Consider the following 57,319-nt stretch of genomic DNA (forward strand, 5'->3'; position numbering starts at 1 on the left):
CGGCCCGCGCCGCGGCGGCGAGCTCGTCGGTGAAGGCGCCCATGCCGCCGACCGGCACGTCCCAGTCGCCGGTGCCGCCGCCGATGACGTGGTACAGGAAGGTGCGGTTCTGCCGCAGGTCCTCGGCCCACGCGGAGGTGAACGTGCCGATGAGGGCGTCGGTGAGGACGACCCCGCGCACGAGGTCGTCCTGGAAGCTCGACTCGATCGCTTCGCCAAGGGGCGCTTCGAAGAACATGCGCCAGGCCCGCTCGTCGCCGACGCGGCGCCGCAGGTCCTCCTTGGCGGGCAGGGGCTCGGTGAGGGTGGGGAAGACGCGCTCGGCGACGCGGGCGGCGGCGCCGTAGAACGCCTGCCACGCTTCGAATTCGGCGTCGGAGCCGGTGAGGCGGGCGAAGGTCTCGCGGTTGCGCGCCTGGTCGCGGGTGACGAGGAGCCCGGTGGCGCTTCCGCCGCGCTCGGTCGGGGTGTAGGAGGAGACGTGGCGTTTGCGTACCCGGAACCGCAGGCCGAGGTCGTCGACGATGGCGCGCGGCAGCAGGCTCACGAGGTAGGAGTAGCGCGAGAGCCGCGCGTCGACGCCGGGGAACGCGGGGGCGGAGATCGCGGCGCCTCCGGTGCGGCCCAGGCGTTCCAGCACCAGGACGCGCCTGCCGGCGCGGGCGAGGTAGGCGGCGGCGACGAGCCCGTTGTGGCCGCCGCCGACGATGACGGCGTCGTAGTTCCGGTGCTGAGGCATGCCCATTCCTAACACGCGGCCGAGTGTTTGCTGTGCAGTCGTTCAGGAAACTTTGCCGGTGCAGTGCATCCCCCTATAGTGGGACGTACCGAGCGAAGAGGGGGTAATCCGATGGGCTTGCTGGACAAGTTCAACGAGCTGAAGGACATGGTGACCGGCGCCGTCGAGGAGGCCAAGGGCCAGGCCGGCGAGATGGCGGGCGACGCGACGGACGCGGCGTACCAGGAGTACGTCCCCGACATGGCCGGCCAGGCCGGCGACGCGGTGCAGGGCGCGCAGGACGCCGTGCAGGGCGCGGGCGACTCCGTGCAGAACGCCCAGGACAGCGCCACCGGCGCCGTCGAGGACTTCCGCAACGAGCACGGCCTCTAGCGGCCGGCCGCTGCGACGACCTGGAGCGGTGCCCCCGGCCGTTCGGCCGGGGGCACCGCTGCGTTCCCCGCGCCAGTCCGCTGCGTTCCCCGCGCCAGTCCGCTGCGTTTCCTGCGCCGGGCCGCTGACTGCGTTCCCCGCGCCGGGTCGCTGCGTTCCCGCGCCGGGCCGCTGGCTGCGTTCTCCGCGCCGGGCTGCTGGCTACGTCCCTGCGCGAGTCCGCTACGTCCCTGCGCCGGTCCACCGTGGAATTGCCGATCCGCGAAGGCAACGACGAGCAGGCGGTGCGGACGGCCGCACTCCCCGGGGTCGCCGCGTCGATGGACTCGGGGCGCAACGCCGCCCGCCCCCGCCCGCGGGCGGGTACGTTTGCCGGAGCAACGGCGACACCGCGCAGAAGGGGCACCGCATGAGCGACCTGACCGGGATCGGGTTCCACCGGAACGACGGCGGGGAGGCGAGCCTGGCCGACTACCTCGGGCAGGTCGTCCTGGTCGTCAACACCGCCTCCAAATGCGGGCTGACCCCGCAGTACGAAGGGCTCCAGCGGGCCCACGAGGAGTACCGGGACCGCGGCTTCACCGTCGTCGGCTTCCCCGCCAACGACTTCATGGGCCAGGAGCCGGGCACCGACGAGGAGATCGCCGAGTTCTGCTCGGTCAACTACGCGGTCACCTTCCCGCTCATGGCGAAGATCAGCGTCGCCGGCGAGACCCGGCACCCGCTCTACACCGCGCTCGTGCAGGGCCGGCCCCGCATCGACGGCAAGCCCGAGGGCGACACCGCCGACGACCCCGAGGTGCAGTGGAACTTCGAGAAGTTCCTCCTCGACCGCGGCGGCCGCGTCGTGGCCCGCTTCGCGCCGACGGTCACGCCCGACGACCCCGCGCTCCGCAAGGCGATCGAGGCCGAACTCGAGCGGTCGACCGCCTGCCCGTAGGCGACAGTTTCACAAACCGCATTTCCGCAGTTCAACAGCATATCATGGGCGATTCTTGCCCGGTTTCAACGCCCGGCGGGCGCGCGCGGGGCTTCACGCTGATAACCTAAAACTGGACACAGAGGCAATAACGTCTCAGGACAGATAATCCGGGTCGGGTTACCCAAGGTTACAACCAAAACTCCCCAGGCTCCGGCCGGGCCGCTTGACCAACACAAACCCGTCTCCTGTTCGACATTTCGGGGGACGCGGCCAGCACTGGGCTGGGTATGGTGAGGGCACTCCATATGCACGCTCCTGGAGGAAGTCTTCATCGTGGTCGAACCCCTCGCCGCCGCCGCTCTTGGCGGCCTCGCCATCGACAAAGCCCAGAGCGCCATCGGAAAGTGGGTCACCGCGCGCCTCACTATCCGTGCCGAGATCGCGCTCCGCGACCGGGTGCTTCGGCAGGGCCGGCCTGCGAAGGACCAGCAGACCGAACTCGCCGCAGTCATCAAAGCCGCAGTCGACCTCACCGCCACCGAGCAGTTCCCTGGCGAGGAGCGGCTCCAGCGCATGTTCAAAGATGCGCTGCTGGCCGGCTCCGGGCAAGAATGGCCGTTGGTGAACGGTTCCGACCTCACCTTTATCACCGACGACGTCTTCGAGTGGGTCCTCGACAATGACCTCCTCCCCAAGGACCACCCAGGCAACGAGGACCGCGACGCACACCCCTACCTGGCACTCCTGTGCCGAAACATCATCGCCCAATTCGGGTTCCGGGCCGAGAACAACGGCGCTAAGAACACGATCCTCTACCCCCGCTGGCACCGCTTCTGGACCACCGAGCTCTTCTCCACCGCCGTCGCGCAAACTCAGGAAAGCGCCCCCGGCATCGACCAGTCATCACCGTGGCCTCGCCGCCTCGGCCAACTCCCTCAGTCAGCCACAGCACGGCTGGAGCGCCCCGTCGACCGGCAACTCACCGACGCCCTCGCCACCGGCGGCACCACTGTGGGCTGCCAGATTCTTTCCGGCATGGGAGGGATCGGTAAGACCCAGATCGCCGCCCACTACGCCCGCCAACGCTGGAACGACCGCGAAGTCGACCTCCTGATGTGGGTCAACGCCGCCACCCGCGAGTCCATCACCACCGCTTATGCACAAGCAGGCAGCGAGTTCTGCGACGCCGACGCAGCCGACAGCAAGCAAGCCGCCAATGCCTTCCTGGACTGGCTCGACAGCTCCAATGCGCCGCGGTGGTTGATCGTGCTCGACGACCTCACCGACCCGAAGGATCTCGGCGGCCTTTGGCCGCCGACCAACGGATACGGCCGCACAATCGTGACCACCCGGCGCCGCGACACCGCCCTAGAAACCCCCACACGGAAACGCATCGACGTCGGCCTCTACACCCCCGAGCAAGCCCTCCGCTACCTCACTGACCGCCTTCTGCGACCCGAACTTCTCGCGGAAGCGGCAGAGCTTGCCGCTGACCTGGGCTACCTGCCTCTCGCTCTGACACAAGCCGCCGTCTATATCCTCGACCAGCCCGGCGCCACTTGCACCATCTACCGAACGCTCCTAGCCGACCGCACCCTCAAACTCGAAGAACTCAGCCCAGAACTGCTTCCTGACGAGTATCCGCACACTGTCGCCGCAGCTCTCACAATCGCCATCGAGCATGCCGACCAATACGAACCCCTCGGGCTCGCCTCGTTCCTTCTTGCTCTCGCAAGTTTGCTTGACCCCAACGGTTTTCCCGCTGACCTCTTCACCGTCATGCCCGTCACTGTGCGCCCCGACGAGGCAACGTCAGAATCCCAGACCGACAGCAACACGGAACCACTGCAACTGCCCACCCGAACGGTCACCGACGCCCTCGCTCGACTGCACCGGTTGAATCTAATCAATCACGATGGCGACAGCGTCCGTGTGCACGCTCTGGTACAACGCACCCGCCGAGACCAGCTCAATGACGACCAACGGAGTCTTTTCGCCCACTTCGTCGCATCCGCGCTCCATCAGATTTGGCCCGAACCTGAAAACGATCCCGCTCGCAGTGCAGCATTGCGCGCCAACGTCGCACACCTCCGCGAGCACGCCCAAACCGCGCTCATCCAAGAAGAAGCCCACCCGCTCCTGTTCCTGCAAGGCCACAGCCTCGGCGACAGCGGTCTCGTGGACGAAGCCTGTCGCCACTTCGACCACCTGCACGAACTCTGTATGCGCACCCTCGGCGCAGACCATCCTCACACCCTTGCCGCCCGCGGCAACCTTGCCACCTGGCGCGGCCAATCTGGGGACACAGCGGGTGCCGTCGTCATCTACACGGAGGTCCTCACTGATCTCGTTCAGGTCAACGGTCACGAACATCTCCACACTCTTACCGCTCGTGGCAACCTCGCCACCATGCAGAGCGAAGCAGGAGACATTGCGGGGGCTCTTGCCGCATTTGAAGCACTCCTCTCCGATCTTCTGCGATTGGTTGGGCCTAACCACCACCTAACCCTTACGACCCGAGCACACATCGCCCGCTGTCGCGGCGAAGCTGGGGACGCCGCCGGCGCGGCTACCGCCTATGCCGAATTGCTCTCGGACCGACTCAGAATCCTCGGCCCCGACCACCCCGACACCCTCGCCGCTCGTGCGAACATTGCTCGCTGGCGTGGCGAAGCTGGGGACGCCGCCGGCGCGGCTACCGCCTATGCCGAATTGCTCTCGGACCGACTCAGAATCCTCGGCCCCGACCACCCCGACACCCTCGCCGCTCGTGCGAACATTGCTCGCTGGCGTGGCGAAGCTGGGGACGCCGCCGGCGCGGCTACCGCCTATGCCGAATTGCTCTCGGACCGACTCAGAATCCTCGGCCCCGACCACCCCGACACCCTCGCCGCTCGTGCGAACATTGCTCGCTGGCGTGGCGAAGCTGGGGACGCCGCCGGCGCGGCTACCGCCTATGCCGAATTGCTCTCGGACCGACTCAGAATCCTCGGCCCCGACCACCCCGACACCCTCGCCGCTCGTGCGAACATTGCTCGCTGGCGTGGCGAAGCTGGGGACGCCACCGGCGCGGCCACCCTTTGCGCAGATCTCCTACCCGATTTTCTGCGGATTCTCGGCCCCAACCATCCCGGCACTCTAACGGTCCGAGACAACCTCGCCCGCTGGCGCGGCGAAGCTGGGGACGCGACTGCCGCAGCTGCTCTCTACGCCGACCTCGTCACCGATTGTCATCGAATCCTTGGCCCCAAACACCCTCACACTCTCAATGCGGGGGCCCAACTTGCCCAAATGCGCGGCGAAGCAGGGGACGCTGCGACTGCGGCCAGCCTTTACACGGACCTCCTCACAGACTTCCTGCGTGTTTTCGGTCCCAACCATCCTGACACGCTTCTTGCCCATGCAAATCATGCTCGATGGCAAGGCGAGTCAGGAGATGCGGCCGGTGCTGCAATAGCATTCGATAAACTTCTTACCGATTTCATACGGGTCTTCGGCCCTGATCACCCTCATACCCTCACCGCCCGTGGGAATCTCGCCCGCTGGCGGGGCGAAGACGGAGAACCGGAATATGCCGCTGCTGCCTATCGAGAAATCCTCTCTGACCTTCATCGCGTCCACGGCGCCGATCACCCCGGAACCCTGATCGCGCGCGGGAATCTCGCTACTTGGCGTGGTATGGCCGGAGATGCCGCCGGAGCTCTCACCGCGTTTGAGGACCTACTCGCCGACTTTGAACGGGTTCTCGGTCCCGACCACCCACATACCCTCGGCACCCGAACCAATCTCGACTACTGGCGGGATATGGCTGATGATGAACCAGACTCTGCGACACATTGAGCTTCACAGAATCAGACGCGGCCAGAACGTCCCCGCTCTCACCTAGAGGCGCTCGTCAGCCGGTAGGCGGTCCACATGCATACCCCGTACGGGTTCAGGCGGTCGCGGATTGTCAAGGGCTGACCGTTGCCCTTGAATTTCTCCGCGAATCCACCTACGGTCTGGCGGGGACGCACTTGAGTGTGGGTACGGTGGGGGCGCCATGATCGACCTCAATCCGCGCAAGGCTTCCCAGGGCTCGCTGGCGGTTGACAGGGACGTGTCGTAGGCATGCTCGGAGCGGACCTCGCCGGTCTGCGATGGCGTGGCCCACTGTGGCTGGCCACACGAAGCGGTCCGCACGCATGGGAATGTTGGCTTCCCCGACCGCGTGAGCGAGCGACAGACTGACGCAGCCTGAAGTTAGGTTGAACCTTCATCCTCCTCTGCAACAAGCCAGGCGAAAGCGTTCTTCACTGCGTTCTCGTCGGTGTTGAGAATGTCCAGGCTTATCCGGATTAGCGCGTATAGCTGCTCAACCCAGGATTTCGCGAGGCCGACATTCCTGCCGGAGTTAAGGGACAGACTTGGGATCAGGTGTCCAGCATGAAGCACATTCAAGCATCGCTCCATCGCATGAGTCTCAATTGACCACCATTCGGAGTGCGCGACTCCACTCGCCATAGAATATGCCTGGCGATACAAGTCCAGAAGCCCACACTCCTCGGCCATCGCTCGTATGGACTTGCCCTCTGCAAAGGAGTCACGAGTATCGACCACTCGATGATCTAGGACCTCATCGTTGTGGCTCAGCTTCTCGAGATCTTTAATAGCTTCCTCGAAGTCAGCGTTTCTTGCCTCCTGTGGAACTTCATCGACAATTCGTGCGTACAGCTTCGCCTTACCAGCCCCATATTCTTGGAACGCTCGATAGATCGACGGGTCCTGCTGGGCCATCCACTGAATGTAGATACGGGTCTCCACAAGCACTCTTATGATGTGGGCGCCGTGCTCCATACACCACAAATCTGGGGCACTGAGCGTCGCGATCACATCGCGTCCAGTTCGAGAGACAAGCCCGGAGTGAACCTCCTGGCGTTCCCGATCGAAGAGCTGCGCGGGAGATAGCTCAAGCGCTTCTACATAGCTGGCCAGTAGGTCCATCGCCCGTTGGCGAAGGTGAGCGCCTTCGTCAGGTACTTCAGTTGTGGCAGCATCCCCGCCGCCAGGGTCAATCTCGGTCGGAACCTCCATGCTGTCCTCCTCAACCTCACCTTCTGCATTGCAATTCCGACGTCTCAGACAGCCGGAGGTCATCGAGTTTGCGCCCCAGAAGACTCTGGCCCACTTGATGGCAGGTTCGAAGTAATCCTCATTCTCGACGGTGAGCAGCATTTTATGTGCTCCCCAGATTGACCTCACGACAGAATCTGCTTTACTGCGTGTCCGTGGGTCATTCGGGTAAGGATGCAACAGCTCTATCGTCTCAGAACTCGTACTGAAAGTGCCGGCCTGAACCGCGCTCCAGATGTACAAGCACTTGATTAGCGATTCACGGTGCCCATCCTTGAGTACTTCGAGTACAGCGCGTGCCAGCAGGTCAAGCTCCTCCTGGCCCGGAGGTCTCATCTCAATATCAACGAGCCATTTCGCGGGACGAAGGGGGTAGGAAGCCAAAGCTCTCGCGATGGTTCCCGATAGCAAGCCATGTTCCTCGGCCCTGTCCTTTACAACTGCCTTCGCTTCTGGATCTTGAGCGGCGAGGCGGTCGAGACCGGTAAGCCGACCATCTAGACCATCAGCGAGATTTTGCGGCTTTACCCTCCCCAAAAGGTCTTCCTGGACAGCTTTCTGCCATCGGACGAATCGGAGAGCCCCTGCATTCCCTAGTTCCGACAGCACAAGCACCGGCCACAGCAGATCCGGCAGGTCTTCCCGGAACCAATCCGCAATTTTAAGCACGCCAGTCGCCGCGAGCTGCGGCCGGTAGACACGGCCCCTCCTGACATGGCCCTCGAGCGGCCCGGACCTCTGATTGGGCTGTGGAAACGACATGAAACCATCATAGAGCCTAGAAGCGATATGAAGCTCCGCTTGCAACCCTGAGGCTTTGTAAGCGTGAGCTTCCGGGCCTTGCTTGAGCACGCTGCCTCACCACCCAGGCCAGTGTTCTTGAGGTGCTCAAAGAATGTTGGATGCCTCCTGGCCGTCCAACGTACCTGGATCGAGAATCTTCTTTTCCCGCACGGCACGCCCCTAGTACTGGAACGCCAAGATGAATCAGATGAGATCGTCGATGCTTTGCAGCGCTGAGGCAAACAGACCAGAAGCATCGCGATCACCCAGTCGCCCAGGGGCGAAAGTCGTTGATGCTGTTCATGTCGTGATGCCGATGAATGGCAGGGGTCTGGTATGGTCGCGGGCGTTATGCCTGGTGGTGTAGGCAAGATTGACGCGGCGGTATACCGCCTCCTGCGCCGCCGTTGGATCCGTTTCGTGCCGACTCGACGGCCGCAAGTGCAGCTTCGAGCCGTTGGGCCATCGCATTGGTTGAGCCTGACCTTTCTCGATGCGGTCGATGGCTTTGCCGAGCTGATCGGCACTTCTCTGGACGCCAGGCGCGGCCAACTGGCCGCGGCATGCGGCGGCCGACTCGTTGCTCTCCGCGATCCCGGTGATGAGGTGGCGAGTCTGGTCCAGGGCGGCGAGGACGTCGGCTGAGGGCACGAAGGGTATCCGTCCACGGGGGTGGCGGCTGCGGTCAGTCTAGCGGAAACCAGGCAAATCATTGGGCACTCGTTGACCCCGGTCGTCACAGCATGACCCTGAGTAGTGGTGGTCCGGAACGGACTCCGATCCGTACCTGCCCAGGTCATGTGGTGGCGACCTTGGCAGCCTTCGCCATTGCTTCGCGCCAGGGGAACTGTTCGGAGATTGGGCCTCCGTGGTGGGGTTTGTGTTCGGGAATCTCCAGGAAGATCACGTCCTCCTCTGCCAACGTTGCGATAGCGCGCTTGTAAGGTGCTCGCCCAGTGAGTGCGGAGTTTGCGAAGGGCACGACCAGGGTTGGGATGCCGAGGCCGATGTGTTCGGAGGCGACGTCGAGGGCGTAGGTGTCGGCGATGCCGGCGGCGAGTTTGCAGATCGTGTTCGCGGTGGCGGGGGCGATCACGACGGCGTTGGCGTCGGGGCGGTCGCGTCGGGGTGTTCCTGGTTTGCGGTGCTCGGTGGTGACGGGGTGGCCTGATGTGGCTTCGAGTGCGTCGAGGTCGGCGAAATTGGCGCCGGTGGGGGTGGCGATGACGTGGCAGTCCCAGCCTGCGGCGTGGGCGGCTTGGACGAACTTGACGGCGTGCATGGCGGGTCCGGCGCCGCAGATGATGAGGTAGACGACCTTCATGCCTTGACTCCGATCCGCTCGCACAGTCCGCGGAGTTGTGGGTCGATGGCGTTTTCTTTGGTGCGGCGGACGACGATGCGGAGGACTTCTCGGGCGAGGGGGTTGAAGCGGATGCGTTGTGGGGCGACGTGTTCGGCGGAGGCGATCATGCGGATGGCGGCGCGGTCGGAGTCGCGGGTGCCGATGCGGGCGCAGGCGCGGGCGGCGTCGAGGTAGAACGAGGCTTGGCGGGTAGGTGCGTCGATGGCTCGGGGGTTGGTGGTGTTCGCGATGGCGATGGCTTGGCGGGGGTCGCGGTCGACTTCCATGGCGACCATCCAGAAGGCGAGGTTGGTGGGTCCGAACCAGCCGAGTTCCTGGCCGCAGTCACCAGTGCGGGCGGCGAGGTTTTCGGCTTCGGCGAGGTGGGTTTCGGCGTCGGATTCGCGTTTGAGGCCGTAGAGCGTCATTGCCGAGGTCAGGTGGAGTTGGCCGGCGACAGCCATGGTCCGGTTGTCGTCCAGGTTGCCGTCGAGCATGCGGAGTCCGGCGGCGGCGAACTTGTGGCCGCGTTCCATGCTGCCGCAGCTGAGGGCGGCGTGGGCGCGGGTGAAGGCGGCGATGCCTTTGAGGCTGAGGTCGTCGAGTTCGGCGGCGGCGTCGCGGGCGCGTTCTCCGGCGAGGTAGGTGTCGGCCCTCTGGCCGGTGGAGCGCATGACGTTCATGGTGCGGTGGGCGGCCTGGACGGTCAACTCTCGAGTTCGCGTTGCGATGGTCGTATCGGTTGCCGTGACGGCGGTGGCGTGTAGGCGACGCAGGAACGGCGCGAGGCGTGCGGCGGTGCCGGTGAAGTCGCCTCTCCGGTAGAGCTCTTCGAGCAGGTCGGCTTCGGCGTTGAGGTAGTCCAGGGCCGCCGGGTCGGCGGTCGCCTCGTCCTCCAGGGCGGTCTCGATGAGGGCCGCGAGGATGTCATGGACGTCGTCGACGAGTCCGACGCCATCGCTGGTGAGGGAGACGTACCCGTCGCCGATCAGGTCCATGACCGAGCAGCGCAGGACCATGCTCATCGAGGCGAGGATCTGGAGGTTGTCGGCGCCGCGGAGGCCGTTCTCGATCCGGCTCCAAGTACTCGCGCTCATGTCGGCCAGTTCGGCGGCCCGGCGGATGCTGAGTCCGCGCAGTTTGCGCCTGGTCATGATGCGTTCGCCGATGGGTTCGTTCGCCACGTGCTGCATACCTCCAGGGTCCGCCTCAGCGTACAAGTGCCGTTGCCACATGGCAACGGTCTGCACGCGGATCTTCATAGCCTGTCGTAGTGGATCGGACACTGTCCGGCCGCTCGGCTTGGCCGGGTGATTCCGGGTTGCTGAATACCAGCGAGGAGGGAGCTGTAGGTGACGAGACGGAGTAGCAGGATATCCGTGCCGGACGAGCTAGGGCACCACATGGTGCCTGACCGGATGCGATACGTGGAGCGGTGGGACCTTCCTGGTACGGAGCTGTACGTGGATGACGAGGTCGGCGACGGTGAGTTGACCTCGACAGGGCGAGGCTTCCCGGTGCTGGCGCTCCTCGGCCATGCCGACGGCATCCTCCACACCCTCACCTGGCAGGGACCAGCGGGCGCCTGGACCGCCACCGAGCGGGTCCAGATCAAGCTGAAGCTGGCCGAGGTGCTCTCGAACCGCGACCAGTTCCAGCTCGGCGGGATGCGGTTCCGACCGCACAAATGCGCCAATCCGGTGAACGGTCAGACGGTGGTCTACGTGTACCGCACCGACATCTATCCGGAAGTGCTCGTCGCCGTAGCAGGTTCCGGCGGTCTTGCTTTGACTCCCGAGCACCGGTACCTCGATGCCGTGACCTTGGGACGGGCAACCGAAGAATGTCTTGCCGGACGGACGCCATGATCATCGGGCAGTTCACCTGGCGCAAATGGGAGATCGAGGCCGAGAGCATCACGAGCCCGCTCGTCGGCGAGGTCATCTGGTTGAACCGAACTGGTCCCGCACCCGTCGGTATCGGGATGATCCGAGACGACCGACTCGAGCTGACCGCTTTTGCGCCCGCAGATGACCTCGCACCGCTTGAACTGCGGCACGCATTCGATGAGTTCCGGTCAGGAACGACGACATGAGTAGCCACCTGCTCGGCCTCGTCCTTGGCAGCAGGGCACCGACATGGGACGTGCCGGCACCGCCGGAATACCCGCGGCGCTCGCTCCAGTGGTATCTCGATCGCGCCCGCAGCGCTGCGATCGAGCACGGTTGGCACGACCACCAACAACTCGAAGCGCATCAGTGCGCGGCGAGCAAAGCGCAGGACATCTCGCCGCATTTGACTTTCCTTCCGAGGGGCCGCTGCGCGCCACGACAGAGCAGCGGTTCCCCTCCGGGCGCCGCGCGTAGTGGAGCGCGGCGGCCCGCTTAACTCAGGCTCCGTCATGGTGGGCGAGAAACAGGGCCATGGCGGCCCGACCAGATTCGGGCTCGTCAGGACCCGGAGCCAATTACGGCTAGGCACGGTCGTTTGGGCATATTCCACCCTCACAACCCCGCACAACACCCTCACAGTGAGGGTGTTGTGCGGGTGGCGGACCCGCACAAATCTCAGTTCGACGGGGTTTTCGAGCAATACTCGCGATCACGAGGGGGCTGGCGCTAGGGCCGCTCTTCCGATCGAGGGGAAGGACTTGGACACGATTCGCTCGGCATTGACAATCCTGAGGCGGTACCGCGCTGTGCCCGGTGCTGCCGTTCAACGTGCTTCCCTCGTGGCGAGAGCGGTGGGCCGATGAGTTCGTGGCGAAAGCGCTCGAGCGCGGCAGCGTCGTTGGAAGCGGCGGCGCATCAACTGACCGAACGGGATCGGGCGATCATTGCCGCTTTGGCGGAGTTCAGGCTGTTCACGCTCGAGCAACTGTGCCGGTTGTTCTTTACCTCGATGTCGGCGGCGCGCGACCGGCTCTCTACGCTGTTCGAGCGGGGGTTCCTCGCCCGATCTCGGCCCTCGACCAGAGCCGCGTACCGCTATTATCTGGGGCCGCTGGGGTTGCGTCTGCTCCATGCCGACCGCGTCGCTGCCTACGAGCAGAGCAGCGTGGACGACTACGGGAATCGCGCGGTGCCCAACCCGGGCCGAGCACCGACTGCTGCGAAAGCCCGCGAGTACGGTGAGGGCGTCTTCCTTTCCTCCCAGCGACCGCACCGCGAGGGCGTAAGCGACTTCTACAGCCGCCTGGTCGCCTCCACTCGAGCCCACCCCGAAACGCGACTGATTCAGTGGGAGATCGAGACCAGTCAGCACCGTTGGTGGACGGCGCTGTCCCTGCGCCCTGACGGGATATTCGACCTCGACATCGCCGGCCTCGTGCGCCCGTTCTGGTTCGAGTTCGACACCGGTACCGAGACCATCGACCGGCTCGTCGAGAAAGTGCGGCGCTGGAATTCCTTCATCGAGCGGCATCTCAAGATGTCCTGGACGCTCCCGCTGATGCTCATCGAACTCACCAAACCCGGACGCGAGGACAACCTCCACGCCTGGCTCGAACTCCTCGGCACTGTTCAGGGGGTCGCAACCACGGTCACGGCCCGATCCGCCGATCCGCTCGGCCCCGTCTGGCGTGTCTGCGGCGACCGGCCTGACTCGCTCCGACCGCTCGCTGAGATTCCCCCACCGAATCGCTGAGGCCTGTGTCGTGCGCGATGGCGGTTATGCGGGGTGCGGCGGCTCCCGAGTCGGGTCCCGCAGCGACTCCCGTGATGGGTCCCGAGCCATGAATCCGAACGCAACCCAGCATTTTTGCAGGTCACCGCTATTTTGAGGATCGTTGGCCGAGCCCGACATTATTACTTATATATATTTCCCCAAGGGGGTCATGGTTCGTGACTGGCGCGGGCCTTGCAGACCCACACCAGTTGTTGACGGCAGACTCGATTACCTGTCGTCACAGAACCGAACTCCTGTCTCATCATCGGGTACTATCGAGTGCATCTGAGACCACGGGTGACGGCGAGTCCCCTCCTATGTCATGGTCTATGACCTCATCCACCGCCGCCGACTTCAGCGAAGATCCTGAAGTGCCCATATGGCCGAGGCTGATCCGTCTGGCCGAGCGGTGGACCATCGCAGAGAAAGTCGACGGCACGCACGCCGTCATCGTCATCCAACCCGCCGAACCCGAATCTCACGCGGGACCGGGCGTGAGCGTTGTCAGGTGCCCGGATGGTCGGCGGGTCAGGATTCGGGCCGCGAGTCGCACCCACTGGCTCGTACCTGAGACCGATGCCCGCGACGGCATCGGTCGCGACAACTTCGGCTTCGCCACTTGGGTCGCCGCTCATGCTGGCGAACTCGCCGCGCTCGGGCCGGGGAGACATCACGGCGAGTGGTACGGGGCCGGCATCGGTCGCGGCTATGGCCTCACTGAACGCCGTTTCGCGCTCTTCGACACCGCTAGATGGAAACCGAACACAGTCCCCGATGGCGTGCCCGAGGAATTGGGCTTGGTGCCGGTGCTAGCCGAATGCGAGGGGCCCAAGCTCAATGCCACGATCGCCCGATGTCTTCGGGGCCTGATGCAGCACGGTTCTCGTCTGGTGGCCGGGGCGGCGGCCAAGGGCGTGATCGCTCGCTCAGCTGCCGATCCCCGGCTCGCGCTCAAGGCTTACATCGAGAACTCGGGGAAGGAGGCCGTTCAGAGACAGCGCGGGCATCATGCCGCATAGGCGCGGCCGAGGGACCTGCTTCTCGACATGAGCGGGCTATTCAGGGACACAGCTGCGATGGCAGTATCCGGCCGCGAGGTTTGCAGAGAGCTCGTCCAGATGCTCCGTGCCGGAAGGCAGATCCAGCGTGAGAAGGAGCGCGTGGGCTTCGGCCGGGTCGAGGTCGGCGTAGAAGCTGGAGAAGAACGCGCCGAGCACTGCGCCGAATATCGAGCGGTGCAGCGAGGGTACGGCTGAGGCTTCCTGATAGACCGGAGCTGCGACGCACCACGGCACGTTTCCTGAGGCGCTGAGGATCCGCGAGATCCGGCGGAGCGTCGCTTCTCGGGCCTCGCCGTCGAGGTGCTTCAGGCGTTCCAGATCGTCGGCCAAGAGCGCTTCGAAGGCCGGTGCCGCGGTATTGCGATCCTCCAGCCAGTCGACCGACATGCAGTAAGTCAGGGCGTGCAAGGCCTGCGGCTCGGCGAGACGGGATCGGTATTCCGCCCAGAACCACTCGGTCAGTTCGGGATCGGTTTGTCGCCTGATGAACCAGCGAAGTTGCACGGCCGCCCAGTAGTCGTCGAGCAGGTCGACGAAGCCGTATCCGAGGCGGATCCGCTCGCGGGCCGTCAGATGCTTGTCGTCGAACATCTGGTCGATCCAGTCGTGCGCCAGATCGACTGAATTGAGTGTCGCCCCCGGTTCTTCAGGATCGGTCCAAGATCCTGGGCTCACGGGTACGACGCCGACACCGGCGAGCCACTGTTCCGCTGCGACCGCCTCCGCTGAAGTCCGAGCCATCGGTCAGGCGTCTCGGTCGCGGATCCAGATCTTCCTGAGCAGCATCTTCTTAAGGGGCTCGAAGCCGCTGCAAGGGTTCTGCTGTTCGATCCCAGTGACGGCCTCTTCGATGAATCGGGCGTGTTCAGAGCCCACTTCGATTCTGCGGTCATCAGGGAAGCCGAGCTCGAAGTCATCGAGTTGGTGGCGCACGATCGCGTCGAACGCGGCCCTGTCGCTGGAAGAGTCCTGGTCACGCATTGGTTCTCGCTGCCTTCGTCAAGGGGTGCGACCTGTTCGGCCAACGGCGGGGGAACACCGCTCGGGCCAGTATTCCACAAGAGCCTCAGGAGCAACAATCTTCAAACGAGGGAATGTCGGATCTCTGGCTTAACATGCTGCACATGAAGCACATATGGACTGCGAGCTACTGCGAAGGCTGGAACGGACCCGCTGGCAAACCGGTAGGCAGCCTCTCTCAAGAGGAAGCACGCCAGCGCGATGAAGACGGCCTCCCCTACTCGGTGCTCATCGCGGAAAACGGTCGGCCCCGGTTCGTCCTCGACATTGCTTGGCGACAGAACTACCTCGCGCGTTGGGCGTTCGACGGCGAGGCGCGCAGGGCCTCACGAGCGGTGTTCCTTCGTCTCGAGGATGGGAAGCTCTTCGAGCGAAAGCTCACCGAGTGGCAGTACGAGAGCGGCGAGGCCGACGGTAGCCCGAAGGTCCCGCGGCAGACCCTCGATCGGGGATTCGACGGTCGAACCACGATCTACCACCGGCACCGCAGCGGCAGCAGCGGCCACACGTCGAAGATCGAGCCGTTCGAGCAGTTCATCCACCCGGCGGTCTCCTTCGAGAACTGGGGATCGATCTTCGGAGGCGAAGACCTCCCGGCGCTCGCTGTAACACCCGTGACCGAATCCCTTCCGTTCAACCCTGGGGACAGACGTCCCTGGGATCCGCCGGTGCCGTACAGCAGTCCGTACCTCGACGCGCTCATGACGCAGGGCTCGACAGTGGTTCACAAGGACTCGCAGCAGCCGATGGTGGTCGACCATGTTCCGGTCGCGACTTTGAACTTTCCGACCGGGAACGTGGTCGCCTGCGACCCGAACTGGCTGGACCCGAAGGAGGCGTTCATGGTCAGCGTTCCACCAGGGTCCTACCGAGTGATCGAGCTACAGATCATGCGGATGCTCGACGGCGAGGAGTACCGGCCGGCTGCTGGCTATCTGTTGGAGATCTCCGGCGAGCCGACGGTCTCCTGGGAGTTTGCACTCGAACCGGGCCAGGACCTCAGGCTCCTCGACGACGGGGATTTCTACGGTTTCGATGTCGAGAGCGGCTTCGGGAGCTTCATGGACGACGCCACGCAGCGGCCACTTATCGATCACGTCGGCGATGACTTCACCGAGTGGAGTCAGGACCTCTACAACTCACCTCACTTCACCGTTCCCGGCACGAGTCTCGACCTGTTCGCTTACAACTGCTACTACGGCGACGGCTCCTATCCCACCTGGATCGGCCGTGATGCTAGAGGCTCGGTGACCTGCTTCCTCAGCGACATGCTTATCGTCAGCGATGGCAAGTCGAAAAAGGGTTACGAGATCACCTTTGAGCGGGATTGGTAGCCGTTGCTCGTTCCTGCGTCGGATCCGACAGCGGTAGCTGTCGGATCCGACGCAATGCCACTGGGGGTCACACTTTTTGTGGATTCCAGGCCGCGTAGACGCGGCAGGCGCGGGTGGGCACCATGGCATGCCGATCGAGTCGAACCAGGCCGGAGCGTCGATCGCGGGGCGGCAGGCGAGGGCTTTGAAATCGGTACTGGCGAGCAGATCGCGGTGTTCGGCGATGTCGGCGGCCTCCCATGCCTGCGCGTAGGTGGTGCCGGTGGGGACGTACTCCCATCGGGCTTCCTCGGTCGGTTGGGCTTCGAGTCGACTGCGTTTGTCGATTAGCGCCTTCATGCGGCGGCGGTACTCGTCGTCCTCGCCTTCCCACAATCCGGCGTCGCGGTCGTCCCTCAAGTCTCGGATCGTGTGCTCCAGACGTTCCAACTGCGCAGCGGATCCGGTGGCGGGGACGAAGCGACGCTCGTACACCTCTTGGTCGCCGATGTCGTCCAAGAACCGCTCGGTCAAAGCCTGGTCGAGCTCTTCGAGTTTGATCGAGGCCGGGTGCGGGCAGTGATTCATGGTGCCCTTGCACCCGTACCGGACATACATGATCCCCTTCTGGGCACTGGCGAAGCGGTACATCTTGTTCCCGCACGCTCCGCACCGCAGGAAGTCCTTGAGCAGGTACAGCGCCGTTCTCGGGCGCGGAGTGCGACTCTTGGCGGCGCGATCGTTGTGGACCACCGAGCCCTGTCGGAGCGCCTCGAAGTCCGCCAGGGAGATCAAGGGTTCGGCGAACTGGATGGGCTCTCCGGCCTCGTCGACCACCGTGCGCCCGTCGTGGACGGCCTGCCCGATGAGGTGTCGACCGCCGAGGTACTTCGCGACGCTGGTGCCCAGCCAGAACGCGCCCTTGAGTCCGTAGACGCCGTTCTCGTTGAGCCAGTCGGCGATCTTCTGGAACGACCAGCCTTCGAGTCGTTTCGCGACCATACCCCGCGCCCACGGAGCGCGCTCTGAGTCGATGACGAGCCCGGTTGCCTTGCCCTGGCTGTCGTGACTCGTCTTGTACCCGAACGGCACCACACCGCCGGCCCACCGGCCCCGCTGGCGCAGCTTCGCCCGGGTGGAGGTGACACGTTCGGAGATCGCGTCGAGTTCCATCTCCGCGAAGATCGCAGCGACGTAGGCGATGAGTTTGCCGGAGGGCTCAGCGGTGTTGAGCTGTCGGTCGGCGGTGGCGGCGAGTTTCTCGTGCTCGTCGCACCAGGCGAGAAGCTTCGAGAAGTGCACGATCGACCGGGCCCACCGGTCGATCTTCGCGGCACACAAGCCGTCGAACTCTGACCCGCGCTCGCGCAGCCAGGGGCCGAGTTCCTCGCGCTCGAAGGGGTCCGTGGAGCCGGAGACGTCGAGGTCTTCGGCCCAGCCGACGATGGTGTGGCCGCACTCGGCAGCCCACCGCTCGATGGCTTCCTTCTGGCGTTCGGGTGAGGTGGTCACGTCGGTGACCCGCGACAGGCGGACCACGCCGACGATGCGGAGCCCGGACCGGCTCATCTTCGCGCGGGACTTGGATCGTTGATTTGCCATTGCATCCCCTGATGACTGAGTTTCATGATCACACGCACAACATTTGTCACGCGTGAAACTGGTGAAACTGTCACCTACGGGTGACCGCTGGGCGGTTCGACGCCGCCTGACGGCCGCCGTCCGGCCGATGCGCCCGCTCGTCGCGCTGCCGGCCTGCCGGGTCCGACACCGGGGTCGGGGAGGCCTTCCGCCATACGTGCGCGCACCTCCACTCGGACCTGGACTCGCCGGCGACGCTGCAACCCCGACTAGGGGCGGGCCACCAGGCCCGCCTCGTACGCCAGGATCGCCGCCTGGACCCGGTTCTGGAGCCCGAGCCGGGTCAGGATAGCGCTCACGTGGCCCTTGACCGTGCCCTCGGTGAGGAACAACCGCACCGCGATGTCGCTGTTCGACAGGCCCTCACCGAGCAGTCCGAGCACCTCCCGCTCCCGGGGCGTCAGCACCGCGACCCGCTCCAGGCCCGGCGTGCGCCGCGTCAGGCCCGCCGCCCCCATCTTGGCGATCACCCGGTGCGCGATCCTGGGGGAGAGGTACGCGGCGCCCTCGGCGACCGCCCGCACCCCGAGGATCAGCTCGCGCGGGTCGGCCGCCTTGAGCAGGAACCCGCTCGCGCCCTCCGCGAGGGCCCGCATCACGTACTCGTCCTCGTCGAACGTCGTCAGCATCGACACCGCCGTCCCGGGCACCGCGCGGCGGATCTCGGCCGCGGCGGCCAGGCCGTCGAGCCGCGGCATCCGGATGTCGAGGAGCGCCACGTCGGGCCGGTGCGCCCGCGCGAGCGCCACCGCCTCGGCCCCGTCCGACGCCTCGGCCACCACCTCGATCCCCTCGTCGGTGCCCAGGATCGCGGCGACCCCGGCCCGGATCATGCCCTCGTCGTCGGCCAGCAGCACCCTGATCATCGGTCCCCCCGCACCGGCAGCTCGGCCTCCACGGCGAACCCGCCCTCCCGCGGCCCGGCACTGAAGGAGCCCCCGAGCAGGCGCACCCGCTCGGCCAGGCCCGCCAGCCCCGAACCCAATCCGCCCGCCGCTCCCGGCGCCTCCCGGTGCGGCCAGCGGTGGCCCGCCCCGGCCAGGGCCGCCGCCGGCGCGGCCGTGTTCGCGACCGCGACCCGCACCGCCTCGCCGGACCGCTCGACGCGGACCGCGACCGCGCTCCCCGGCGCGTGCTTGGCGGCGTTGGTGAGCGCCTCCTGCACGATCCGGTACACCGCCCGGTCCACCACCGTCCCGGCCCCGGCGGCCTCCGCCTCCAGCCGGACGTCGAGCCCGGCCGCGGCCGAGCGCGCCACCAGGTCGCGGACCGGCTCGTCGAACGGCGTCACCGGCGCGGCCTCGTCGCGCAGCAGGCCCAGCGCCTGCCGCAGCCGGTCCGTGGCCTCGACCGCGTTGGCGCGCAGCGCGGCCGCGGCCCCGCGACTCGCCTCCGGCAGGCCCGGGGCCAGCTCCAGGGCCCCGGCCCGCAGTGCGATGAGCGCCAGGTCGTGCCCGACCGAGTCGTGCAGGTCGGCCGCGATCCGGGCCCGCTCCTGCGCCTGGACGCGCTCGGCGACGAGCTCGCGCTCGCGTTCGAGCCGGGAGGCCCGCTCCTCGGCGGCCCGGTACAGCTCGACCTGCTGGCGGCGGTACCGGCCCCCGAACCACGGCAGCATCACGAACACGGCCAGCACGAGGAAGGCCGTGAGGCCGTTACCGCGGTCGACGCCCATGACCGGCACGGTGAGCGCCCCTGCCGCCAGCAGGATTTGCGCGCCGTACCGTCCGGCGAGCCGGCGCCCGTGCAGGTACGCGAGCACCGCCAGGACCAGGAACAGCGCCTGCCGCCACGGCGACAGCCCAACCGTGTCGAACCCGTTCACCACGGCCGCCGCCGCGATCGCCGCCAGTACCGCCCCGTAGATCACGCCGCCGAGCCTACCGACCGGACCGCCGAGCGCAGCCGCACCAGCCGCGCGACCGCGACCGCGAGACCCGCCACCGCGGCGGCCATGAGCGTCACCGTGAGCGGCAGCGCGAAGTAGAACAGCTGCGGCCACGGGACCGTGCGCCCGCCGGAGATGAACGACACCCCCGCCGGGTAGGCCGCGAACAGCACCGCCGGGACCAGCAGCGGGACCATCCGCAGCGCCGTCGCCCACGCCCGGCGCCCGGCCCGCCGCTCGGCCCAGCGCCGCGAGCGCGCCACGCCCAGCGCCCCGAGCCCGAGCGCGGCCAGCGCTACGACGGCCAGGACCAGTTCGATGACCTGCCGGTCGCGGCCCGGCTCGGCGGGCGCCTCACCTGCGGTGATCGCGGCCAGGCCCTCCATGGCCGCCCAGGTGACGTCGGCGAGCCCGGCCCCGGTGCTCATCACCGCGACCCCGTACCCGGTCTCGGGGTCGATCCACTGGGCCGCGTTGTAGGTCATGAGGTTCCCCGAGTGGGCGAGGGTCCCGTCGGACTCGACGCTCCAGCCCATGCCGTAGTCCTGCACCGCCGACGGGGTGTGCATCGCCTCCAGACCCGCCGCGCCGACGAGCGGCGTGCCGTGCCCGTTCTGGGTCGCGAGCCAGCGGCCCATGTCGTCGGCGCTGGTGATGATGCCGCCGCTGCCGGAGTCGTCGAGGAAGCCGTGCGCCTCCTCGCGGGCGATCCAGAGGCCGAACAGCGAGTTCGAGCCGAGTCCGGGCTCGACGTCCTCGTCGCGGGTGGCGCTGTCGTCCATGCCGAGCGGGCCGAACACGCGCTCGCGCATGAAGTCCGCGAACGGCTTCCCGGAGGCGACCTCGACCAGGCGCGCGGCGACGTTCGCGTTCGCGTTGCAGTAGGCCCAGTCGGTTCCCGGGTCGGCGGCGAGCGCGTCGTCGCCGAGCCGGGCGACGTAGTCCTCCAGCGAGGTCGCGTCCTCGAGCTCGACGACGTCGATCGTGGTATCGGCGAACCCGGAGGTCTGGTCGAGCAGCTGGCGCACCGTCACCTCCGCGGCGCGCGGGTCGGCCATCGCGAACTCCGGCAGCTGCGCGGCGACGGTGCCGTCGAGGTCGATCGCGCCCTCCTCGACCAGGATCATGACGGCCATGGCCGTGAACGACTTCGAGAGCGAGGCGACGCGCATCGGGGTGTGCTCGGTGACCGGGTCGCCGTGCGAGTCGGCGCCGTACCCGGCGGCGAAGACCGTCTCGTCGCCGTGCACGACGACCGCCGACAGGCCCGGCACGCCGGAGGCCGCGACGAGGTCGGTGAGGTAGGCGTCGTACGCCTCGGGGCCGGCATCGGCCTGCGCCTGCGCGGGGGCGGCCGGCAGCGCGAGCACCGCCGCCGCGGCGAGCGCCGCGCCGAACACCTTGGGGGCCTTGGGTTTCACTGGGGGACTCCGTTTTCTGTGTCGGTGTTCCTGTGTCGGTTCCCCATGAACGCTATTGGCGCGCCGGGCCGCCGGCCTCCCCAGAAAGACCGGAACCGCCCCTGACGAAAGTCAGGGATTTCCGTCCCGGCGCAGCGCCCCTCCGCCGCGCGGGATCGGGTAGATTGACACCGCCGGTTTACCGATACACACCCCTTGTTCGGGGGCGACACCTGAGGGACTCGATGAAAGCCTTCCCGCTCTCCCGCGTCACGCTGCTCGACGGCCCCTTCGCGCGCGCCGTCCGCACCGATCTCGACTACGTCCTGGCCATGGACCCCGACCGCCTCCTCGCCCCGTTCCTGCGCGAAGCCGGGCTCGCCCCGCGCGCCGCGAGCTACGGCAACTGGGAGGACTCCGGCCTCGACGGCCACATCGGCGGCCACTACCTCTCCGCGCTCGCCCTCCTCGCGGCCGCGACCGGCGAAGCGGAGCCGCGGCGGCGACTGGACCACATGGTCGCCGAACTCGCCCGCGCCCAGGACGCCCTCGGCACCGGCTACGTCGGCGGCGTCCCCGGCGGCGCGGCGCTGTTCGAGGGCCTGCGCGGCGGCGCCGGCGTCCGCTCGCTCGGCTCCAGCGACCACTGGGTCCCCTGGTACAACGTCCACAAGACCTTCGCCGGCCTCATCGACGCCCACCGGCTCCTCGGCCACGAGCAGGCGCTCGCGGTCGTGGTGCGCCTGGCGGACTGGTGGCTGGACATCGCCGCGACCATCGACGACGCCGCGTTCGAAGCCATGCTCGACACCGAGTTCGGCGGCATGAACGAGGCCTACGCCGACCTCGCCGCCGCCACCGGCCGCGGCGACTACGCCGACATGGCCGTCCGCTTCTCGCACCGCGCGATCCTCGACCCGCTCCTGGAGCGCCGCGACGACCTCACCGGCCGCCACGCCAACACCCAGATCCCCAAGGCCGTCGGCTACGCCGCCACCGCCGCGGCCACGGACGACCGCGACCTGTGGGACGCCGCCCGGTTCTTCTGGCGCGACGTGGTCGAGCGCCGCACCGTCGCCATCGGCGGCAACTCGGTGCGCGAGCACTTCCACGCCCCCGACGACTTCTCGACGATCATCGAGGACCGCGAGGGCCCCGAGTCGTGCAACACCTACAACATGCTGAAGCTGACCCAGCGCCTCGCCGCGGACCGCCTCGAACCGGCCCACCTCGACTTCGCCGAGCGCGCCGTCTACAACCACCAGCTCGCCTCCCAGCACCCCGACCACGGCGGCCTCGTCTACTTCACCCCGATGCGCCCGCGCCACTACCGCGTCTACTCCCAGCCCGAGACCAGCATGTGGTGCTGCGTCGGCACCGGGATCGAGGCCCAGGCCAAGTACGGCGAGCTCGTCTTCGGCGAGCACGAGGGCGCGCTCGCGGTCAACCTCTACCTCCCCGCGGTCCTGGACGCCCCCGAGTTCGGCGGCCGCGTCCGCATCGAGACCGCCTTCCCCGCAGACGAGGCCGTGCGCCTCACGTTCGACCTGGACGAGCCGCGCGAACTCACGCTGCGCCTGCGCGTGCCCGGCTGGAGCGGCGGCCTGGCCGCACTCGCGGTCAACGGCGAAGCGGCGCAGGCCGAAGCGGTCCCCGGCGCGGTCCTCCTCCACCGCGCCTGGCGCCCCGGCGACACCGTCTCCTTCGGACTCCCGCTGCCGCTGCGCGCCGAACGGCTCCCGGACGGCTCGCCCTGGCAGGCCTACTTCGCCGGCCCGGTCCTCCTGGCCGCCCGCGCCGGCGAGGAGCACCTCGACGGGCTCCTGGCCGACGACTCCCGCATGGGCCACGTCGCCCACGGCCCGCTCCTCGGCTTCGCGGACGTCCCGATCGTCGCCGACCTCCCGGCAGACGAGGTCCTCGAACACGAAGGGCCGCTGCGCTACCGGCTCGCCACGAGCGCCGGCGCGGTCGAGCTCGCGCCGTTCTTCGACCTCCACGACTCCCGCTACACCGTCTACTGGCCCGTCGCCGAACCCGCTGGAGTGCAGGCCCGCCGAGCGGACCTGGTCGCGGCCGACCGCGACTCGCTCAACCTCGACCGCACGACCGTGGACAAGGTCGCCTTCGGGGAGCAGCAGCCCGAGAGCGACCACGGCTTCCGCGGCCGCGACACCGAGGTCCACGTGGACGGCGACGGCCGCCGCGCCCGCGCGACCACCGCGAGCATGGCCGTCACCCTCAGCGATCCCGACCACCGCGGCCAGGGCCTGCGCGTCGGCTACCGCCTCACCGGCGCTCCGGCCGCCGTCGCGGTCCGCCTCGGCGGCGTCCTCGTCGCCGAGGAGCGCTGGGACGGCGGCACCGAGTCCTACGACATCGACTACGGCCTGCCCGAAGCCCTCCGGGCCGAACCCCGGCCCGACGCCCTCGACCTCGAGATCACCGCCCTCGACGGCCGCCCCACCCCCGCGATCACCACCGTCCGCCTCATCCGCTGGGCCGCACCGTGAACGCGGCCGCCCGGCGCCGCACCTAGACGGGCCCGGCCCTGTCTTCCGGGTCACCTTCGGGGCCCGGACTGTCACATCCGGGCGGCCGGTCCCGTCAAGGGGGCGAAGGACCGAACGGAAGGGACGGGAACCATGACCGTGCAGCACGACGTGGACGAGGCAGCGATCCGGGACCGGCTGGCGGGGATCGCGACCGCGCTCCGCGACCGCGACCTCGGGGCGCTCAGGCGGGCCTACACCGAGGACGTCGTCTCCTTCGACGTCGAACCGCCGCTCCAGCATGTCGGCGTGGACGCGAAGCTGGCCAACTGGGAGCGCGTGTTCGCCGCGTTCGCGGTAGTGGACTACGAGTTCAGGGACCTGCGCGTCGTCGTGGACGGCGCGGTGGCGTTCGGGCACGGCTTCGGGCGCCTGAGCGGGACGCTGCGCGGCGGCGCCCGCGTGCCGGGCATGTGGGTGCGGGCCACGTTCGGCCTCCGGCGGATCGGCGGCTCGTGGCTGATCGCGCACGACCAGGTCTCCGTCCCCTTCGACGTCGCCACCGGGAAGGGCGCGGCCGACCTGGAGCCGTGACGGGGGAGCAGCCGAGGGGCGGGCCCGCGGCGGCGGCGGGGGACACGCGACCACTGTATTTAGTATCGTCGATGCGAACGTCCGTGCGCCCGGGCACCCCCATCCGGCAAGGAGAGTCTCGTGCACCAGAAACCCCTGCGAAGCGCCCGCCTGCGCCTGGCCACCGTCGCCGTCGCCTCGTTCGCCACCCTCGCGGCGGGACTCGCGGGCGCGGCGAGCGCCCAGGCCGCCCAAGGCTGCGAGGTCGACTACTTCGTCGAGCACCAGTGGCCCGGCGGGTTCACGGCGACCGTCACCGTCCGCAACCTCGGCGAGCCGGTCGACGGCTGGGACGTCGAGTGGGTCTGGCCCGAGGGCCAGAGCGTGTCCCACGGCTGGAACGCCGCGTTCACCACCACCGGCGAGCAGGTCAACGCCGGGAACTTGAGCTACAACCGGACGATCGCCACCGGTGGCTCGGTCTCCTTCGGGTTCAACGGGACCTGGGCCGGCGTCAACCGCGAGCCCTTCGCGTTCCAACTCAACGGCCACACCTGCGACGGCACGGTCGGCGAACCGACCACCGACCCGACTCCGTCGTCTCCGGCGGGGGACCTCTGAGGCGCGAAGGCCACCCTGACGGGCACCGCCTGACCCGCACCCGGGGCGCCCCCGGGCGCCCCGGCACCGCCTGAAACGGATGGCACACTCTGGGGATTCTGGGACTCCGCGCTCCTCGTAGAGTCGTCATCACCGGCAGATGAGCCACTTCAAGCGGAGGACGAGACCGATGAGCGAGTACGACGAGACCACCTACGACGAGACCGACGCGACCGGCGCCGACGCCACCGCCGAGGACGAGGCCTACGGCACCGACACCACCGTCGCCGAGACCGAGGAGGTCTTCGACCTCGACGGCGACGGCGTCGCCGACAACACCATCACCGCCGACGGCATGACCCTGGTCGACTCGAACGGCGACGGCCAGGCCGACGCGGTCGCCTACGACTACGACGGCGACGGCGCCTCCGACGAGATCCTCGTCGACACCGACGGCGACGGCTCCTTCGAGAGCGCCATCTACGACACCGACGGCGACGGCCTCGTGGACACCATCGAGTCCGACACGAACGGCGACGGCATCGTCGACCAGGTCTCCTACGACTCGGACGGCGACGGCTACGTCAACCAGGTCTCCACCGACACGAACGGCGACGGCGCCGTGGACGTCGTCGCCACCGACTACGACGGCGACGGCCTGGTCGACGAGGTCGAGATCGACTCCGACGCCGACGGCCTGGTCGACGCCGCCCTGGTCGACTCGGACGCCGACGGCTTCCTCGACACCGCCTACACCGAAGCCACCCCGGCCGGCGACTCCTTCCAGCCGCCGAACGGCCAGGTCATCTGACCCCGGTCCCACCGGGACCGCCCCCGCTTGCACCCGGGGTCCGCCGCAGCGGACCCCGGGCACCAGCCCGAGGCCGCCGACGGTCCCGACGAGAGCCCCGATCCCGAATCCCCTTGCGCCGCTGAGGCCCCGCACCCGGGCCCGCAGCCGAAGCCCTCCCCAGGCACCCCGCCGACGACGCCGCCGCCCGGCCCTTCCGCTAGGGCCCCATCGGCGCCGCCCTCAGGCGCCACGAGTCCCCTCGACAACTCGTGACCAGAAATGTATTCTGGTCACGAGATTCCGAGTCGAGGGGGCCCATTGGCACGCACCCAACGCGCCGACCTGGCCGCACGCGCCGAAGCGCTGCTCGACGCCGCCGCCGCGCTCCTGCTCGAAGGCGGCACGCGCCGCATCCGCATCGACCAGGTCGCCGCCCGCGCCGGCGTCGGCAAAGGGACCGTCTACCTCCACTGGGCCGACCGCGACCACCTGCTCCTGGCCGTGGGCGCCCGCGAGGCCGCCGCCATCCTCCGCGCCGCCATTCGCGCCATCGAGGCCGACCCGGTCGAAGCCGCCCCGCACCGCCACCTCCGGCACCACTTCCTCGAAGCCGCGCGCCGCCCCGTCCTGCGCCTCGTCTTCGACGCCGAAGCCCCCGACCTGGCCGCCCTCGCCGGTGAACGCACCCGCACCGGCCTCGCCGCCGCCCGCCGCGCCGCCGACCGCGACTACCTCGCCGCCCTCGCCGACCACGGCCTGCTCCGCCCCGGCGCCGACCCGGACGACACCTGGTACGGCATCCAAGCCGTCGCCCACGGCTTCTTCGCCTCCGAGCCCTTCCAAGCCCCGCTCCCCGCCGAGCACCGCGCCGACCTCCTCGCCGACGTCCTGCGCCGCGCCTTCGAACCCGACCCCGCGCCGCCGCCCGAGCGCTACCGCGCCGCAGCCCCCGCGGTCCTCGCCGGCTTCACCCGCCTCGCCAACGCCTACACCCGCACCGCCTACGGCGACGCCCTCGACTGAAGGACACCCCTATGGACGACCTCACCGGCATCCACCACATCGGACTCCTCGTCCGCGACATGGACGACGCCCTCGCCGCCTACGCGCGGCTCGGCTTCCACCTCGGCCCGCCCGCCTACCCCGCGCTCCCGCCCGCCCCAGGCGCCGCGCCCGAGCCCGTCGGCGCCGGCAACACCCACGCCGACTTCCCCCGCAGCTTCATCGAACTCCTCGCCTTCGCCCCCGCCGACCCGGCCCGCCTGCCCGCCGGAGCCGCCCTCGTCCCGCTCCAGGTCCCCGACGACCAGCTCGCCGCCACCCGCACCGTCATCGGCCGCACCCTCGACGGCCTCGCCGCCCGGCTCGACCGCGCCGAAGGCGCCCACATCCTCGTCCTCACCACCGACGACGCCGAGCGGACCGCCGCCCGCCTCGACGCCGCCGCCGTCCCCAACAGCGGCGCCCGCACCGCCCAGCGCCCCCTCGCCACCGCCGCCGGCACCGTGCTCGCCGACGTCAGGTTCCTCAAACTCCACGACCCCGCCGCCCCCGGCGGCCTCGTCCCCGAAGGCCGCGTCGGCGCCGCCGAGGACGCCCCCGCCGACCTCCTCGACGCCCAGACCGGCCTCGCGCACCCCAACGGCGCCAACGCGATCACCGCCTGCACCGTCTGCACCGCCCCCGACGGGCTCGACGCGGCGGCCGACCGCTACCGCCGCTACCTCGGCACCGCACCCGAATCCGACGGCCCCGACGCCGTCTTCACCCTCGGCGCCGCCCGCCTCGTCCTCACCACCCCCGCCGCCCTCGCCCACCGCCTCCCGGGCGAGCGCCCCCGCACCCTCCCCGGCATCGCCGCCTGCACCCTCGCCGTCACCGACCTCCCCGCGGCCGAGCGCCTCCTCCGCGCCAACGGCGTCCCCCTGGGCCGCACCGCAGACGGCGACCCGTTCGTCCCCGCCGCCGCAGCCCTCGGCCTCGCCCTCGTCCTGAAAACCGCCTGAAATCGTCGGCGGCAACCCCGCCAAGCCGATCCGCCGCCGCTTCACCGGCGACGAGGCCGAGCTGCTCCTGCGCGCCGCCTGGTGGGACTGGCCCGTCGCACTCGTCACCGAGCACGCCCGCACCATCATGGCCGGCCGCCCGGCCGACATCGCCGCCGTCGCCGAACGGCACGGCCTCATGTAAGAGGCTCTCCTTCTCCTCCAGGCCCACCGCCCGGCGCAGCTCCTCGCGCTGCTCGCCGAGGTTCTCGGCGTCCGAGGTCTTCGCCAGGTGGTCCATGATGTCCGCCAGCCCGCCCGCGACGGCGTTCAGCTTGTGCTGGAGCGCCGCCTCGTTCCGCGCCTCGCTGTTCTGGAGCAGCGCCACCATCAGGAACGTGATGATCGTCGTGATCGTGTCGATGATGAGATGCCAGGTGATCTTCTCGAACCAGATGATCGTCGGCGCCCAGAGGAGGATCACCAGGGCGCAGAAGACGAAATATCCCGGCCGCCCGGTGAGCTTCGAGGCCCGGGTCGAGAACCGGTCGAACCTGCCGACGTGGGGTGTCACGTCCGACGGCATCGTCGCCGAGGAGCGCTTCTGTGCGCGCGATTCGCTCATGGGTACGAGGTGCCCCGGCGCGGCCGCGGTAAACCGGACGCCTCCTGTGCAGGGATTCGACTCGTGTCCCGGACACCGGGCCGCACCCCGTTATACGCTCGGGAGACGATCTACCAGGGGCGGTGGCCTATCGATGGCACCTCATCACGGCAGAACCGAGCGAGACGACTACAAGGCGCTGGCGCCGCTGTTCGACGAACTCGCGGCGCTCGACGAGGACGACCCGCGCCGGGTCGAGGTCCGCGAGCGGCTGATCACCGGGCACCTGCCGCTCGCCGAGCACATCGCCCAGCGGTACTCCGGCAAGGGCATCGTCAAGGAGGACCTGCTCCAGGTCGCCTCCGTCGGGCTCATCCACGCCGTCGACCGCTTCGACCCCTCGCTCGGCAGCGACTTCCTCTCGTACGCCGTGCCGACCATGATGGGCGAGGTGCGGCGCTGCTTCCGCGACACGGCCTGGCCGATGCGCGTGCCGCGCCGCCTCCAGGAACTGCGCCTGGCGATCAACCAGGCCGGCGACGACCTCGCGCAGGAGCTGGGCCGGCCCGCCTCCTGCGCCGACCTCGCCGCGCACCTGGGCCTCACCGAGGCCGAGGTCGCCGAAGGACTCGAAGCGCGCCAGGCGTTCCGGTCGGTCTCGCTCGACGAGCCCGCCTACCAGGACGACCGCGCGCCGCTGTGCGAGACGATCGGCGCCGAGGACCTCGCGCTCGAGCTGGTGGAGAACCACGAGGCGCTGCTGCCGCTCATCCAGGACCTGCCCGAGCGCGAGCAGCGCATCCTCGCGCTGCGCTTCTACGAGGAGAAGACCCAGGCGCAGATCGGCGAGGAGATCGGCATCTCCCAGATGCACGTGTCCCGCCTGCTCAAGGGCACCCTCGAAGAGCTGCGCGAACGCCTGCTCACCGCGCCCAAGTAGGGCCCGTGCATGGCCGGCGCGTCGCGGGGTAACCCGCCCGGGTCAGACGACGTCAGATCAGAAGGGACCGGGAACGTGAGCGGCGATGTAGTGGACCTGATCATGGCCGACCACCGCGAGGTGGAGCGGCTGTTCGACGAGATGCAGCGGCATCCTGAGAAGCGCCCCCTGCTGGCGCCCGTACTGTCGGCCCTGCTGACGGCGCACAGCCGCGCCGAGGAGGCCGAGGTCTACCCGGTCGCCCGCGACGAGGCGCAGGAGACCAAGGAGGTCGCGCACAGCCAGGAGGAGCACGAGCAGGCCGAGGAGCTCCTGGTCCGCATGAACGCGACCGACCCCGAGTCCCCGGAGTTCGACACCGTCCTCCAGGAGCTGATCGACTCGGTGACCCACCACGTCCAGGAGGAGGAGTCGACCGTCCTCCCCGGCATGAAGACCCGCCTCGACGACGCGCGCCGCCGCGAACTGGGCGAAGCCTTCGCGGTCTCGCGCGCCGAGCACCTCGGCGACCAGCCCGGCCAGGCCAGCCGCAAGGAGCTGGAGATGCAGGCGCGCAACATGAACATGAGCGGCACGTCCAACATGAACAAGGAGCGCCTGGCCAAAGAGGTCAAGAAGAAGGCCTCCCGCTGACGCGCGTCCCGCGCACCGCATAGAGCCGCGAAACGATCCGGCCGCACCGCGATCGTTTCGCGGCTCGCCGCTGCTCCCGGCCCCCGCGCCGCGGGCCGCTCAGCGCGGCGGGGGAGCGGTGCTCGCCCGGACCGTGAGCGAGGTGGCCAGCTCGATCCGCGTCCGCGTCACCGCCTCCCCGGCGGCGAGCGCGAGCACCAGCTCCGCCGCGGTGGCCCCGAGCTCGGCGAACGGCTGGCGCACCGTCGTCAGCGGCGGCCCGCACCAGCGCGCGTACGAGATGTCGTCGAAGCCGACGACGCTCAGCTCCCCGGGGATGTCGACCCCCGCTTCCCGGGCCGCCTCGTAGACCCCGAGGGCCTGGAGGTCGTTGCCGCACAGCACGGCCGTGGGCGGGTCGGCCAGGCGCAGCAGCTCCCGGCCGTGCGCCAGGCCCTCCTCGAACGAGAACCACATCCCGGCGCGCACCAGCTGCTCGTCGAGGCTCGCCCCGGCCGCCGCGAGGGCCGTGCGCACGCCGGTGAGCCGCTCGCGCGAGCAGAGCCGCTCGAGCGGTCCGGTGACCACGCCGACGCGGTCGTGGCCGAGGTCGAGCAGGTGCTGCGCGGCCGCGACGGCGCCGTGCCGGTTGGCGGCGGCCACCGACGGCACCGGGAGCAGCGGCTCGCTCGGCGGATCGACGGCGACCAGCGGCAGGCCGCTCGCGCTCAGCAGGGCGTGCTGCTCGGGCGTGAACCCCATGTGGAACACGATGACCCCGGCGGGGCGGCGGGCCAGGAGCTCCTGCGCCCAGTTGCGCCCGACCGACTCCTCCTGGAGCGCGTCGGTGAACGCGACGGCGAGGCCGTGCCCGGCGGCGACCCGCTTGACACCGCGCATGAGGTCGACGCCCACATGCCCCTGGAGCCCGTAGAAGACGACCTCCACGCTCGCGGCGCGGGCGACCTTCTCGGGGCGGCGGTAGCCCTGCTCGCGCAGCAGCCGCTCGACGCGCCGGCGCGTCTCCGGCGCCACGCCCGCGCGCCCGTTGAGGACCTTCGAGACCGTCGGCGCCGACACCCCCGCGAGCCGCGCGACGGCGGCGACGGTGAGCTGCCGGGCCGGTCCCGGCGCGTCCGCCGCAGCATTCGCGCCGGGCGGCAGGCCGCGGCGCTCGGCCGCCTCGGCGAGCAGGCGCTCGCGCACCCGCTCGGCCTCCGCCTCGGCCCCCGGTCCGAAGGGGACCGTCTCCACGAGGTACCGGCGCTTGCGCGTGTCCGGGTCCCGTCCGCCGTAGACCCGCACCCGCAGCGATCCGCTTGGGAGCCTCTCGATCTCGCCGCGAGAGCGCCGCGGACCCGCACCGGTGGTCATGGAGCCACCGTAGCAGCGCGCCCTGCCGCGCCGCGCTCCCCGAAGGCTCCACGCCCGGCTCCACGGGGGACCCGGCGGAGCGCCGCCGTCCGGCGTACCGGCTGATCGCGGCCCCGGTCGCCCCACCGTCATTGCATCGATGTCTATCGATGGTGAATCGGAAACTGTTCGACCCTGACCTGGCCTTGACGGGGTACAGCCGCGATCCTACGCTTCAACTCAACCGATTGCCGACCGGAACTTTCCGAGAGTTCCGAACCTCCTGGAGGAGCGATGGCGCCCCGTCCGAACGATCCCACCCCCCGAACCCGGCGGTCCCTCGACCGGCGGGCCTTCCTCGCACTCGGGGCGCTCCCGGCAGCCGCCCCGCTGCTCGCCTCGCCCGCCGCGGCCCAGACCACCGTCCTCGTGCAGCCCTCCATCGGGCAGCAGACCATCCAGGGCTTCGGCGGCATGAACCACACCGTGTGGATCAGCGACCTCACCGCCGCCCAGCGCACCACGGCCTTCGGCAACGCCGACGGCCAGCTCGGCTTCTCCATCCTGCGCATCCCCGTCCACGAGGACCGCGCCAACTGGAGCCGCGAGGTCGCCACCGCCCAGCGCGCGGTCGCCCTGGGCGCCAAGGTCATCGCCTCCCCGTGGAACCCGCCCGCGAGCATGGTCGAGACGTTCTCCGGCGGCAGGCGCCTGCGCTACGACTCCTACGCCGCCTACGCCCGGCACCTGAACGACTTCCACGCGTTCATGCAGTCCAACGGGGTCAACCTGTACGCGATCTCGATCCAGAACGAACCGGACTACGCGCACGAGTGGACCGCGTGGACCCCGGCCGAGATCGTGCGCTTCCTCAAGGAGAACGCCGGCTCGATCAACACCCGCGTCATGGCCCCGGAGTCCTTCCAGTACCGCAAGAACCTCTCCGACCCCATCCTCAACGACCCCGCGGCCCTCGCCAACCTCGACGTCCTCGGCGCCCACCTCTACGGCACCCAGCCCTCCGCCTTCCCCTACCCGCTGTTCCAGCAGAAGGGCGGCGGCAAGGAGCTGTGGATGACCGAGGTCTACTACCCCAACAGCACCGACTCCGCCGACCTGTGGCCGCAGGCGCTCGACGTCGGCGAGCACCTCCACCGCGCCCTCGTCGACGGCCGCTTCCAGGCCTACATCTGGTGGTACATCCGCCGCGGCTACGGCCCCATGCGCGAGGACGGCACGATCTCCAAGCGCGGCGCGAACATGGCCCACTTCGCGAAGTTCGTGCGCCCCGGCCACCAGCGCGTCACCGCCACCGCCAACCCGCAGTCCAACGTGTACATCTCCGCGTACAAGAGCGGCTCCAGGCTCGTCATCGTCGCCGTCAACAAGAACGCCTCCGCGGTGTACCTCCCCTTCACCGTCGAGGGCGCCGGCTCGGGGACCTTCTCGACCTGGCTGACCACCGCGAGCCAGACCCTCGCCCCCTACAGCGCCGTGACGATGACCAACGGGTCCTTCGGCTCCCAGCTCCCGGCGCAGAGCATCCGCACCTACGTCATGGGCTAGCCCGCGAAGGTCCGCCGGTACGCGCTCGGCGAGACCCCCAGGGACGCCTGGAAGTGCATCCGCAGCGAGGCGGCCGAGCCGAACCCGGCCTCGGCCGCCACGCGGTCGATCGGCTCGTCCGAGCGCTCCAGCAGGTGCCGCGCCCGCTCCAGGCGCTGGTGCAGGAGCCACCGCTGCGGCGAGGTGCCGACCTCCTCGCGGAACCGGCGCGTGAACGTGCGGACGCTCATCGCCTCGCACTCCGCGAGCTGGCGCAGCGACAGCGGCTCGTGCAGCCGCTCCAGCGCCCACGCCCGGGCCCGGCCCGTCGCCGCCGCGCCCGTCTCCGGCACCGGCCGCTCGATGTACTGCGCCTGCCCGCCGTCCCGGTGCGGCGGCACCACCGACCGGCGCGCGACCCGGTTCGCCACGGCCACCCCGAAGTCCATGCGCGTCATGTGCAGGCACAGGTCGAACCCCGAGGCCACCCCCGCGGAGGTGAGCACCCGGCCGTCCTCGGTGTACAGCACGTCCGGCTCCAGCCGCACCTGCGGGAACAGCCGCCGGAACCGCTGGGCCGCGTCCCAGTGGGTCGTCGCCCGCCGCCCGTCGAGCAGGCCCGCGGCCGCGAGCAGGAACGAGCCGGTGCAGATCGACGCGATCCGCGCCTCCGGCCGGATCAGCGCCAGCGCCTCGGCCAGCGGCCCCGGCAGCCGCCCGTCCGTCCACGACTCGTCCGACTCGTGCTCCGAGGGCACCACCACGGTGTCCGCCTCCGCGAGCGCCTCGGGGCCGTGCGCCACGTTCACCGTCACGTCGGTGTCGGTGCGCACCACGCCCGGCTCGACCGCGCACGTCGCCACCTCGTACAGCGGCTCGCCGCCGGCCTTCGCGGAGCCGAACACCCGGTGCGGGATGCCCAGCTCGACCGGCAGGAAGCCGTGGCGGACCAGGACCGCGACGCGGTGCCGTCCGGGATGCCGAAACACGCTCATGGCCCGATCCTCGCACATGTTGGCCTCCCGGCCACTGGCCGGTCCCGGGCGCGCCCGCGAAACTGGACGCATGTCCATCGCAGCCCCGGAAACCACACCGCCGCAGCCCCGCACCGCCCGCCGGATCCACCGCGCCTGGTGGGTCGCCGCCGTCAGCTTCGTCGCCCTCGTCGGCGCGGCCGCCTTCCGCGCCACCCCGAGCGTCTTCATCGAGCCGCTCCACGACGAGTTCGGCTGGTCCCACGGCACGATCTCCGCCGCGATCTCGGTGAACATCCTGCTCTACGGCCTGTTCTCGCCCTTCGCCTCGGCCCTCCAGGAGCGCTACGGCATCCGCCGCGTCGTCTCGATCGCCTTGGCCCTCATCGCCTTCGGCAGCGGCGCCACCGTGTTCATGACCGCCTCCTGGCAGCTGGTCCTGTGCTGGGGCTTCATCGTCGGCATCGGCACCGGGTCCATGGCGATGGCGTTCGTCGCCACGATCACCAACCGGTGGTTCATCGCCCGCCGCGGCCTCGTCAGCGGCATCCTCACCGCCGGCGGCGCCGCCGGGCAGCTCGTGTTCCTGCCCGTGGTCGGCCTCCTCGTCGAGGGCCCGGGCTGGCGCGCGGCCTCGATCCTGGTCTCGCTCACCGCGCTCGCGATGGTCCCGCTGGTGCTCCTGGTCGTGCGCGACCGGCCCGAGGACGTCGGCCTCGCGCCCTTCGGCGCCGGCCCCGACTACACCGCCCCCGCCGTCTCCAAGTCCGGCGCGGCCAAGCGCGCCCTCGGCAGCCTGTGGCAGGCCAGCGGCTCCCGCGCGTTCTGGCTCCTCGCCGCGACCTTCGCGATCTGCGGCGCCTCCACCAACGGCCTCGTCGGCGCCCACTTCGTGCCCGCCGCCCACGACCACGGCATGCCCCTGACGGCGGCCGCCTCGCTCCTGGCCGTCATCGGCATCGTCGACATGGTCGGCACCGTCTTCTCAGGCTGGCTCACCGACCGGTTCGACCCCCGGCACCTGCTCGCGGTCTACTACGCGCTGCGCGGCGCCTCGCTCCTCGCGCTCCCCTCGCTGTTCGCCGGGGACGTGCGGCCGCCGATGCTGTTCTTCATCGTCTTCTACGGCCTCGACTGGGTCGCCACGGTGCCGCCCACGATCGCCCTGTGCCGCGAGCACTTCGGCGAGGACGGCGCGGTCGTCTTCGGCTGGGTCCTCGCCTCCCACCAGTTCGGGGCCGCCCTCATCGCCTGGGGCGCGGGCTTCATCCGCGACGCGACCGGGAACTACGACCCGGCGTGGTTCACCGCGGGAGCGCTGTGCGCGCTCGCCGCGGTGATGTCCCTGGCGATCAAGCGGACCGCGGCACCAGCCGCTGGAGCTGCGTGACGTGTCCGGGTTCGAGCTCCTCGAGGGTCGCGGCCCCGAGGAGCCGCATCGTGCGCTCGACCTCCTCGCGCAGGATCGCGACGGCCCGGTCGACGCCCTGCCTGCCCCCGGCCATGAGCCCGTACAGGTAGGCGCGGCCGATCATCGTGTACCGCGCGCCGAGCGCCACGGACGCGACGACGTCGGCGCCGGACATGATCCCGGTGTCCAGGTGCACCTCCAGGTCCTTCCCGACCTCCTTGACCACGCGGGGGAGCAGGTGGAAGGGGACGGGGGCCCGGTCGAGCTGGCGCCCGCCGTGGTTGGAGAGCGTCACCGCGTCCACCCCCGCCTCGGCGCACCGCCGGGCGTCGGCGACGGTCTGGACGCCCTTGACGACGAGCTTGCCCGGCCACTGCTCCTTGATCCAGGCCAGGTCGGCGTAGTCGACCGTCGGGTCGAACATGGTGTCGAGGAGCTCGGCCACCGTCCCCGACCAGCGGTTCAGGGACGCGAACGCCAGCGGCTCGGTGGTGAGCAGGTCGAACCACCAGTGCGGCTTGCGCGCCATGTCGAACACGGTGCGGGCGGTGAGCGCCGGCGGGATCGAGAACCCGTTCCGCTTGTCGCGCAGCCGCGCCCCGGCGACCGGCACGTCCACGGTGACCAGGAGCGTGTCGAACCCGGCCGCCGCGGCCCGCTCGACCAGCGCCATCGACCGGTCGCGGTCCTTCCACATGTACAGCTGGAACCAGTGCCGACCCGCGGGCCCGCCCGCGGCCGCGACCTCCTCGATCGGCGTGGTGCCCATCGTCGAGAGCGCGAACGGGATGCCCGCCGCGGCGGCCGCGCCGGCCCCGGCGATCTCGCCCTCGGTGTGCATCATGCGCGTGAACCCGGTGGGCGCGATGCCGAACGGCAGCGCCGACCGCCTGCCCAGGACGTCCCAGCCGGTGTCGACGGTCGAGACGTCCCGCAGGATCGCCGGATGGAACTCCACGTCCTCGAACGCCTGCCGCGCCCGAGCCAGGGACAGCTCGCCCTCCGCGGCCCCCTCGGTGTAGTCGAACGCCGCCCGTGGCGTGCGCTTCTGCGCGATGCGCCGCAGGTCCGCTATGGTCAGCGCCGCGTCGAGGCGGCGCCGCTTCGCGTTGAAGTCCGGGGTTTTGAAACGTATCAAAGGCAGGAGGTCTTTGGGCCTGGGAAACTGTCGCTTGGTCATGGGGGGCCTATCGCGTGCAGCGGTGCGGGGTCGGTCCGGGCCATTGTCGCCGACGCGGCCCCGGAACGCAATGCCTCCCCGCCGCGGCCCGGTCCGCGGCCGCGCCCTGGCGGGGCCGGGCGCCCGTGCGGGCGCCCGGCCACCGTCTCAGACCTCGATGTGCGAGCCGATGATCATCGTGCGGTCGCGCGGGAGCCGGAAGTGCTCGGCCGCGTCCGCGGTGATGTGCGAGGTGGCGATGAACAGGTGCTTGCGCCACGTGGCCATCGTCTTCGCCCGGCCCGGCTTCAGCTGGATCGTGGAGAGGAAGTACGTGGCCCGGTCGAGGTTGAGGCGCCGGCCCTCGGCCTGCTCGGCCTCGATCGCCTCCAGCGCCCGCGGCACGTCCGGGGTCTCCATGTAGCCGAAGCGGGCGGTCACGTGGATGACCGCGTCCCGGTCGTCGCCGAGCTGGTCGACCTCGAGCCGCTCGGCCTCGGCCACCCGCGGCACCGGCTCGGTCTCGACCGACAGGATCACGATCTGCGCGTGCCGGGCGTGGTTCTGCTCAAGGTTGGACCGCATCGCCAGCGGCGCGCTGTGCTTGCCGCGGTCGAGGAACACCGCCGTCCCGGGCACGCGCGCGACCTTCGGCTCGCCCTCGCGGAGCCGGTCCACGAACTCGCGCAGCGACCCCTCGCGGCGCTCGCGCTCGCCCGTGACGACCTCGCGGCCCTTCTGCCAGGTGATCATGACGGTGAACGCGAGGAGGCCGATGAGCAGCGGCAGCCACGCCCCGTGGACGATCTTCGTCGAGCTCGCCGCCAGGAACGTCCCGGTGATCGCCACCAGCAGGGACCCGCCGGTCGCGAGCAGCCAGCGCGGCGCGTTCCAGCGCATCCGCGCCACGTACAGGAACAGGAGCACCACGATCACGATCGTCGCGATCACCGCCATGCCGTACGCGAACGCGAGCGCCTCGGAGGTGCGGAACGCGAACACCAGCACCAGCACCGACGCCATGAGGAGCCAGTTGATCCACGGCACGTAGATCTGCCCGTACCAGTGCTCGGAGGTGTGCGCGATCCGCAGCCGCGGCAGGTAGCCCAGCTCGGAGGCCTGCGCGGCGACCGAGAACGCGCCGGAGATGACCGCCTGCGCGGCGATGACGGTCGCGACCGTGGTGAGCAGCAGCAGCGGGATGCGCAGCGCCTCGGGCGCGAGCAGGAAGAACGACCCCGAGACGTTCGCGGTGTCCTGGAGGATGAGCGCGCCCTGGCCCATGTAGTTGAGCATCACCGAGGGGAAGACGATGAGGATCCAGGCCCGCGAGATCGGCTTGCGCCCGAAGTGGCCCATGTCCGCATAGAGCGCCTCGGCGCCGGTGAACGCCAGGATGACCGCGGCCAGCGCGAAGAACGCGGTGCCGAAGTTCCCGAACACGAAGTCGAGCGCGTATGTGGGGGAGAGGGCCCGGAGGATCTCGGGGTTGCCGGCGATGCCGCCGATCCCCAGGAGCGCGAGGGTGGAGAACCAGACGATCATGATCGGCCCGAACCAGCGGCCGATGACGTGCGTGCCGTGCTTCTGGAACGCGAACAGCAGGATGATGATCACCGCGGTCACCGGGATGATGAAGGACTCCAGGCCGGTGCTGACGGTCTTGATGCCCTCGACGGCGGAGAGGACCGAGATCGCCGGGGTGATCATCGAGTCGCCGAGGAACAGGGCCGCGCCGAAGATGCCGAGGGCCGCGAGGACGAGCGCGGTCTTGCGGCCGCGCCCGGCGGCGTGGCGGCGGATGAGGGTGATGAGGGCCATGATGCCGCCCTCGCCGTCGTTGTCGGCGCGCATCGCGAAGCCGACGTAGAAGACGGTGACGATGATCGTGACCGACCAGAAGATCAGCGACACGATCCCGTAGACGTTCGCGGTGCTCACCGGGACGGGGTGGGGGTCGGCGGGGTTGAAGATCGTCTGGAGGGCGTAGATGGGGCTGGTGCCGATGTCGCCGTAGACGACGCCGAGGGCGCCGACGACGAGGGCCAGGCGCAGCGGCCCGCCCCTGCGGGGGTGTCGTGGAGGGGCGGCAACCGGTTTTCGGTCGGTCCGGCCCTCGCTGGTCTGAGCGGTCACGTGAGCTCCTTTCCGGTGCCGGACGCTAGCGCGATCGCCTGAAGATTTGCCCTGTCCTGGGGGTATTCAAGGGAATCCATACGCGTTCTTGACATCGTCCGCAGCGATCCTTACGGGTTCTTGACGATGCGGAGACGGCGTCTTGTCGCCCGATCCGGGGCCCGGTGTCGGTCCTCCGGGGCACCATTGAGCGCATGGTCCCGACACCGCGCGCCGCCGCACCGCACCCGTCGCTCGCGCGGTTCTCGCCGGCCACCGCGTCGTGGTTCGCGCGCGCGTTCGGCGATCCCACCCCCGCCCAGCAGGGCGCCTGGGAGGCCCTGGGGGAGGACCGGGACGTCCTCGTGGTCGCGCCCACCGGCTCGGGCAAGACCCTCGCCGCGTTCCTGTCGGCCCTCGACGCACTGGCCGCCTCCCCGCCGCCGGCCGAGCCGAAGCGGCGCTGCCGCGTCCTCTACCTCTCGCCGCTCAAGGCCCTCGGCGTCGACGTCGAGCGGAACCTCGCCGCGCCCCTCGACGGCATCCGCGCCGAAGCCCGCCGCCTCGGCCTGCCCGAGCCTGACGTGCGCGTCGCGATCCGCTCGGGCGACACGCCCCAGCACGAGCGCCGCTCGATCGCCAACCGGCCCCCGGACATCCTCATCACCACCCCCGAGTCCCTGTTCCTCATGCTCACCTCGAACGCCCGCGACGCGCTCGCCGGCGTCGAGACCGTCATCCTCGACGAGGTCCACGCCGTGGCCGGCACCAAGCGCGGCGCGCACCTCGCCCTGTCCCTGGAGCGCCTGGACGCGCGCCTGGACCGGCCCGCCCGCCGCATCGGCCTCTCGGCCACCGTGCGCCCGGTCGAGGAGGTCGCCCGCTTCCTGTCCCCGCGCCGCGACGTCGCCGTCGTCCAGCCGCCCTCGGAGAAGCGCTGGGACCTGCGCGTCGTCGTCCCGGTCGAGGACATGTCCGCCCTCGGCGACGCCCCGGCCGCGCCCACCGCCTCCGACGCGCGCCGCACCGGGTCGATCTGGCCGCACGTCGAGGAGCGCATCGTCGACCTCATCGAGGCCCACCGCTCCACGATCGTCTTCGCCAACGCCCGCCGCGTCGCCGAACGCCTCTCCAACCGGCTCAACGAGATCGAATACGAGCGCCGCCACGGCCGCCCGCTCCCCGAGCACCACGGCCCGGCCGTCACCATGGGCGGCTCCGGCGCCGCCGCGGGCGCGCCGCCGCTCCTCTCACGCACCCACCACGGCTCGATCTCCAAGGAGCAGCGCGCCGAGGTCGAAGGCGACCTCAAGGCGGGGCGCCTGCCCGCCGTCGTCGCCACCTCCAGCCTCGAACTCGGCATCGACATGGGCGCGGTCGACCTCGTCGTCCAGGTCGAGGCCCCGCCCTCGGTCGCCTCCGGCCTCCAGCGCGTCGGCCGCGCCGGCCACCAGGTCGGCGCCGTCTCCCGCGGCGTGTTCTTCCCGAAGGTCCGCTCCGACCTCATCCAGTCCGCGGTCGTCGCCGAACGCATGCGCCAGGGCCGCATCGAGGCCCTGCGCGTCCCCGCCAACCCCCTCGACGTCCTCGCCCAGCAGCTCGTCGCCATGGCCGCCATGGACGAATGGGACGTCGCCGACCTCCTCGGCCTCGTCCGCCGCGCCGCCCCGTTCGCGACCCTGCCCGACGCCGCCTTCGACGCCGTGCTCGACATGCTCGCCGGCCGCTACCCCTCCGACGCGTTCGCCGAGCTGCGCCCGCGCCTCGTCTGGGACCGCACCGCCGGCACCGTCGCCGGCCGCCCCGGCGCCCAGCGCCTCGCCGTCACCTCCGGCGGCACCATCCCCGACCGCGGCCTCTTCGGCGTGTTCCTGCAAGGGCACGGCCCGGCCGGCGGCTCGCGCCGCGGCGGCGGCCGCGTCGGCGAACTCGACGAGGAGATGGTCTACGAGTCCCGCGTCGGCGACGTGTTCACCCTCGGCACCTCCTCCTGGCGCATCGAGGAGATCACCCGCGACCGCGTCATGGTCTCCCCGGCCCCCGGCGTGCCCGGCCGCCTCCCGTTCTGGCACGGCGACGGCCTCGGCCGCCCCCTCGAACTCGGCCGCGGCCTCGGCGCCTTCGTCCGTGAACTGTCCTCAATGGACGACGACGCCGCGCACGGGCGCCTCGCCGCCGCCGGCCTCGACGAGTTCGCCTGCCGCAACGCGATCGCCTACCTCGCCGACCAGCGCCAGGCCACCGGCCGCGTCCCCGACGACCGCACCCTCGTCATCGAGCGCTTCCGCGACGAGGCCGGCGACTGGTGCGTCGTCCTCCACTCCCCGTTCGGCGCCCAGGTCCACGCCCCCTGGGCCCTCGCCCTCGGCGAGCGCCTCCGCGACCGGTACGGCCTCGACCCCCAGCTCATGCACCACGACGACGGCATCGTCCTGCGCCTGCCCGACACCGACGCCCCGCCCCTGACCGCCGACGACCTCCTCTTCGACCCCGCCGCGATCGCCGACACCGTCACCCGCGCCGTCTCCGGCACCTCCCTGTTCGCCTCCCGCTTCCGCGAAGCCGCCGCCCGCGCCCTCCTCCTCCCGCACCGCCAGCCCGGGAAGCGCCAGCCCCTGTGGCAGCAGCGGCTGCGCTCCTCCCAGCTCCTCGAGGTCGCCGGCCGCTACCCCTCGTTCCCGATCATCCTCGAGGCCGTCCGCGAAGTCCTCCAGGACGTGTACGACGTCCCCGGCCTCACCGAGCTCATGACCGACCTCCAGGCCCGCGACGTCGCCCTCGTCGAGACCACCACCGCCGACCCCTCGCCCTTCGCCCGCTCCCTCCTGTTCGGCTACGTCGCCCAGTTCATGTACGAAGGCGACACCCCGCTCGCCGAACGCCGCGCCGCCGCCCTCTCCCTCGACTCCCGCCTCCTCGCCGACCTCCTCGGCCAGGTCGAGCTCCGCGACCTCCTGGACCCCGACGTCCTCGCCCAGGTCGAGGCCGAACTCCAGTGGCTCACCGAGGACCGCCGCGCCCGCGACCCCGAGAGCGTCGCCGACCTCCTGCGCGTCCTCGGCCCCCTCACCGACGACGAACTCGCCGCCCGCGGCGCCGACCCCGCCTGGGCGCGGGCCCTCGCCGACACCGGCCGCGCCCTCCGCGTCCGCATCGCCGGCAGCCCCCACTGGGCCGCGGTCGAAGACGCCGGCCGCCTCCGCGACGCCCTCGGCGCCGACCTCCCCGCCGGCGTCCCCGACGCCTTCACCGAACCCGTCGAGGACCCCCTCGGCGACCTCCTCGCCCGCTACGCCCGCACCCACGGCCCCTTCACCACCGCCGAAGCCGCCGCCCGCTTCGGCCTCGGCCCCGCCGTCGCCGCGCCCGCCCTCCACCGCATCGCCCCCGACCGGCTCGTCGAAGGCGAGTTCCGGCCCGGCGGCGACCACCTCGAATGGTGCGACGCGAACGTCCTGCGCCGCCTGCGCCGCCGCTCCCTCGCCGCCCTCCGCAAGGAGCTCGAACCCGTCCCGCCCGCCGCCCTCGCCGAGTTCCTGCCGCGCTGGCAGCACCTGGGCGGCAAGGAGAGCGAGGACGCCCGACTCGAAGGCGCCGACGGCCTCGCCCGCGCCGTCGAGCAGCTCCAAGGGGCCGCCGTCCCGGCCTCCGCCCTCGAACGGCTCGTCCTCCCCGGCCGCGTCGAGGACTACCGCCCGGCCCTGCTCGACGAGCTCACCGCCTCGGGCGAGGTCCTGTGGGCCGGCGCGGGCGCCCTCCCCGGCAACGACGGCTGGATCGCGCTCTACCCCGCCGAGACCGCCCCGCTGCTCCTGCCGCCGCCGCAGGAGCTCGACACCTCGGGCCTGCGCGGCGCCGTCCTCGCCGCGCTCGAAGGCGGCTACGGCCTGTTCTTCCGCCAGCTCGCCGACCGCGTCCGCGAGGCCGGCCACGCCGACGCGACCGACGCCGACCTCACCGCCGCCCTGTGGGACCTCGCCTGGTCCGGGCGCGTCACCAACGACACGCTCGCGCCCCTGCGGGCCCTCCTCGGCTCCGGGCGCACCCCCGGCGCCACCGCCCACCGCGCCCGGCGCGCGGCCCCGCGCGCCCGCTACGGCGGCGGCTGGCGCGGCCTCCAGCAGGCCCCGGCGAGCGGCCCCACCGTCGCAGGCCGCTGGTCACTCCTGCCCGCGCCCGAACCCGACCCCACCGTCCGCGCCCACGCGCTCGCCCACACGCTCCTCGACCGGCACGGCGTCGTCACCCGCGGCGCCGTCGCGGCCGAAGGCGTCGACGGCGGCTTCGCGAAGGTCTACCGGGTCCTGTCCGCGTTCGAGGAGTCCGGGCGGGCCCGCCGCGGCTACGTCGTCGAGGGCCTCGGGGCGGCCCAGTTCGCGATGGACGGCGCGGTCGACCGCCTGCGCGCCGTCGCCGCCCGCGGCCACGCGTCCGCGGTCGTCCTCGCCGCCGCCGACCCTGCCAACGCCTACGGCGCGGCCCTGCCGTGGCCCGAGTCCGCCTCGGGCCACCGGCCCGGACGCAAGGCCGGGTCCCTCGTCGTCCTCGTCGGCGGCGAACTCGCCCTCTACCTCGAACGCGGCGGGAAGACCCTCCTCGCCTGGCCCGCGGCCGAGACCGGCATCGAGGACGACCCCCGACTGCTCGCCGCCGCCGGCGCGCTCGCCGAAGCGGTCCGCGCCGGACGCACCGGGACCCTCCACATCGAGCGCGTCAACGACGCCTACGCGCCCGGCTCGCCGCTCGGCCCGGCCCTGCGCGCCGCGGGCTTCCACGAGACCCCGCAGGGCTTCCGCCTGCGCCCCTGAAGAACCGGTCAGCGCAGCAGTCCGAGGTCGGTGCGAGGACCACCCGCAGGTCGCGGTCGGAGGGTGCGGCCGCCGTGCCGCGGGGCCGCGATCCGAAGCGGACGAGTCAGACCACCGCCGGGTCCGCCGCTGCGGCTCGCCAAGCCTCCGCGAGCGCGGCGCTCACCGGCGCCTCCCCAGCCGCATCCAGTAGTCCTCGCGGCCCGTGTCGACCGGCAGCGGCTCGTCGCGGAAGAACGGCAGCCGGTTGAGCACGAGCTGCACCGCGGGCGCGTTCGCCATGCCGCGGTAGATGTCGAGGGCCCACAGCCCGTTGACGATCACGAGGGCGCGCAGCCGCTGCTCGACGCCCGCGCCGGCGAGGCGGTCGAGGTCGTGGTCGGCCTGGATGCGGGTGCCGGGCATGACCGGGGCCCACAGGACGTACCGCGCGAGCTCCCACATCGGGTCGCCGATCATCACCGTCTCCCAGTCGAAGACGCCCGCGATGCGGTCGCCCTCGACGGTGAAGTTCCCCGGGTTCAGGTCCCCGTGCACGAGCCGCCGCTCGACCGGGAGGCTGGCGGCGATGTCCAGCGCGGTCGCGGTCAGCTCCTCGGCCATCTCGCGGTCGGCGCGGTCCTCCAGGTAGTCCCAGTCGGCGGGGAGCAGGGCGCGCAGCTGCCCGGTCCAGTCCTCCTGCGTCCCGTTCCCCGTCGCGGGGTCGACCGAGCCGTACCCCCGGGTCCCCTGGAGGTCGACCGCGGCGATCGCCTCGATCACGGCCCGCACCGCGGGCGCGCAGCGGCGCTGGTGCGCCGCGTCCGACCCGGTCAGGTGGACGCCGCCCAGCCGCTCGGAGACGCAGCAGTACGCGCCCTCGGCGACGGGCCCGACGTGCAGCACCTCCGGCACCGGCACCCCGGTGCCCGCGAGCTTCGCCGCGGCCCAGGCGTCCTTGTCGAACCCCTCCCGCCGCGGCGCGATCCGCAGGACGAGGTCGCGCCCGTCGGCGCGGAACGCGAACGCCTGCGACACCTCCCCTTCGGCGAGCCGGGTCCAGTCATCTACGGGTCCGAGCAGGCCGCGCATCGCCTGCGCGGCCTGCTCCTCTGAAAGCGTGGTCTTCACCGGCCCCACGCTAGGCGCGGGCGGCGGCCGCGCCAACCGGTTTTCGGCTACCAGGTCACCGGCAGCTCCGAGACGCCGTAGAAGTTCTGGTCGGTCCGCAGCGGCACCTGCGCGGCCGGGACGGCCAGCCGCAGCCCGGGCAGGCGCCGGAGCAGGTGCTCGAACGCGATGCGCATCTCGACCCGGGCGAGCTGCTGGCCGAGGCACTGGTGGACGCCGTGCCCGAAGGTCATGTGCCCCCTGGCGTCGCGGGACACGTCGAACACGTCGGGCGACTCGAAGTGCTCGCCGTCGCGGTTGGCGGTCTGCACCGAGACGGTCATGAACTCCCCGGCCCGGATCCGCTCGCCTTCGAACTCGAAGTCCTCCCCGGCCTGGCGGACGATCCCGGTGTGGACGAGGCCGACGTACCGCAGCAGCTCCTCGACGCCGTTCGCGATGAGCTCGGGCCGCTCGCGGAGCAGGTCCCACTGGTCGCGGTTCTCCAGCAGCGCCATCGTCCCGAGCCCGAGCATCTTCGCGGTGGTCTCGTGGCCGGCGACGAGCAGCAGCACCGCCATCCCGACGACCTCCTCCTCGGACAGCTCGTCGTCGGCCGCGAGGTCCGACAGGAGGTCGTCCTGCGGCTCGGCGCGGCGCGCCGCCGCGAGCCCGGCGAGGTAGCCGAACAGCCGCCGGTTCGCCTCCGCCCGCTCCTCGCCCTCGGCGCTCATCGTCAGCAGCGTCGACGAGTCGGCCAGGAATCGGTCCCGGTCCTCGTACGGCACCCCGAGCAGCTCGCAGATTACCAGGGACGGGACGGGCAGCGCGAACCCGGCCACGAGGTCCGCGCCCGGGCCCGCCGCCTCCAGCGCGTCGATCCGCGCCGCCGCGATCTCCCCGATCCGCGGCTCCAGCTGCCGCGTCCGGCGCACGGTGAAGGCGCCGGTGAGCTTGCGGCGCAGGCGGGTGTGCTCGGCGCCGTCCATGTCGATGAACATCCCCGGCGCCGTGGGCATCTCGCCCTCGACACCGGCCAGCGCCTCCAGGCCCGGCATCGGGACCGGCACCTTGACCGGGGCGGTGAACCGGGACTTGAAGCGCCGGTCGGCCAGGACCAGGCGGCCCAGCCGGTGGCTGGTGACGATCCACCCGAGGGCGCCGTCGGGGTGGTACCGCAGCCGCCGCAGCGGCGCCTCGCGGTGCAGGGCCATGAGCGCGGCCGGCGGGTCGTAGCGGTGCTCGCGCTCGAGCGGGATGCCGTACGGGACGGTCTCGGTCATCGGGGGCCTCCTGGCGGGAAGAACGGAACCTTTCTGCGTATAAACATAATATACGTATACAACTGCGCGCAACCCTGCCACGCCCCGCCTGGGACCGGTCTCGCCGCGCACGTGCGACGGTGCCACCGGGCACCGCGAGGCGCCCGTCGTCCGCTGAGCCCTACCCCCCATTGGAGACTCCATGGACTTCCTCGGCACGAACCCGAACCAGGCGGCTGCCGCCGCCGAATCCACCACCGCCCTCGCGGCGAGCTTCCGCACCCTCCAGGCCGACCTCCTGTCGACCGTGGAGCGGTGCCGGGCCGCCGCCGGCGAACCCGAGGTCGCCGACGGCTACGACGCCTTCGGCTCCACCTGGTCCGTCGAACTCGCGGGCATCGCCGCCCACGGCGAGAGCGTCGGCGGCGCCGCGACCGCCTCCGTCGCCGAGGCCGCCGGCACCGACGGCGCCAACGCCTCCGGCTTCGGCGGCATCGACGCGCCCCCCGTCGCGCCGCCCGCGATCAGGCCCTACTGAGGAAGGACCAGGCCATGGCCATCCCGACCGAAGCCAGCTTCGTCCCCCCGACCACCAAGGCCGAGGAAGGCGCCCTCGACCAGGAGTCCGCCGCCCTCAAGGCCGCCGGCGCCCGCATCCTCGGCGGCGGCGGCGACCTCCTCGACCGCATGTCCCGCACCGCGGTCGAGTTCAGCGAACTCGTGGCCGACCCCATCCGCCGCGAAGGCGCCGAGTCCATCGCCGCCAGCCGCGCCGCCATGCAGGGCGCCCTCCACGGCTCCATCGTCACCAGCGTCTTCGCCGGGCACGTGCGCACCTTCAAGACCGAGATCGCCGCCCTCGTCGCGGACTGGAACGCCGCCGTCGCGAACGACTTCGGCGTCACCTCCGGCATCCCCGCCGAGATCGCGGCGGCCGGCTGGGCCAAGCTCCGCCAGACCGACAGCGCCGCCGGCGCGGTCTACGAGACCTTCAAGGGCCACGCCGCCACCGCCGGAGCCCAACTCCGCACCGGCCCCACCCCCGCGAACATCCAGGCCCTCATGACCGCCGCCGGCGGCGCCGTCCCGACCTGGCTCGCCTACAACGCCTTCGGCACCCAGGCGCTCGACGCCGGCGCCGGAAGCGCCCTCGCGCAGCAGCTCATCGGGGCGCTCCGCAACGGCGGCTCCCTGCCCCCGGGACTCCTCCAACCGCTCATGGACCTCGCCGTCCGCGCACGGGACCTCCAGCGAAGCGGCGGCACGCTCGCCCCCGGCGAGAGCGGGTTCCTCTCCGGCTTCTACGGCGCGATGGGCGACCCGGCACTCGGGCCCGTGCCCTCGCAGCAGGACCACCTGTTCGCGCTCCCCAGCCTCATCAAGCACACCGACCTGGACGCGACGCAGCAGGCGGCCGTCCTCGCCGCCGTCGGCGGGGGCCTGCTCGCCCTGTCGGACCAGCGGCTCAACCCCGGCCTGGGACCGGGCGCGACCGCGGGCACCGGCCCGCAGTTCCTGCCGCCGAGTCTGCGCGAGCTGGTCGACTCCCACCTCAGCGGCGGGCCGCGGCCGGTCTCGGCCGACGCCGACCTGCCCGCGCTCGCCGAGATGATCCGCGCCGCCGACGCCCACGGACTCGCCGACATGCAGGCCGGCACCGCGCTCTCGGCGGCCCTCACGATGGAGCTCGCCGGAACCGGCGTCCACGCCAACGACCCCGGCGACGCGGACGCGATGACCCTGCTGAACGCGAGCACGCGCAACATCGACGCCAACGCGGGCATCCTCGACGGCACGATCCAGCACGCGGCGTTCGGGGCCGACACCGACGAGTACGTCCTGCGCGGCCTGTTCGGCCACCGCTGGACCGACGGCGGCGCGACCGCCGGCAGGCTCATCGACTGGATCCCCGCGGCGTCGACCGACCCGAACACCGCCGGCCAGGCGGCGCGCGCGGCCCTCGGCCTCATCGACACCATGACCGACGAGACCGGGCCCCACGCCTTCGGCACGAGCGCCTACACCTTCTTCACCGACGGCTACGGCCGCGTCGACGTCGACCTCGGCAACCAGCAGTACCTGAGCTTCCAGGACGCCCCCATCGGGGCGGCGAACCCGGAGATCGCCCGGGCGATGGGTCGCACCGCCGCGATGTACCTGGACGTCTTCGCCCAGGAGCCCGTGGCCGGCCGGGGCAACGGCCCCACCGGCTTCACCGGCGACGCCCCCGGGTTCTACCTCGACGTCGACACCCGGACGAAGTTCTTCGAGCTGGTCATGGGCGACGCGCGGGCGGCACACGAACTGGGCTCGACCGTCTACGCGGAGATCATGGCCGACGCCGCCGGACTGCACGACGAGTCCCTCGGGACCGCCGACGCGAGCGGGCTCGCCGCCCGGTCCGGATCGCTGCTCGGCTACCTCAACGTCGGGTTCGACCGGGTCCACCAGGACGCCCAGGGGGACATGACCACCGAGCAGCAGCGCGACGCCCACCACGCCAGCTGGACCCGCTCGGCCGCGGCGATCACGAAGGAGATCGTCCAGGAGGCGCCGTTCGTCAGGGGCCTGAGCAAGGCCGGGCAGATCCTCGTCCGCGAGGGATTCGAACTGCTGAAATGGGGGCCCGGCTACGCCGAGGTCATGAAGACGTGGCCGTACGGCGACGCCGTCATGACCGAGCAGCAGAGTACGCCGGTCGACCCCATGTTCCATGAGTTCGCGTTGGAGACCTCGCACGGCATCGTCGAGGACATGCACCGGACGGGCAAGCTGTCCCTTGAGGACATCGCCGCGCACGAGGAGGGCCTCGTCGTGCGCGACAAGGCCACCCAGGCGATCCTCCGCATGCGGACGGCCCAGGAGCTCCTGGGGACGTTCGAGCAGCCCGCCGGCGGAGCGGTCTTCGGCCCCGGCGAAGCGAAGACCGCCCTGGAGCGCCTGTTCGGGTCCGGGACCGAGCTCGACCAGAAGTACCGGACCTACGTCGAGTGGTTCCAGCTGCACCGCACCGACGTCCAGCAGGGCTAGGCGATGGCGCCGGCTGATCCGCCCGGGCCCCGGGGCGACCTCCCCACCCGCATGGGGGAGTTCCTCGGCAGGGCGCGGGACTCGCTCGGGGCGTCCCGGTCGATGGCCGGGACGGCGATGGGGTGCGCGCTCGTGCTCGGCGTGGCGGTCGGGTGGGCGGTGCTGACCTCCGGTGGGGACGGGGGAGGGGCGGCGGTGGCGGAGTCCGAGGCGGCCTCGCCGCCGCCGTCCCCGCCGGAACCGGAGCCCGAGCCCAGCCCGTCCGTCGTCGTCAGCGTGTCGGTCTCGCCCTCGCCCTCGCCGGTCTACATACCGGTCGACCCGGAGGACGAGGACGGGGACGGGGACGAGTCCGCTCCGGCGCCGGCGGCGGAGCCCGCGGGTCTCCCCGCCGACGGCCGCTACACCGTGCGCCAGGAGGCCAGCGGGCTGTGCCTGGACTGGGGCGAGGAGCCGGGGAACGAGGAGGGCCGCTCGGTGCTCGTGCTCGGCGACTGCGGCGACCCGTACCCGGACCTGTCCTGGGACGAACAGGACGAGGGCGTCTTCCAGGTCGAGATGGACTTCGAGGACGCGACGCCCTGCATGACCGTCGACTACGGCGGCGACGAGGACGGCCTCCTCGTCGGCTTCGCGGGCTGCGAGGCCCGCGACACGCAGCTGTGGGAACTGGAGCCGGCCGGCGGCGGGTACGCGATCCGCACCCGGGCGAGCGGCATGTGCCTGAGCGTCCTCAAGGACGCCGACTCCGAGGCCGGCGACGCGGTCGCGATCCAGGAGTGCGACGCGTCCGACCCCGAGCAGCGGTGGACCTTCACCGCCGATTGACCTGGGGCCGTAAGGGATCGGCCCCGGGAGGGGCCGCGGCGGATACCGGCCCGTGCCCGCCGCGGCCCCGCTCCCTACGAGTGCGAGACGGCGAGGTCGTAGACGACGACCTCGCCGTAGTTGTCCTCGCTGCACGGCGAGGAGTTCTCGCAGTTCGCCTGCGTGTACGCCCCGGCCTTGAAGTAGCCCGAGCCGTCGTGCTCCAGGGTCGTCTCGAGCTCGCCGTCGTAGTACACCGCGATCTCGCCGTCGCTCACCGCGTACGAGAACTCGAAGACCGTCCCCAGCTCGTAGTCGTCGGTGACGAGGTGGAAGTTCGTCTCGTCGCCGTCGGTGATCCACAGCTCCGACCCTTCGAGGCGGAGCGCGGTGACGTCGTCGTCCCCGCCGTGGATCTGGGCCGCGACGACCTCGGACTTCTCCTCGGGCAGGTGCGTGAACGCCGCCCGGAGCGTCATGGCGTGCTCCCCGGAGGAAGCGTCCCACTCGATCTCGTCGCCGCCGCCGGGCTCCATCTCGCGCAGCTCGGAGCGCGGGTAGCTGGAGTTCTCGGTGGTGACGCCGTTGACGGGGGTGCGGAACCGGATCGCGTCGCCGGAGTCGGCGACGGTGAAGTAGTCCTCATGCGAGTAGCCGTCAAGCTCGGGCTGGACGATCTCGGTCGGGTCGCCGTCGTCGCCGACCGGCAGCGTCACCTTCCAGTTCCCGAGGTCGAACACCTCGGACGGGACCGAGGCGTCGCCGCCTCCGCCGCCCTCCGGCTCGGACTCGTCCCCGCCGCCGCCCCCGCCGCCGCCCCCGTCGCCGTCCTCGGCCGGGACGTACACGGGGGACGGCGAGGGCGAGGGGCTGACGGACACGGAGACGGACGGCTCGGGCGCCGCCGACGTGGGGTCGACGTCGGCCCCGGCCTCCTCGGTCCCCTCGTCGCCGGAGCCGCCGGCGGAGACGACCGCCCAGGTGACGGCGATGATGAGGACGAGGGCGGCGGCGGCCGAGACGCCGGCCACGGACCGGTTCTCGCCCACCGAGTCCCGGGCCCGGTCCCAGTAGGCCCGGACCCGGGTCGGGAAGTCCTCGTCCGGGGTGGCGTGGCGCGGTCCCTTGCGCGGTTGGTCGTTCATGGAAGTCCTCTTGGAGCGGGGGTAGGCTGCCGGCCCTGCGCGGGCCGGGGATCGCGCCAGGTGTATCCCGCGTCCGGCGGGACCGGTCCCGCAATGCGACGGGCGGGTGAACAGGGGGCCGACGGCGCGCGAGAGGGGTCCCGCCGGGCCGCGGCCATAATCGGGGCGTCGAACCGCCCGCAGGCCCGGGCCGCCCCGAGAGGACCATCCGCGAATGAACACGACCGCCTTCCCGCCGCTGATCCTGCCCGACTGGGTGCGCAGCCTCGCCGCGGGCGTCCCCGAGGCCCCCGCGAACGCGGTGCCGCTGCCGCCCGCCCCGCTCGGAACCGTCTTCGCCCTCGGCGAGGAGGTGGGCTGGGCGGTGCCGCCGCGCCCCTTCGAACTCCTCTTCGGACGCGACGAGGACAACGTCAACATCCCCTTGGGCGTCAAGGACAAGCGCATCAGCCGCGTCCACGGCCGCCTGGTCTGCCACGGCTCGGAGTGGACGATCCGCAACGAGGGCCGCCTCCCGATGCTGCTGCCCGGCGACACCATGCTCCTGTCCGGCCACGAGCGCCTCATCGAGCACTCCTACACGCCCGTCTACATCGGCGACCTCGCCGAGGCCGTGCACTGCCTGGAGATCCGCCTCATCGGCGGCAGGCGCACCCCCGACGACGGCGCCGCCGACGACGAGACCGCCGTCCCCGGCAAGCACGACCTCAGCGAGGTCGAGCGCCTCGTCCTCACCTCGCTCGCCCAGCGCTACCTGCGCGGCCTCCCGCGCCCCCAGCCGGTCGCGTGGCGGCAGGTCGCCGACGACATGCGCCGCTCGCGGTTCGCCGGGGACCGCAACTGGAACGAGGGCACCGCGGCCCGCGTCGTCGCCGGGGTGCGCGAGCGCCTCTCCCACCCCGAGTACCGGCCCCGCGTCGCCGGGCTCCTGCGCGACGAGGTCTTCGGCGAACCGCTCGGGAACGCCTTGAACGACAACCTCATCCGCGCCCTCCTCCAGAGCGCCACCCTGGACCCCCGCGACCTCGACCGCCTCGACCCCGAGGACTGAGCACTGCGGACGACTACTCCAGCTCCTGGTAGCACATGATGTAGTACACGACCCCGGTCTCGGGGTCCCACGGGACGTCCTCCTCGTCGGCGGTGTCCCACCAGTGGTACTCGAAGTCGGTGACCCCGTCGGCCCCGCACGCCAGCCAGGCGGCGTCGGTGTGGTCGGGCTGCGACGGGTTCGGGTCCTCCGGGTTCACGACGATCCGGTAGTAGTACTCGGCCGCCAGCGGCGAATCGCAGGCGACCACGATGAACACGTCCGGGTCGTCCGTCGCGCACTCGCCCTCGACCGGACGGCGCTCGACCTGCTCGTCACCGGTGACCGGCGGCGGCGCCGTCGGCTCCGGCCCCTCCTCCGACGCGCTCTCGCCGGCCGCGAGCTCCCCGGCCCCGTCGCCGCCGTCCGGGCCGAGCGCCGTGTACAGCAGCACCCCCGCCAGCAGCACGAGCGCGACGAGCGCCGTCAGCAGGCTGAGCAGCGCCGGGCGCGGCGCCGCGGCGGCCGCGGGCCCGGGCCGCGCCTCGGTCCGCAGCCGCTCCTGGATGTCCCGCAGGATCGGCAGCGCCGACCCCGCCTCGGTCACCCCGACGGTCTGCGCCAGATCGTGCGCGAGCTCCCCGCACGTGCCGTACCGCTGCGCCGGGTCGACGTGCATCGCCTTGGCCACCACCGCGTCCACGGCCGCCGGCAGGTCCGACCGCACCGCCGTCACCGGCCCGATGTCGCCCGCGCGCTGCGCCTGCTCGGCCCCCGAGTCGTCGAGGTCGTCGAGCGGCCGCCGCCCCGCCAGGCAGTGGTAGAGGACCGCGCCGAGCGAGTACACGTCGCCCGCGCGCTCCAGGGCCGTCGCCGGGGCCCCCTCCGGCGCCCCGGCCGGCCGCTCCGCCGCACCGGCGTTGAAGACCTCCGGGGCCGTGTACCGGCGCGTCCCGATGTACTCGCCGAGCACCGTCAGGTCCTTCCCGCCGCGCCCCTTCGCGACCCCGAAGTCGCCCAGGTACACGTGCCCGCCGGGGCCGAACAGGATGTTCCCGGGCTTGACGTCTCGGTGCACCACGCCGCGGTCGTGCGCGAAGTCGAGCGCCCTCGCGACCTGCACGACCACGTCGACGGTCTGCGCCAGGTCCAGCGGGCCGCGGTCGAGCCGGCGACGCAGGTCGTCCTCGGCCCGCGGCATCACCAGGAACAGCAGGTCGTCCCCGGGCGCGGCCGCGGTGATGACGTACATGACGTTCGGATGCTCCAGGCCCGCCGTCAACTGGATCTCGCGCAGGAACCGCTCCCGGTAGCCCGGGTGCATCGACAGGTACCCGGCCATCACCTTCACCGCGACCTTGCGGCGGTGCAGCCGCAGGTCCTCGGCGAGGAACACCTGGCTCTGCGCGGTCGAGCTCACCGGCTCGGGGTCGAGCCGGTACCCCGGCAGCAGCTCGGCCAGCCGCTCCCGGATGCGCGCGAACGGGTCGGTCGTCTCGTCCATCGGAGTACCTCGGGGGAGAAGCGGGGACTGCACGGGGGCGGGTCGGCTGAGCCGGTGCCCCCGAAGCCGACTCCCATATAAGCAGACCGGGCCCGCCCGCCCCGCCGCCGTGTCCGGGACCGCTCCCGGCCGCTCGTGGTACCGCGGGCGAACACCGCCGCGCCGCAGCGCGGACCGGGGGCCGTACCCTGACGCGATGACCGACGCAGACCCACTGGGCCCCTGGGTTCCCGCCTCCCTCGACGACGTCCGCGCCCGGCTCGCCCCGGCCGGCGCCCCCTGGTGGATTGGCGGCGGCTACGCCGTCGAACTCGCCGTCGGCGCGCCCTTCCGCGCCCACGGCGACGTCGACGTGCTCCTGCTCCGCCGCGACCAGCTCGCCGTCCAGCGCGCCCTGCCCGACTGGGAGTGGTGGGCCGCCGACCCGCCCGGGACCCTCCGCCGCTGGCACCCCGGCGAGATCCTTCCCCTTGCGGTGCACGACATCTGGTGCCGCCCGAGCGCCGCGGCCCCCTGGGCGCTCCAGTTCATGCTCGACGAGGCCGACGGCGACGACTGGGTCTCCCGCCGCGACCCGCGCCTGCGCCGCCCGCTCGCCGGGATCGGCCGCACCAGCCCGGCCGGACTGCCCTACCTCAGCGCCGACATCCAGCTGTTCTACAAGTCGAAAGGCCTGCGCCCCAAGGACGAGGCCGACTTCACCGCCGTCCTGCCGGTCCTCGAACCCGCCCAGCGCGCCTGGCTCCGGGGCGCCCTCGGCCTGGCCGATCCCGCCCACCCGTGGCTCGCGCGGCTCTGAACCGCAAGCGGCGCAGCCGCTTCGCGGACTCCGCTCCCCGCCCGCGCCCGCTCCCCTAAGATCCAAGGACATGAGCACTGTGCTGGTCATCGGACTGGGCGACATGGGCGAGCGGGTCGCCGCCGGACTCGCCGCGAACGGACACGTCGGACGCCTGGTCGTCGCGAGCCGGTCCGAGACGACCGTGCGGCAGGCCGCCGCCGTCATCGCGAGCGCCGCCGACTGCCTCGTCGAACCCGCCCCCGTGGACGCCACCCGCCTCGACGACGTCGCGGCCCTCCTCGACCGCCTCCGCCCCGACCTCATCGTCCAGTGCGCCTCGCTGCGCAGCCCGTGGGCGCTGGCCGACCGCGCCGACCCGGCCGCGAAGGCCGTCGAGGCCGCCGGGCTCGCCCTGCGCCTGCCCTACCAGATCCCGGTGGTGCGCACCGTGATGCGCGCGGTCCGCGAAACCGGCCTCGACGCGCCCGTGGCGAACCTGTCCCTTCCCGACGTCACCGGCCCCCTCCTGGAGCGCGAAGGCCTCGCCCCGACGCTCGGCCTCGGCAACGCCGGCATGATCCTGCGCCGCGTCCGCGCCGCGCTGCGCGCCGCCGACCCCGACGGCGAGCCGCCGCTCGTCCGCGTCGTCGCCCACCACTCCCAGCTGTCGCCGGTCATGCTCGCCGCCGAACCCGCGCCCGCCGACCGCTGCCGCGTCCACCTCGGCGAGGACGGCCGCCGCGACGACGCGGCCGCCTACCGCGCGCCCGCAATCGACCCGGGCCCGCGCTGGAACTTCCTCACCGCCGCCGCCACGCTGCCCGTCCTCGAAGCGCTGCTGCCGGAGTCCGCGGCCGAGTCGACCGTGCTGCGCTGGTCGGTGCCCGCGCCCGGCGGCCTCCCGGGCGGCTACCCGGTGCGCATCGCCGGCGGCGCGGTCGAACTCGACCTCCCGCCCGGGGAGTCCCTTGAGGACGCCGTCGCGTTCAACGAGCGGATGGCCCGCGGCGACGGCGTCGAGCGCATCGACCCCGACGGCACCGTCCACTTCACCGACGCCGCCCGCGAGGCCGTGGCCGGCCTCGCCCCCGACCTGGCCGAGCCGCTGCCCTTGGGCGACATGGACGCCCGCGCCGCGCTCCTCGACGAGGTCCTCGGCGTCTAGCCGGCGCCGGTCAGCGACTTGAGCTCGATCAGCGCCCGGCGCATGAGCTCGCCCAGGTCGCGCGGTTCGGGCTCGGCGACCCACTGGGCGTGGGCGACCTTGAAGACCGCCACGCCGGCCTCGGCGGCGAGGCTCGCGGCCGGCTCGGCCACGCCGCGTCGGCGCAGGCCCGCAGCGAGCGTGTCGACCAGCCACGCGAGCTTGACCGCTTCCCGTTCGCGCAGTTCGGCATTGGCGGCGATGACGGCGGTGCGCTGCCGCGAGTAGGCGTGCCGGCCCGTGAAGAACTCGGCGACGGTCCCGAGGACCTCGGCGACCGTCGCCATCGGCTCCGCCGCGGGGGGCGCGGCCTCGATCGCGGCGGCGAAGCCGGTGACGAGCGGACTGGAGTCGGGGAACAGCACTTCGCGCTTGTCGGCGAAGTGCCGGTAGAAGGTGCGCTCGGTCAGGCCGGCGCGCCCGGCGATCTCGGCGACGGTGACCTGCTCGAAGCCGCGTTCGGCGAACAGCGCCAAGGCGGCCTCCTCAAGGCGTCCGCGCGCGTTCGGCTCCCAGCGTCCCATGGCGACGATCCTACCGATGTCAGCTCCTGACATCACCGTGCTACGGTTGATGTCAGGCACTGACATCACGCCGGGTCCCGCACCCGGCCGTCCCCACGGAAGGTCTCCCATGCGCGTCTTCATCACCGGCGGCTCCGGCTGGATCGGCGCCGCCGCCGTCACCGAACTCCTCGCCGCGGGCCACCGCCTGACCGGCCTCGCCCGCTCCGACGCCGCGGCCGCCCGCCTCGACGCCGCCGGCGTCCAGGCCCGGCGCGGCTCCCTCGCCGACCTCGACGTCCTGCGCGAGGAGGCGCAGGCGGCGGACGCCGTCGTCCACCTCGCCTTCGACCACGGCATCGCCTTCACCGGCGGCTTCGACGACGCCGTCGCCGCCGACCGCGCCGCCGTCGAGGCCCTCGGCGAGGCCCTCGGCGGCACCGGCAAGCCCTTCGCCATCGCCTCGGGCGTCCCCGTGTCCGACGGCGGCCCCACCCGCGAGGACGAGGGCCACGTGAGCGGCACGGGCCTGACCGGGCCGGCCGGGCGCTACGCCATCGCAGACGCCGCGCTCGGCCTCGCCGACCGCGGCGTCCGCTCCATGGTCTTCCGCTTCCCGATCGTCTACGGCGAGGGCGACCCCGGCTTCACCGCCACGATGGTCGACATCGCCCGCGAGCGCGGCGTCGCCGGCTACGTCGGCGACGGCGCGAACCGCTGGTCCGGCGTCCACCGGGCCGACGCCGCGGTCCTGGTGCGCCTCGCGATCGAGCGCGCGCCCGCCGGCTCGACCCTCCACGTCGTCGGCGACGAGGGCGTCCCCGTGCGCGACCTCGCCGCGGTCATCGGACGCCACCTCGGCGTCCCGACCGCGTCGATCGCGCCCGAGGACGCGCCCGCGCACTTCGGCTGGCTCGCCCAGTTCGTCGCCGCCGACCGCGCCGCTTCGAGCGAGCGCACCCGCGCCCTGCTCGACTGGACCCCGACGCGGCCCGGCTTCCTCGACGACCTCGACAAGGGCCACTACTTCCGCGCGCCGCGGCCCGATTAGCCCGGCCGCGCGCGGCTACTTCCCGAAGCGCCGGAGAGATCCGCCCGAAGCCCGCATACTGGTGGGGTTTCGGAGCCGCGAGGGAAGGGGACGCCATGCGCGCGTTGACCGTCGAGCCCGGCGTCAAGGGCTCGCTGTCGCTGGAGGAAGTGGACGAGCCGGCGCCCGGGCCGGGCGAGCTGCTCGTCGACGCAGTCGCGCTCGGCGTGTGCGGCACCGACCGGGAGCTCGCCGACGGCGAGTACGGCTGGGCCCCGGCCGGCGCCGACCGGCTCATCATCGGCCACGAGTCGCTCGGCCGGGTCCGCGAAGCCCCCGAGGGCAGCGGGTTCGCGCCGGGCGACCTCGTCGTCGGCGTCGTGCGCCGGCCCGACCCCGAGCCGTGCGGCGCGTGCGCGCGCGGCCTGTTCGACAACTGCCGCAACGGCGGCTACACCGAGCGCGGCATCAAGGAGATCCACGGCTACGGCAGCGAGGTCTGGACCGTCGAGGCCGACTACGCCGTCAAGCTCGACCCCTCCCTCGCCGAGGTCGGGGTCCTGCTGGAGCCGATGAGCGTGCTCGTCAAGGCCTGGGAGCAGATCGACAGGGTCGGCGGCCGCTCCTGGTTCGACCCGCGGACCGTGCTCGTCACCGGGGCCGGGCCGATCGGGCTCCTCGCCGCCCTCATCGGCGCGCAGCGCGGCC

Annotated in this window: 46 protein-coding genes and 3 pseudogenes (2 of these 49 running past the window's edge); 28 read left to right on the forward strand and 21 right to left on the reverse strand. The window is 71.2% G+C overall.

The features are described 5' to 3' along the window. Positions 1-739 carry the beginning of a phytoene desaturase family protein gene (locus EIW28_RS14895; RefSeq protein ID WP_125248512.1) on the reverse strand. The gene continues 824 nt to the left of window position 1, outside the view, so the window shows 739 of its 1,563 coding nt (coding positions 1-739); it begins with the start codon at positions 737-739; its stop codon lies beyond the left edge, outside the window. A 111-nt stretch (positions 740-850) separates the two neighbouring features. On the opposite strand from EIW28_RS14895, the gene EIW28_RS14900 reads away from it, so the two are divergent. From EIW28_RS14900 to EIW28_RS14910, 3 genes are all read left to right on the forward strand, one after another. Then, the gene (locus EIW28_RS14900) at positions 851-1,111 is read left to right on the forward strand and encodes a hypothetical protein (RefSeq protein ID WP_125248513.1); all 261 of its coding nucleotides are present in this window, start codon (positions 851-853) and stop codon (positions 1,109-1,111) included. A gap of 409 nt (positions 1,112-1,520) precedes the next feature. After that, positions 1,521-2,051 (forward strand): glutathione peroxidase, encoded by a 531-nt coding sequence (locus EIW28_RS14905; protein ID WP_125248514.1) that lies wholly within the window; start codon positions 1,521-1,523, stop codon positions 2,049-2,051. Between the two features lie 315 nt (positions 2,052-2,366). Beyond that, positions 2,367-5,873 carry a tetratricopeptide repeat protein gene (locus EIW28_RS14910; RefSeq protein WP_125248515.1) on the forward strand — a complete coding sequence of 1,169 codons (3,507 nt, stop codon included), beginning with the start codon at positions 2,367-2,369 and terminating at the stop codon, positions 5,871-5,873. A 402-nt stretch (positions 5,874-6,275) separates the two neighbouring features. Here EIW28_RS14910 and EIW28_RS14915 read toward each other — a convergent pair whose 3' ends face one another. The 4 genes from EIW28_RS14915 to EIW28_RS14930 form a co-directional block, all read right to left on the reverse strand. Next, on the reverse strand, positions 6,276-7,907 hold the full coding sequence (locus EIW28_RS14915; RefSeq protein ID WP_125248516.1) for a DUF5677 domain-containing protein: 1,632 nt from the start codon (positions 7,905-7,907) through the stop codon (positions 6,276-6,278). Positions 7,908-8,228: 321 nt separating this feature from the next. Further along, the gene (locus EIW28_RS14920; protein WP_125248517.1) at positions 8,229-8,579 is read right to left on the reverse strand and encodes a hypothetical protein; all 351 of its coding nucleotides are present in this window, start codon (positions 8,577-8,579) and stop codon (positions 8,229-8,231) included. Positions 8,580-8,724: 145 nt separating this feature from the next. Further along, the gene (locus tag EIW28_RS14925; RefSeq protein WP_125248518.1) at positions 8,725-9,252 is read right to left on the reverse strand and encodes a flavoprotein; all 528 of its coding nucleotides are present in this window, start codon (positions 9,250-9,252) and stop codon (positions 8,725-8,727) included. After that, complete coding sequence (locus EIW28_RS14930; RefSeq protein WP_158630411.1) at positions 9,249-10,457, reverse strand: helix-turn-helix domain-containing protein; 1,209 nt, start codon at positions 10,455-10,457, stop codon at positions 9,249-9,251. The genes EIW28_RS14925 and EIW28_RS14930 overlap by 4 nt, the downstream gene beginning before the upstream one ends. Before the next feature lie 279 nt (positions 10,458-10,736). Between EIW28_RS14930 and EIW28_RS14935 the strand changes: the two genes are divergently transcribed. The 4 genes from EIW28_RS14935 to EIW28_RS14950 all read left to right on the forward strand — a co-directional run bounded on the left by EIW28_RS14935 (position 10,737) and on the right by EIW28_RS14950 (position 13,958). After that, on the forward strand, positions 10,737-11,141 hold the full coding sequence (locus tag EIW28_RS14935) for a hypothetical protein (RefSeq protein WP_125248520.1): 405 nt from the start codon (positions 10,737-10,739) through the stop codon (positions 11,139-11,141). After that, positions 11,138-11,368, forward strand: coding sequence for a hypothetical protein (locus EIW28_RS14940; protein WP_125248521.1), 231 nt, complete (start codon positions 11,138-11,140; stop codon positions 11,366-11,368). Before EIW28_RS14935 ends, EIW28_RS14940 begins: the two co-directional genes overlap by 4 nt. Before the next feature lie 656 nt (positions 11,369-12,024). Beyond that, positions 12,025-12,918 carry a replication-relaxation family protein gene (locus EIW28_RS14945; protein ID WP_125248522.1) on the forward strand — a complete coding sequence of 298 codons (894 nt, stop codon included), beginning with the start codon at positions 12,025-12,027 and terminating at the stop codon, positions 12,916-12,918. A 350-nt stretch (positions 12,919-13,268) separates the two neighbouring features. Continuing rightward, the gene (locus EIW28_RS14950) at positions 13,269-13,958 is read left to right on the forward strand and encodes an RNA ligase family protein (protein ID WP_158630412.1); all 690 of its coding nucleotides are present in this window, start codon (positions 13,269-13,271) and stop codon (positions 13,956-13,958) included. A 36-nt stretch (positions 13,959-13,994) separates the two neighbouring features. On the opposite strand, the gene EIW28_RS14955 is transcribed toward EIW28_RS14950, so the two are convergent. Both EIW28_RS14955 and EIW28_RS14960 read right to left on the reverse strand, forming a co-directional pair. Beyond that, complete coding sequence (locus EIW28_RS14955) at positions 13,995-14,591, reverse strand: hypothetical protein (RefSeq protein ID WP_125248524.1); 597 nt, start codon at positions 14,589-14,591, stop codon at positions 13,995-13,997. A 153-nt stretch (positions 14,592-14,744) separates the two neighbouring features. Continuing rightward, positions 14,745-14,981 (reverse strand): hypothetical protein, encoded by a 237-nt coding sequence (locus EIW28_RS14960; RefSeq protein ID WP_125248525.1) that lies wholly within the window; start codon positions 14,979-14,981, stop codon positions 14,745-14,747. 143 nt (positions 14,982-15,124) lie between these two features. On the opposite strand from EIW28_RS14960, the gene EIW28_RS25030 reads away from it, so the two are divergent. Beyond that, positions 15,125-16,354: a DUF4241 domain-containing protein gene (locus EIW28_RS25030; protein WP_158630413.1), complete on the forward strand. Its 1,230-nt coding sequence runs from the start codon at positions 15,125-15,127 to the stop codon at positions 16,352-16,354. A gap of 513 nt (positions 16,355-16,867) precedes the next feature. On the opposite strand, the pseudogene EIW28_RS25035 reads toward EIW28_RS25030, so the two are convergent. The 4 genes and pseudogenes from EIW28_RS25035 to EIW28_RS14985 all read right to left on the reverse strand — a co-directional run. Beyond that, positions 16,868-17,935, reverse strand: a pseudogene (locus tag EIW28_RS25035) (recombinase family protein); the annotation flags it as partial. A gap of 248 nt (positions 17,936-18,183) precedes the next feature. Continuing rightward, on the reverse strand, positions 18,184-18,840 hold the full coding sequence (locus tag EIW28_RS14975) for a response regulator (protein WP_125248528.1): 657 nt from the start codon (positions 18,838-18,840) through the stop codon (positions 18,184-18,186). Next, a complete protein-coding gene (locus EIW28_RS14980) occupies positions 18,837-19,844 on the reverse strand; it encodes a sensor histidine kinase (protein WP_125248529.1) in 1,008 nt (335 codons plus the stop codon). Before EIW28_RS14980 ends, EIW28_RS14975 begins: the two co-directional genes overlap by 4 nt. After that, the gene (locus EIW28_RS14985) at positions 19,841-21,283 is read right to left on the reverse strand and encodes a serine hydrolase domain-containing protein (protein WP_197717282.1); all 1,443 of its coding nucleotides are present in this window, start codon (positions 21,281-21,283) and stop codon (positions 19,841-19,843) included. Before EIW28_RS14985 ends, EIW28_RS14980 begins: the two co-directional genes overlap by 4 nt. Before the next feature lie 224 nt (positions 21,284-21,507). Here EIW28_RS14985 and EIW28_RS14990 point away from each other — a divergent pair, with 224 nt between their 5' ends. The 7 genes and pseudogenes from EIW28_RS14990 to EIW28_RS25680 all read left to right on the forward strand — a co-directional run. Beyond that, a complete protein-coding gene (locus EIW28_RS14990; protein WP_125248530.1) occupies positions 21,508-23,775 on the forward strand; it encodes a beta-L-arabinofuranosidase domain-containing protein in 2,268 nt (755 codons plus the stop codon). Positions 23,776-23,907: 132 nt separating this feature from the next. Further along, positions 23,908-24,348: a YybH family protein gene (locus tag EIW28_RS14995; RefSeq protein ID WP_125248531.1), complete on the forward strand. Its 441-nt coding sequence runs from the start codon at positions 23,908-23,910 to the stop codon at positions 24,346-24,348. 120 nt (positions 24,349-24,468) lie between these two features. Continuing rightward, the gene (locus tag EIW28_RS15000) at positions 24,469-24,948 is read left to right on the forward strand and encodes a cellulose-binding domain-containing protein (RefSeq protein WP_125248532.1); all 480 of its coding nucleotides are present in this window, start codon (positions 24,469-24,471) and stop codon (positions 24,946-24,948) included. 169 nt (positions 24,949-25,117) lie between these two features. Next, positions 25,118-25,738: a hypothetical protein gene (locus tag EIW28_RS24510; protein ID WP_187350612.1), complete on the forward strand. Its 621-nt coding sequence runs from the start codon at positions 25,118-25,120 to the stop codon at positions 25,736-25,738. 300 nt (positions 25,739-26,038) lie between these two features. Beyond that, positions 26,039-26,743 carry a TetR/AcrR family transcriptional regulator gene (locus EIW28_RS15010; RefSeq protein WP_125248533.1) on the forward strand — a complete coding sequence of 235 codons (705 nt, stop codon included), beginning with the start codon at positions 26,039-26,041 and terminating at the stop codon, positions 26,741-26,743. An 11-nt stretch (positions 26,744-26,754) separates the two neighbouring features. Next, on the forward strand, positions 26,755-27,726 hold the full coding sequence (locus EIW28_RS15015; protein WP_125248534.1) for a VOC family protein: 972 nt from the start codon (positions 26,755-26,757) through the stop codon (positions 27,724-27,726). Further along, a pseudogene (locus EIW28_RS25680) lies at positions 27,716-27,910 on the forward strand (antibiotic acetyltransferase); the annotation flags it as partial. The gene EIW28_RS15015 and the pseudogene EIW28_RS25680, both read left to right, overlap by 11 nt. Positions 27,911-28,039: 129 nt before the next feature. Here the strand turns inward: EIW28_RS25680 and EIW28_RS25040 are convergent. Then, positions 28,040-28,330 (reverse strand): annotated as a pseudogene (locus EIW28_RS25040) (low affinity iron permease family protein); the annotation flags it as partial. 133 nt (positions 28,331-28,463) lie between these two features. Here EIW28_RS25040 and EIW28_RS15030 point away from each other — a divergent pair. Further along, the gene (locus EIW28_RS15030; protein WP_125248535.1) at positions 28,464-29,249 is read left to right on the forward strand and encodes a SigB/SigF/SigG family RNA polymerase sigma factor; all 786 of its coding nucleotides are present in this window, start codon (positions 28,464-28,466) and stop codon (positions 29,247-29,249) included. A gap of 75 nt (positions 29,250-29,324) precedes the next feature. Then, entirely contained in the window at positions 29,325-29,882 is a 558-nt protein-coding gene (locus EIW28_RS15035; protein ID WP_125248536.1) for a hemerythrin domain-containing protein, read from the forward strand. Positions 29,883-29,981: 99 nt separating this feature from the next. On the opposite strand, the gene EIW28_RS15040 is transcribed toward EIW28_RS15035, so the two are convergent. Then, positions 29,982-31,235 carry a LacI family DNA-binding transcriptional regulator gene (locus EIW28_RS15040; RefSeq protein WP_197717283.1) on the reverse strand — a complete coding sequence of 418 codons (1,254 nt, stop codon included), beginning with the start codon at positions 31,233-31,235 and terminating at the stop codon, positions 29,982-29,984. Between the two features lie 273 nt (positions 31,236-31,508). On the opposite strand from EIW28_RS15040, the gene EIW28_RS15050 reads away from it, so the two are divergent. Further along, positions 31,509-32,780, forward strand: a complete 1,272-nt coding sequence (locus EIW28_RS15050) for a glycoside hydrolase (protein WP_197717284.1) — start codon at positions 31,509-31,511, stop codon at positions 32,778-32,780. On the opposite strand, the gene EIW28_RS15055 is transcribed toward EIW28_RS15050, so the two are convergent. Next, positions 32,777-33,754 (reverse strand): GlxA family transcriptional regulator, encoded by a 978-nt coding sequence (locus tag EIW28_RS15055; protein ID WP_125248538.1) that lies wholly within the window; start codon positions 33,752-33,754, stop codon positions 32,777-32,779. The genes EIW28_RS15050 and EIW28_RS15055 overlap by 4 nt on opposite strands. Positions 33,755-33,824: 70 nt before the next feature. Between EIW28_RS15055 and EIW28_RS15060 the strand changes: the two genes are divergently transcribed. Next, a complete protein-coding gene (locus EIW28_RS15060; RefSeq protein WP_187350613.1) occupies positions 33,825-35,123 on the forward strand; it encodes an MFS transporter in 1,299 nt (432 codons plus the stop codon). Here the strand turns inward: EIW28_RS15060 and EIW28_RS15065 are convergent. Both EIW28_RS15065 and EIW28_RS15070 read right to left on the reverse strand, forming a co-directional pair. After that, on the reverse strand, positions 35,086-36,324 hold the full coding sequence (locus EIW28_RS15065) for an alpha-hydroxy acid oxidase (protein WP_125248540.1): 1,239 nt from the start codon (positions 36,322-36,324) through the stop codon (positions 35,086-35,088). The genes EIW28_RS15060 and EIW28_RS15065 overlap by 38 nt on opposite strands. Positions 36,325-36,471: 147 nt before the next feature. Beyond that, on the reverse strand, positions 36,472-38,439 hold the full coding sequence (locus tag EIW28_RS15070; RefSeq protein ID WP_125248541.1) for a potassium transporter Kup: 1,968 nt from the start codon (positions 38,437-38,439) through the stop codon (positions 36,472-36,474). Positions 38,440-38,633: 194 nt separating this feature from the next. Here EIW28_RS15070 and EIW28_RS15075 point away from each other — a divergent pair, with 194 nt between their 5' ends. Next, positions 38,634-43,226: an ATP-dependent helicase gene (locus tag EIW28_RS15075; protein ID WP_125248542.1), complete on the forward strand. Its 4,593-nt coding sequence runs from the start codon at positions 38,634-38,636 to the stop codon at positions 43,224-43,226. Positions 43,227-43,388: 162 nt separating this feature from the next. On the opposite strand, the gene EIW28_RS15080 is transcribed toward EIW28_RS15075, so the two are convergent. Further along, the gene (locus tag EIW28_RS15080; RefSeq protein WP_125248543.1) at positions 43,389-44,336 is read right to left on the reverse strand and encodes a phosphotransferase family protein; all 948 of its coding nucleotides are present in this window, start codon (positions 44,334-44,336) and stop codon (positions 43,389-43,391) included. 47 nt (positions 44,337-44,383) lie between these two features. Beyond that, a complete protein-coding gene (locus EIW28_RS15085) occupies positions 44,384-45,598 on the reverse strand; it encodes a cytochrome P450 (protein WP_125248544.1) in 1,215 nt (404 codons plus the stop codon). Between the two features lie 181 nt (positions 45,599-45,779). On the opposite strand from EIW28_RS15085, the gene EIW28_RS15090 reads away from it, so the two are divergent. Genes EIW28_RS15090 through EIW28_RS15100 form a run of 3 tightly spaced genes read left to right on the forward strand, consistent with a single transcriptional unit; the run spans position 45,780 to position 49,435 of the window. After that, a complete protein-coding gene (locus EIW28_RS15090) occupies positions 45,780-46,115 on the forward strand; it encodes a hypothetical protein (protein ID WP_125248545.1) in 336 nt (111 codons plus the stop codon). Between the two features lie 14 nt (positions 46,116-46,129). After that, complete coding sequence (locus tag EIW28_RS15095; protein ID WP_125248546.1) at positions 46,130-48,607, forward strand: TPR repeat region-containing protein; 2,478 nt, start codon at positions 46,130-46,132, stop codon at positions 48,605-48,607. A 3-nt stretch (positions 48,608-48,610) separates the two neighbouring features. After that, positions 48,611-49,435 carry an RICIN domain-containing protein gene (locus EIW28_RS15100; RefSeq protein ID WP_125248547.1) on the forward strand — a complete coding sequence of 275 codons (825 nt, stop codon included), beginning with the start codon at positions 48,611-48,613 and terminating at the stop codon, positions 49,433-49,435. Between the two features lie 74 nt (positions 49,436-49,509). Here EIW28_RS15100 and EIW28_RS24255 read toward each other — a convergent pair whose 3' ends face one another. Beyond that, positions 49,510-50,559 (reverse strand): polysaccharide lyase family 7 protein, encoded by a 1,050-nt coding sequence (locus EIW28_RS24255; protein WP_158630414.1) that lies wholly within the window; start codon positions 50,557-50,559, stop codon positions 49,510-49,512. 214 nt (positions 50,560-50,773) lie between these two features. Between EIW28_RS24255 and EIW28_RS24260 the strand changes: the two genes are divergently transcribed. Beyond that, the gene (locus EIW28_RS24260; RefSeq protein ID WP_158630415.1) at positions 50,774-51,610 is read left to right on the forward strand and encodes an FHA domain-containing protein; all 837 of its coding nucleotides are present in this window, start codon (positions 50,774-50,776) and stop codon (positions 51,608-51,610) included. A 13-nt stretch (positions 51,611-51,623) separates the two neighbouring features. On the opposite strand, the gene EIW28_RS15115 is transcribed toward EIW28_RS24260, so the two are convergent. Continuing rightward, on the reverse strand, positions 51,624-53,093 hold the full coding sequence (locus tag EIW28_RS15115; RefSeq protein WP_125248550.1) for a serine/threonine-protein kinase: 1,470 nt from the start codon (positions 53,091-53,093) through the stop codon (positions 51,624-51,626). A gap of 196 nt (positions 53,094-53,289) precedes the next feature. Between EIW28_RS15115 and EIW28_RS15120 the strand changes: the two genes are divergently transcribed. Together EIW28_RS15120 and EIW28_RS15125 are read left to right on the forward strand one after the other, a co-directional pair. After that, on the forward strand, positions 53,290-53,892 hold the full coding sequence (locus tag EIW28_RS15120) for a nucleotidyltransferase domain-containing protein (RefSeq protein ID WP_125248551.1): 603 nt from the start codon (positions 53,290-53,292) through the stop codon (positions 53,890-53,892). Between the two features lie 70 nt (positions 53,893-53,962). Further along, entirely contained in the window at positions 53,963-55,039 is a 1,077-nt protein-coding gene (locus tag EIW28_RS15125) for a saccharopine dehydrogenase NADP-binding domain-containing protein (protein WP_125248552.1), read from the forward strand. Here the strand turns inward: EIW28_RS15125 and EIW28_RS15130 are convergent. Next, positions 55,036-55,602, reverse strand: coding sequence for a TetR family transcriptional regulator (locus EIW28_RS15130; protein WP_125248553.1), 567 nt, complete (start codon positions 55,600-55,602; stop codon positions 55,036-55,038). The two genes, EIW28_RS15125 and EIW28_RS15130, sit on opposite strands and share 4 nt — an antisense overlap. A gap of 109 nt (positions 55,603-55,711) precedes the next feature. On the opposite strand from EIW28_RS15130, the gene EIW28_RS15135 reads away from it, so the two are divergent. After that, a complete protein-coding gene (locus tag EIW28_RS15135) occupies positions 55,712-56,632 on the forward strand; it encodes an SDR family oxidoreductase (RefSeq protein WP_125248554.1) in 921 nt (306 codons plus the stop codon). A 95-nt stretch (positions 56,633-56,727) separates the two neighbouring features. Beyond that, positions 56,728-57,319, forward strand: partial view of a glucose 1-dehydrogenase gene (locus tag EIW28_RS15140; RefSeq protein WP_125248555.1) — the 5' portion only. 467 nt of this gene lie beyond the right edge of the window; the window shows 592 of its 1,059 coding nt (coding positions 1-592); it begins with the start codon at positions 56,728-56,730; its stop codon lies off the right edge, out of view.

Origin of the sequence: Glycomyces terrestris, from assembly GCF_003933745.1 — a bacterium.
Lineage (GTDB): Bacteria > Actinomycetota > Actinomycetes > Mycobacteriales > Micromonosporaceae > Glycomyces > Glycomyces terrestris.

Bases quoted from the DNA above. Each gene is read 5' to 3' on its own strand.
- EIW28_RS15060 (WP_187350613.1), top strand. From the start codon at position 33,825: ATGTCCATCGCAGCCCCGGAAACCACACCGCCGCAGCCCCGCACCGCC.
- EIW28_RS15125 (WP_125248552.1), top strand. From the start codon at position 53,963: ATGAGCACTGTGCTGGTCATCGGACTGGGCGACATGGGCGAGCGGGTC.
- EIW28_RS15075 (WP_125248542.1), top strand. From the start codon at position 38,634: ATGGTCCCGACACCGCGCGCCGCCGCACCGCACCCGTCGCTCGCGCGG.
- EIW28_RS14955 (WP_125248524.1), bottom strand. From the start codon at position 14,591: ATGTTCGACGACAAGCATCTGACGGCCCGCGAGCGGATCCGCCTCGGA.
- EIW28_RS15050 (WP_197717284.1), top strand. From the start codon at position 31,509: ATGGCGCCCCGTCCGAACGATCCCACCCCCCGAACCCGGCGGTCCCTC.
- EIW28_RS14945 (WP_125248522.1), top strand. From the start codon at position 12,025: ATGAGTTCGTGGCGAAAGCGCTCGAGCGCGGCAGCGTCGTTGGAAGCG.
- EIW28_RS15115 (WP_125248550.1), bottom strand. From the start codon at position 53,093: ATGGACGAGACGACCGACCCGTTCGCGCGCATCCGGGAGCGGCTGGCC.
- EIW28_RS15040 (WP_197717283.1), bottom strand. From the start codon at position 31,235: ATGACCACCGGTGCGGGTCCGCGGCGCTCTCGCGGCGAGATCGAGAGG.
- EIW28_RS24255 (WP_158630414.1), bottom strand. From the start codon at position 50,559: ATGAACGACCAACCGCGCAAGGGACCGCGCCACGCCACCCCGGACGAG.
- EIW28_RS14975 (WP_125248528.1), bottom strand. From the start codon at position 18,840: ATGATCAGGGTGCTGCTGGCCGACGACGAGGGCATGATCCGGGCCGGG.
- EIW28_RS24510 (WP_187350612.1), top strand. From the start codon at position 25,118: ATGAGCGAGTACGACGAGACCACCTACGACGAGACCGACGCGACCGGC.
- EIW28_RS14990 (WP_125248530.1), top strand. From the start codon at position 21,508: ATGAAAGCCTTCCCGCTCTCCCGCGTCACGCTGCTCGACGGCCCCTTC.
- EIW28_RS15030 (WP_125248535.1), top strand. From the start codon at position 28,464: ATGGCACCTCATCACGGCAGAACCGAGCGAGACGACTACAAGGCGCTG.
- EIW28_RS15095 (WP_125248546.1), top strand. From the start codon at position 46,130: ATGGCCATCCCGACCGAAGCCAGCTTCGTCCCCCCGACCACCAAGGCC.
- EIW28_RS15090 (WP_125248545.1), top strand. From the start codon at position 45,780: ATGGACTTCCTCGGCACGAACCCGAACCAGGCGGCTGCCGCCGCCGAA.
- EIW28_RS15130 (WP_125248553.1), bottom strand. From the start codon at position 55,602: ATGGGACGCTGGGAGCCGAACGCGCGCGGACGCCTTGAGGAGGCCGCC.
- EIW28_RS15015 (WP_125248534.1), top strand. From the start codon at position 26,755: ATGGACGACCTCACCGGCATCCACCACATCGGACTCCTCGTCCGCGAC.
- EIW28_RS14900 (WP_125248513.1), top strand. From the start codon at position 851: ATGGGCTTGCTGGACAAGTTCAACGAGCTGAAGGACATGGTGACCGGC.
- EIW28_RS25030 (WP_158630413.1), top strand. From the start codon at position 15,125: ATGAAGCACATATGGACTGCGAGCTACTGCGAAGGCTGGAACGGACCC.
- EIW28_RS15055 (WP_125248538.1), bottom strand. From the start codon at position 33,754: ATGAGCGTGTTTCGGCATCCCGGACGGCACCGCGTCGCGGTCCTGGTC.
- EIW28_RS14950 (WP_158630412.1), top strand. From the start codon at position 13,269: ATGACCTCATCCACCGCCGCCGACTTCAGCGAAGATCCTGAAGTGCCC.
- EIW28_RS15085 (WP_125248544.1), bottom strand. From the start codon at position 45,598: ATGACCGAGACCGTCCCGTACGGCATCCCGCTCGAGCGCGAGCACCGC.
- EIW28_RS14925 (WP_125248518.1), bottom strand. From the start codon at position 9,252: ATGAAGGTCGTCTACCTCATCATCTGCGGCGCCGGACCCGCCATGCAC.
- EIW28_RS24260 (WP_158630415.1), top strand. From the start codon at position 50,774: ATGAACACGACCGCCTTCCCGCCGCTGATCCTGCCCGACTGGGTGCGC.
- EIW28_RS14995 (WP_125248531.1), top strand. From the start codon at position 23,908: ATGACCGTGCAGCACGACGTGGACGAGGCAGCGATCCGGGACCGGCTG.
- EIW28_RS15120 (WP_125248551.1), top strand. From the start codon at position 53,290: ATGACCGACGCAGACCCACTGGGCCCCTGGGTTCCCGCCTCCCTCGAC.
- EIW28_RS15065 (WP_125248540.1), bottom strand. From the start codon at position 36,324: ATGACCAAGCGACAGTTTCCCAGGCCCAAAGACCTCCTGCCTTTGATA.
- EIW28_RS14960 (WP_125248525.1), bottom strand. From the start codon at position 14,981: ATGCGTGACCAGGACTCTTCCAGCGACAGGGCCGCGTTCGACGCGATC.
- EIW28_RS14915 (WP_125248516.1), bottom strand. From the start codon at position 7,907: ATGTCGTTTCCACAGCCCAATCAGAGGTCCGGGCCGCTCGAGGGCCAT.
- EIW28_RS15100 (WP_125248547.1), top strand. From the start codon at position 48,611: ATGGCGCCGGCTGATCCGCCCGGGCCCCGGGGCGACCTCCCCACCCGC.
- EIW28_RS15135 (WP_125248554.1), top strand. From the start codon at position 55,712: ATGCGCGTCTTCATCACCGGCGGCTCCGGCTGGATCGGCGCCGCCGCC.
- EIW28_RS14905 (WP_125248514.1), top strand. From the start codon at position 1,521: ATGAGCGACCTGACCGGGATCGGGTTCCACCGGAACGACGGCGGGGAG.
- EIW28_RS14940 (WP_125248521.1), top strand. From the start codon at position 11,138: ATGATCATCGGGCAGTTCACCTGGCGCAAATGGGAGATCGAGGCCGAG.